This is a genomic window from Streptomyces sp. NPDC007856, assembly GCF_042868225.1.
Taxonomy (GTDB): Bacteria; Actinomycetota; Actinomycetes; order Streptomycetales; family Streptomycetaceae; genus Streptomyces.
The window spans coordinates 224,823-281,253 of sequence record NZ_JBIAEC010000007.1 but is presented as its reverse complement, the minus strand read 5'-3'; the positions used below and the strand labels follow the sequence as shown (position 1 = coordinate 281,253).

The 56,431-nt window shown below is 72.3% G+C and carries 51 protein-coding genes and 1 pseudogene (2 of these 52 only partly in view); 24 read left to right on the top strand and 28 right to left on the bottom strand.

The genetic code is table 11. The annotated features are described in order from the left end of the window. Positions 1-1,745, top strand: the 3' portion of a protein-coding gene (locus ACFYOH_RS19330; protein ID WP_388627003.1) for an ATP-binding protein. 940 nt of this gene lie to the left of the window's left edge; 1,745 of the gene's 2,685 nt are visible here — the last part of the coding sequence; its start codon lies beyond the left edge, outside the window; it ends in the stop codon at positions 1,743-1,745. Between the two features lie 16 nt (positions 1,746-1,761). Here the strand turns inward: ACFYOH_RS19330 and ACFYOH_RS19325 are convergent, their stop codons facing one another. From ACFYOH_RS19325 to ACFYOH_RS19290, 8 genes are all read right to left on the bottom strand, one after another. After that, complete coding sequence (locus tag ACFYOH_RS19325; protein ID WP_388627002.1) at positions 1,762-2,553, bottom strand: SDR family NAD(P)-dependent oxidoreductase; 792 nt, start codon at positions 2,551-2,553, stop codon at positions 1,762-1,764. A gap of 70 nt (positions 2,554-2,623) precedes the next feature. After that, the gene (pcaD, locus tag ACFYOH_RS19320) at positions 2,624-3,754 is read right to left on the bottom strand and encodes a 3-oxoadipate enol-lactonase (protein ID WP_388627000.1); all 1,131 of its coding nucleotides are present in this window, start codon (positions 3,752-3,754) and stop codon (positions 2,624-2,626) included. After that, a complete protein-coding gene (gene pcaB / locus ACFYOH_RS19315) occupies positions 3,751-5,091 on the bottom strand; it encodes a 3-carboxy-cis,cis-muconate cycloisomerase (protein WP_388626999.1) in 1,341 nt (446 codons plus the stop codon). The genes pcaD and pcaB overlap by 4 nt, the downstream gene beginning before the upstream one ends. Further along, complete coding sequence (gene pcaG, locus ACFYOH_RS19310) at positions 5,088-5,690, bottom strand: protocatechuate 3,4-dioxygenase subunit alpha (protein WP_388626998.1); 603 nt, start codon at positions 5,688-5,690, stop codon at positions 5,088-5,090. The genes pcaB and pcaG overlap by 4 nt, the downstream gene beginning before the upstream one ends. 5 nt (positions 5,691-5,695) lie before the next feature. Continuing rightward, on the bottom strand, positions 5,696-6,469 hold the full coding sequence (gene pcaH / locus ACFYOH_RS19305) for a protocatechuate 3,4-dioxygenase subunit beta (protein WP_388626997.1): 774 nt from the start codon (positions 6,467-6,469) through the stop codon (positions 5,696-5,698). Between the two features lie 15 nt (positions 6,470-6,484). After that, positions 6,485-7,696: a thiolase family protein gene (locus ACFYOH_RS19300; protein WP_388626995.1), complete on the bottom strand. Its 1,212-nt coding sequence runs from the start codon at positions 7,694-7,696 to the stop codon at positions 6,485-6,487. After that, a complete protein-coding gene (locus ACFYOH_RS19295) occupies positions 7,693-8,337 on the bottom strand; it encodes a CoA transferase subunit B (protein WP_388626993.1) in 645 nt (214 codons plus the stop codon). The genes ACFYOH_RS19300 and ACFYOH_RS19295 overlap by 4 nt, the downstream gene beginning before the upstream one ends. Beyond that, a complete protein-coding gene (locus ACFYOH_RS19290) occupies positions 8,337-9,092 on the bottom strand; it encodes a CoA transferase subunit A (RefSeq protein WP_388626991.1) in 756 nt (251 codons plus the stop codon). The genes ACFYOH_RS19295 and ACFYOH_RS19290 overlap by 1 nt, the downstream gene beginning before the upstream one ends. A 182-nt stretch (positions 9,093-9,274) precedes the next feature. Between ACFYOH_RS19290 and ACFYOH_RS19285 the strand changes: the two genes are divergently transcribed. Then, complete coding sequence (locus tag ACFYOH_RS19285) at positions 9,275-9,739, top strand: MarR family winged helix-turn-helix transcriptional regulator (protein ID WP_388626990.1); 465 nt, start codon at positions 9,275-9,277, stop codon at positions 9,737-9,739. 39 nt (positions 9,740-9,778) lie between these two features. Here the strand turns inward: ACFYOH_RS19285 and ACFYOH_RS19280 are convergent, their stop codons facing one another. Next, on the bottom strand, positions 9,779-10,765 hold the full coding sequence (locus ACFYOH_RS19280; protein WP_388626988.1) for a DUF3048 domain-containing protein: 987 nt from the start codon (positions 10,763-10,765) through the stop codon (positions 9,779-9,781). A gap of 190 nt (positions 10,766-10,955) precedes the next feature. Here ACFYOH_RS19280 and ACFYOH_RS19275 point away from each other — a divergent pair, with 190 nt between their 5' ends. Continuing rightward, complete coding sequence (locus ACFYOH_RS19275) at positions 10,956-12,146, top strand: zinc-dependent alcohol dehydrogenase (RefSeq protein WP_388626987.1); 1,191 nt, start codon at positions 10,956-10,958, stop codon at positions 12,144-12,146. A gap of 47 nt (positions 12,147-12,193) precedes the next feature. Here the strand turns inward: ACFYOH_RS19275 and ACFYOH_RS19270 are convergent, their stop codons facing one another. Beyond that, the gene (locus ACFYOH_RS19270; protein WP_388626985.1) at positions 12,194-13,270 is read right to left on the bottom strand and encodes an ATP-dependent DNA ligase; all 1,077 of its coding nucleotides are present in this window, start codon (positions 13,268-13,270) and stop codon (positions 12,194-12,196) included. Positions 13,271-13,344: 74 nt separating this feature from the next. On the opposite strand from ACFYOH_RS19270, the gene ligD reads away from it, so the two are divergent. From ligD to ACFYOH_RS19255, 3 genes and pseudogenes are all read left to right on the top strand, one after another. Continuing rightward, a complete protein-coding gene (ligD, locus tag ACFYOH_RS19265) occupies positions 13,345-14,364 on the top strand; it encodes a non-homologous end-joining DNA ligase (RefSeq protein ID WP_388626984.1) in 1,020 nt (339 codons plus the stop codon). Positions 14,365-14,484: 120 nt separating this feature from the next. Further along, positions 14,485-15,423, top strand: a complete 939-nt coding sequence (locus ACFYOH_RS19260; protein WP_388626983.1) for an ornithine cyclodeaminase family protein — start codon at positions 14,485-14,487, stop codon at positions 15,421-15,423. 49 nt (positions 15,424-15,472) lie between these two features. After that, positions 15,473-16,471: pseudogene (locus tag ACFYOH_RS19255) on the top strand (LacI family DNA-binding transcriptional regulator); the annotation flags it as partial. A gap of 445 nt (positions 16,472-16,916) precedes the next feature. Here ACFYOH_RS19255 and ACFYOH_RS19250 read toward each other — a convergent pair. Continuing rightward, the gene (locus tag ACFYOH_RS19250; RefSeq protein WP_388626982.1) at positions 16,917-17,708 is read right to left on the bottom strand and encodes a VOC family protein; all 792 of its coding nucleotides are present in this window, start codon (positions 17,706-17,708) and stop codon (positions 16,917-16,919) included. A gap of 270 nt (positions 17,709-17,978) precedes the next feature. Here ACFYOH_RS19250 and ACFYOH_RS19245 point away from each other — a divergent pair, with 270 nt between their 5' ends. After that, a complete protein-coding gene (locus tag ACFYOH_RS19245) occupies positions 17,979-18,224 on the top strand; it encodes a WhiB family transcriptional regulator (protein ID WP_388626981.1) in 246 nt (81 codons plus the stop codon). A 73-nt stretch (positions 18,225-18,297) separates the two neighbouring features. Here ACFYOH_RS19245 and ACFYOH_RS19240 read toward each other — a convergent pair whose 3' ends face one another. From ACFYOH_RS19240 to ACFYOH_RS19225, 4 genes are all read right to left on the bottom strand, one after another. Continuing rightward, positions 18,298-19,272, bottom strand: a complete 975-nt coding sequence (locus tag ACFYOH_RS19240; protein ID WP_388626980.1) for an acyl-ACP desaturase — start codon at positions 19,270-19,272, stop codon at positions 18,298-18,300. 260 nt (positions 19,273-19,532) lie between these two features. After that, entirely contained in the window at positions 19,533-20,309 is a 777-nt protein-coding gene (gene ddaH / locus ACFYOH_RS19235; RefSeq protein WP_388626979.1) for a dimethylargininase, read from the bottom strand. 131 nt (positions 20,310-20,440) lie between these two features. Further along, positions 20,441-22,066 (bottom strand): ABC-F family ATP-binding cassette domain-containing protein, encoded by a 1,626-nt coding sequence (locus ACFYOH_RS19230; protein ID WP_388626978.1) that lies wholly within the window; start codon positions 22,064-22,066, stop codon positions 20,441-20,443. A gap of 326 nt (positions 22,067-22,392) precedes the next feature. Beyond that, a complete protein-coding gene (locus ACFYOH_RS19225) occupies positions 22,393-22,809 on the bottom strand; it encodes an SsgA family sporulation/cell division regulator (RefSeq protein ID WP_388626977.1) in 417 nt (138 codons plus the stop codon). A 209-nt stretch (positions 22,810-23,018) separates the two neighbouring features. On the opposite strand from ACFYOH_RS19225, the gene ACFYOH_RS19220 reads away from it, so the two are divergent. Together ACFYOH_RS19220 and ACFYOH_RS19215 are read left to right on the top strand one after the other, a co-directional pair. After that, on the top strand, positions 23,019-24,122 hold the full coding sequence (locus tag ACFYOH_RS19220; RefSeq protein ID WP_388626976.1) for a WD40/YVTN/BNR-like repeat-containing protein: 1,104 nt from the start codon (positions 23,019-23,021) through the stop codon (positions 24,120-24,122). 59 nt (positions 24,123-24,181) lie between these two features. After that, positions 24,182-24,520, top strand: coding sequence for a plasmid stabilization protein (locus ACFYOH_RS19215; RefSeq protein WP_388626975.1), 339 nt, complete (start codon positions 24,182-24,184; stop codon positions 24,518-24,520). A 10-nt stretch (positions 24,521-24,530) separates the two neighbouring features. Here the strand turns inward: ACFYOH_RS19215 and ACFYOH_RS19210 are convergent, their stop codons facing one another. Continuing rightward, a complete protein-coding gene (locus ACFYOH_RS19210) occupies positions 24,531-24,827 on the bottom strand; it encodes a YciI family protein (RefSeq protein ID WP_388626974.1) in 297 nt (98 codons plus the stop codon). A gap of 60 nt (positions 24,828-24,887) precedes the next feature. On the opposite strand from ACFYOH_RS19210, the gene ACFYOH_RS19205 reads away from it, so the two are divergent. Beyond that, complete coding sequence (locus ACFYOH_RS19205) at positions 24,888-25,628, top strand: endonuclease V (RefSeq protein ID WP_388626973.1); 741 nt, start codon at positions 24,888-24,890, stop codon at positions 25,626-25,628. Here the strand turns inward: ACFYOH_RS19205 and ACFYOH_RS19200 are convergent. Further along, positions 25,592-25,780, bottom strand: coding sequence for a hypothetical protein (locus ACFYOH_RS19200; RefSeq protein ID WP_388626972.1), 189 nt, complete (start codon positions 25,778-25,780; stop codon positions 25,592-25,594). The two genes, ACFYOH_RS19205 and ACFYOH_RS19200, sit on opposite strands and share 37 nt — an antisense overlap. A gap of 115 nt (positions 25,781-25,895) precedes the next feature. Continuing rightward, a complete protein-coding gene (locus ACFYOH_RS19195; protein ID WP_388626971.1) occupies positions 25,896-27,095 on the bottom strand; it encodes a saccharopine dehydrogenase family protein in 1,200 nt (399 codons plus the stop codon). 351 nt (positions 27,096-27,446) lie between these two features. Here ACFYOH_RS19195 and ACFYOH_RS19190 point away from each other — a divergent pair, with 351 nt between their 5' ends. The 3 genes from ACFYOH_RS19190 to ACFYOH_RS19180 are packed head-to-tail and all read left to right on the top strand — an operon-like array spanning position 27,447 to position 32,074. After that, positions 27,447-28,598: a CaiB/BaiF CoA transferase family protein gene (locus tag ACFYOH_RS19190; protein WP_388626970.1), complete on the top strand. Its 1,152-nt coding sequence runs from the start codon at positions 27,447-27,449 to the stop codon at positions 28,596-28,598. Positions 28,599-28,641: 43 nt separating this feature from the next. Then, positions 28,642-29,856: an acetyl-CoA C-acetyltransferase gene (locus tag ACFYOH_RS19185; protein ID WP_388626968.1), complete on the top strand. Its 1,215-nt coding sequence runs from the start codon at positions 28,642-28,644 to the stop codon at positions 29,854-29,856. Between the two features lie 40 nt (positions 29,857-29,896). Further along, positions 29,897-32,074 (top strand): 3-hydroxyacyl-CoA dehydrogenase NAD-binding domain-containing protein, encoded by a 2,178-nt coding sequence (locus tag ACFYOH_RS19180; RefSeq protein ID WP_388626966.1) that lies wholly within the window; start codon positions 29,897-29,899, stop codon positions 32,072-32,074. A 64-nt stretch (positions 32,075-32,138) separates the two neighbouring features. On the opposite strand, the gene ACFYOH_RS19175 is transcribed toward ACFYOH_RS19180, so the two are convergent. Both ACFYOH_RS19175 and ACFYOH_RS19170 read right to left on the bottom strand, forming a co-directional pair. Continuing rightward, on the bottom strand, positions 32,139-32,411 hold the full coding sequence (locus ACFYOH_RS19175; RefSeq protein ID WP_388626964.1) for a hypothetical protein: 273 nt from the start codon (positions 32,409-32,411) through the stop codon (positions 32,139-32,141). A gap of 31 nt (positions 32,412-32,442) precedes the next feature. Beyond that, complete coding sequence (locus ACFYOH_RS19170) at positions 32,443-33,144, bottom strand: MerR family transcriptional regulator (protein WP_388626963.1); 702 nt, start codon at positions 33,142-33,144, stop codon at positions 32,443-32,445. A gap of 237 nt (positions 33,145-33,381) precedes the next feature. Here ACFYOH_RS19170 and ACFYOH_RS19165 point away from each other — a divergent pair, with 237 nt between their 5' ends. Continuing rightward, entirely contained in the window at positions 33,382-34,866 is a 1,485-nt protein-coding gene (locus tag ACFYOH_RS19165; RefSeq protein ID WP_388626961.1) for an amino acid permease, read from the top strand. Positions 34,867-34,908: 42 nt separating this feature from the next. Next, entirely contained in the window at positions 34,909-35,910 is a 1,002-nt protein-coding gene (locus ACFYOH_RS19160; protein ID WP_388626959.1) for an adenosine kinase, read from the top strand. 12 nt (positions 35,911-35,922) lie between these two features. Here the strand turns inward: ACFYOH_RS19160 and ACFYOH_RS19155 are convergent, their stop codons facing one another. After that, positions 35,923-37,425 (bottom strand): M1 family metallopeptidase, encoded by a 1,503-nt coding sequence (locus tag ACFYOH_RS19155; RefSeq protein ID WP_388626957.1) that lies wholly within the window; start codon positions 37,423-37,425, stop codon positions 35,923-35,925. Between the two features lie 199 nt (positions 37,426-37,624). Between ACFYOH_RS19155 and ACFYOH_RS19150 the strand changes: the two genes are divergently transcribed. After that, positions 37,625-39,610 (top strand): Xaa-Pro dipeptidyl-peptidase, encoded by a 1,986-nt coding sequence (locus ACFYOH_RS19150; protein ID WP_388626955.1) that lies wholly within the window; start codon positions 37,625-37,627, stop codon positions 39,608-39,610. An 85-nt stretch (positions 39,611-39,695) separates the two neighbouring features. Here ACFYOH_RS19150 and ACFYOH_RS19145 read toward each other — a convergent pair whose 3' ends face one another. Then, on the bottom strand, positions 39,696-40,610 hold the full coding sequence (locus tag ACFYOH_RS19145; RefSeq protein WP_388627210.1) for an FAD-dependent oxidoreductase: 915 nt from the start codon (positions 40,608-40,610) through the stop codon (positions 39,696-39,698). A gap of 101 nt (positions 40,611-40,711) precedes the next feature. Here ACFYOH_RS19145 and ACFYOH_RS19140 point away from each other — a divergent pair, with 101 nt between their 5' ends. From ACFYOH_RS19140 to ACFYOH_RS19130, 3 genes are all read left to right on the top strand, one after another. After that, positions 40,712-41,743, top strand: a complete 1,032-nt coding sequence (locus tag ACFYOH_RS19140) for an oxidoreductase (protein WP_388626953.1) — start codon at positions 40,712-40,714, stop codon at positions 41,741-41,743. A 69-nt stretch (positions 41,744-41,812) separates the two neighbouring features. Further along, positions 41,813-43,453 carry an ABC-F family ATP-binding cassette domain-containing protein gene (locus ACFYOH_RS19135; protein WP_388626951.1) on the top strand — a complete coding sequence of 547 codons (1,641 nt, stop codon included), beginning with the start codon at positions 41,813-41,815 and terminating at the stop codon, positions 43,451-43,453. A gap of 59 nt (positions 43,454-43,512) precedes the next feature. Further along, entirely contained in the window at positions 43,513-43,977 is a 465-nt protein-coding gene (locus ACFYOH_RS19130; protein ID WP_388626949.1) for an SRPBCC family protein, read from the top strand. A 150-nt stretch (positions 43,978-44,127) separates the two neighbouring features. Here the strand turns inward: ACFYOH_RS19130 and ACFYOH_RS19125 are convergent, their stop codons facing one another. Together ACFYOH_RS19125 and ACFYOH_RS19120 are read right to left on the bottom strand one after the other, a co-directional pair. After that, on the bottom strand, positions 44,128-46,536 hold the full coding sequence (locus ACFYOH_RS19125) for a Tex family protein (RefSeq protein WP_388626947.1): 2,409 nt from the start codon (positions 46,534-46,536) through the stop codon (positions 44,128-44,130). Between the two features lie 111 nt (positions 46,537-46,647). After that, complete coding sequence (locus ACFYOH_RS19120) at positions 46,648-46,779, bottom strand: LPFR motif small protein (RefSeq protein WP_388626945.1); 132 nt, start codon at positions 46,777-46,779, stop codon at positions 46,648-46,650. 147 nt (positions 46,780-46,926) lie between these two features. On the opposite strand from ACFYOH_RS19120, the gene ACFYOH_RS19115 reads away from it, so the two are divergent. Continuing rightward, positions 46,927-47,910, top strand: a complete 984-nt coding sequence (locus ACFYOH_RS19115; protein WP_388626943.1) for a GlxA family transcriptional regulator — start codon at positions 46,927-46,929, stop codon at positions 47,908-47,910. 202 nt (positions 47,911-48,112) lie between these two features. Next, entirely contained in the window at positions 48,113-48,748 is a 636-nt protein-coding gene (locus ACFYOH_RS19110; protein ID WP_388626942.1) for a DJ-1/PfpI family protein, read from the top strand. On the opposite strand, the gene ACFYOH_RS19105 is transcribed toward ACFYOH_RS19110, so the two are convergent. After that, a complete protein-coding gene (locus tag ACFYOH_RS19105) occupies positions 48,735-49,490 on the bottom strand; it encodes an enoyl-CoA hydratase/isomerase family protein (protein ID WP_388626940.1) in 756 nt (251 codons plus the stop codon). The two genes, ACFYOH_RS19110 and ACFYOH_RS19105, sit on opposite strands and share 14 nt — an antisense overlap. A gap of 130 nt (positions 49,491-49,620) precedes the next feature. Here ACFYOH_RS19105 and ACFYOH_RS19100 point away from each other — a divergent pair, with 130 nt between their 5' ends. Beyond that, positions 49,621-50,190 (top strand): HdeD family acid-resistance protein, encoded by a 570-nt coding sequence (locus ACFYOH_RS19100; RefSeq protein ID WP_388626938.1) that lies wholly within the window; start codon positions 49,621-49,623, stop codon positions 50,188-50,190. Positions 50,191-50,395: 205 nt separating this feature from the next. Then, the gene (locus ACFYOH_RS19095; RefSeq protein WP_388627208.1) at positions 50,396-50,890 is read left to right on the top strand and encodes an ATP-binding protein; all 495 of its coding nucleotides are present in this window, start codon (positions 50,396-50,398) and stop codon (positions 50,888-50,890) included. Between the two features lie 927 nt (positions 50,891-51,817). Here the strand turns inward: ACFYOH_RS19095 and idi are convergent. From idi to galE, 3 genes are all read right to left on the bottom strand, one after another. Continuing rightward, complete coding sequence (gene idi / locus ACFYOH_RS19090; RefSeq protein ID WP_388626937.1) at positions 51,818-52,411, bottom strand: isopentenyl-diphosphate Delta-isomerase; 594 nt, start codon at positions 52,409-52,411, stop codon at positions 51,818-51,820. A gap of 178 nt (positions 52,412-52,589) precedes the next feature. Beyond that, positions 52,590-53,531: a cation diffusion facilitator family transporter gene (locus ACFYOH_RS19085; RefSeq protein ID WP_388626936.1), complete on the bottom strand. Its 942-nt coding sequence runs from the start codon at positions 53,529-53,531 to the stop codon at positions 52,590-52,592. A gap of 135 nt (positions 53,532-53,666) precedes the next feature. After that, the gene (galE, locus tag ACFYOH_RS19080) at positions 53,667-54,671 is read right to left on the bottom strand and encodes a UDP-glucose 4-epimerase GalE (protein ID WP_388626935.1); all 1,005 of its coding nucleotides are present in this window, start codon (positions 54,669-54,671) and stop codon (positions 53,667-53,669) included. Positions 54,672-54,942: 271 nt separating this feature from the next. Here galE and ACFYOH_RS19075 point away from each other — a divergent pair, with 271 nt between their 5' ends. Further along, a protein-coding gene (locus ACFYOH_RS19075) for a DUF5941 domain-containing protein (protein WP_388626933.1) crosses the window boundary here: on the top strand, positions 54,943-56,431 show its 5' portion. 311 nt of this gene lie beyond the right edge of the window; the window shows 1,489 of its 1,800 coding nt (coding positions 1-1,489); it begins with the start codon at positions 54,943-54,945; its stop codon lies off the right edge, out of view.

Sequence of the window (56,431 nt, the reverse complement as noted above, 5' to 3'; positions counted from 1 at the left end):
TCGACATGGTCGCCCGCCTCGCCACCATGGACGAGACCGTCGCCCGGCACTGCGCCCGACTGCTCTGCACCGCCCGCATCCTCACCGAACCCGACCCCATGGCCGGCGCCGAACGCGAGGAGGGCGAGCTGGAGTTCGTCCACCCGCTCATCGCCAGCGCCGTCTACAACTCCATCCCGTCCGGGGTGTGCACCGCCATGCACGGCGTCGCCGCCCAGATCATCACCCAGCTGGGACGCGGCGCCGCCCAGGCCGCCCGGCACCTGCTGAAGGTGCACCCGGACGGCGACGAGGAACTCGTCGAGCAACTGCGCGAGGCCGCCCGCGAACACCTCGCCGTCGGCGCGCCCGACGCGGCCCGCACCTGCCTCGAACGCGCCCTGCGGGAGCCGCCGCTCCCCGAGGTCCACGCCCACGTCCTGTACGAACTGGGTTGCGCCAGCCTGCTCACGGCACCCGCCGTCACCATCGACCACCTCCAGTTCGCCCTCGGCCTGCCCGGCCTCGACGGCGAGCGGCGGGTCGACGCGGTGGTCCGGCTCTCCCAGGCGCTGATCCACAACGACCAGCTGGAGGAGGCCGTCCGCACGGTCGAGGCCGAGGCCGCCCGGCACGAACCCGGCCCCGTGCGGATGCGGCTGCAGGCCGTGCAGTTCATGTGGGAGGGCATCCACGGCGAGACCGTCTCCCCGGCCCGCTCCCGGCGCCTCGCGGAACTCGCGAGCACCTGCACCGGACGCGACAACGCCGAACGCGCCCTGCTCATCCTGCGCGGCTTCGACGCCATGACCCACGGCGAGAGCGCCGACGAGGTGCTCCGACTGTGCGACCGCGCCCTCGTCAACGGCCGCCTCGCCCCCGGCCTCGGCTGGACCGACCCCGAGTGGGGCATCGAGCTGCTGATGATGCTCGGCAGCGCGTACGCCTACTCCGACCGGCTCGACCGCGCCGAGAGCCTCTTCGCCGAGGCCCTGCGCGTCTACACGAGTGCCGGCTGGCGCGGCGGCCATCTCTCCCTCGCCAACGCCTTCCTCGGGCTCGCCTACCGCAGGCAGGGCCGGCTGCGCGATGCCGAGTCCACCCTGCGCGAGGCGCTGGTCCTCGCCGAGCGCGTCGGCCGCCGCCTGCCGCTGTACTGGTCGGCGACCTGCGGACTGGTCGACACCCTGCTCGCCCGCGGCCGCGTCGACGAGGCCTGGTCGATCGCCGAACAGTACGGCTTCGCGCCGCCTTACCCCTCCACGATCGTGCTGCCCGACATCCGCTGCGTGCGCGGCCGGCTGCTGCTGGCCGTCGGCCGTACCGAGGAGGGCGTCCACGAGCTGGAGGCCGCCGAGAAGATCGCCGCCTCGCGCGGCGGCCACAACCCGGTCCTCTCGCCCTGGTCCATCGACCTCGCCAAGGCCCTCGCCGACCGGAACCCGGCACGCGCCGCACAGCTCGCCGCCGACGCCCGCCGGCAGGCCGAACGCTTCGGCACGGACACCGCCATCGGCGAGGCCCTGCGCTGCGCCGCCGCCCTGGAGACCGGCGGGCGCGCGGTCCAGCTCGCCGCCCAGGCCGTCACCTACCTGGAGGCCTCGCCCTGCCAGTACGAACACGCGGCGGCCCGCGTCGAGTACGGCATCGCCGCCCGCTCCGTCGCCGAACTGGGCCGGGGCCTGGACCTCGCCCGGGCCTGCGGTGCCGATGGGCTGGCTGCCCAGGCGAGGGCGGCGCTGGCGTCGGGACAGGGGCTGCGCTAGCGCCCCGCGGCGGACCTCACATCGTGAGCAGCTGCTCCGTGACCGCCGCCAGACGCTTGCGTACCTCCGGGTCGTACGTCTCCTCGTGCGCCCGGGCCCGCCGGGTGCCGTCGAAGTAGCCGCCGCTGCCCAACTCCTCGGTGGCCAGGGCCAGTACACCGGGTGCGCCGTCGGCGACCGAGTGCCACGGGGCGATGGCGCTCTCGCGGACCATCGCCGTGTCCATGAAGGTGGCGGGGTGCAGGACGTTCACCGACACCCCGCTGTCCCCGAGTTCCTCCGCGAGCGTGAAGGTGTGCGCGGCGAGGGCGAACTTGCTGCGGCAGTACGCCGACATCCCGCTGTAGCCGCGGCTGAGTTCCGGGTCGGTGAAATCGAGGGGCTCCTGGCCGGCCGAGCCGACGTTCACGATCCGGGCCGGCGCGTTGTTCCGCAGGACCGGCAGCAGGGACCGGGTGAGGACGACCGGCGCGAGATAGTTCACGGCGAGCCGCAGCTCGTGCCCGTCGGCGCTCAGCTCCCGCCCGGAGCCGGGCGTACCGCCGCCCACCCCCGCGTTGTTGATCAGCACATCGAGGTCGGGATGCGCCTCGGCGACCCGTGCGCCCAGCTCGCGGACCTCGGCGAGGCGGGCCAGGTCGGCGACGAAGCCCTCCGCATCGCCCTCGGTGCGCAGCTCCGCGACCAGCCGCTCGGTGCGGTCCCGGTCCCGGCCGTGGGCGAGGACGACATGGCCGGACCGCACCAGTTCGAAGGCCACGTAGCGGCCGAGTCCGGAGGTGGCGCCGGTGATCAGAATGGTGGACATGCTGCCACCCTAGGCACGGCCGGGCGCCGCGAGGGGGGTGCTGTCGAAGCTACGACCGGCAGGGTCACCCTCAGCCCCCGGTGTCCCCCTCCTCCTCGGCGAGGACCCGCTGGGCGGTCGCGAACGCCGAGTTGGCGGCCGGCACCCCGCAGTAGACGGCGGTCTGCAGCAGCACCGCGCCGATCTCCTGCGGCGTCAGCCCGTTGCGGCGCGCCGCCCGGACGTGCATGGCCAGTTCGTCGTAGTGGCCGTGGGCGACCAGCGCGGTCAGGGTGATCATGCTGCGCTCGCGCCGGGACAGCGTCGGATCGGTCCAGATCTCGCCCCAGGCGTAGCGGGAGATGAAGTCCTGGAACCGGGCGGTGAACGGGGTCTGCCGAGCCTGCGCCCGGTCCACGTGCGCGTCGCCCAGCACTTCGCGGCGCACCACCATCCCGCTCGCCGGGAATCCGTCCAGCTGGGTGCGCAGCGCGGCCAGCACGGCCCGCGGGCACTGCGCCGGGGCCAGATGGGAGGCGCCGGGCAGCTCCACCAGCGTGGACCGGGGCACGGCGTCGGCGATCTCCCGCAGATGCGCGGGCGGCGTCGCGGGATCCTGCTTGCCCGCCACCAGCAGCGTCGGTACGACGATGCCGGCGAGCCGGTCGCGCAGGTCGAACGCGGCCAGCGCGTCGCAGCAGGCGGCGTACCCCTCCGGATCGGCTTCCCGATGGTCCCGCACCAGCCTCGGCACGGTGAACCCGGGCGTGAACCAGCGCGCGTCCGCGCTCTCCACCAGCCACTCCATGCCTTCCCGGCGCACCCGGTCCGCCCGTTCCCGCCAGGGCGCGGCGCCGCCGAAGTGGGCGGAGGAACAGATGACCGCCAGGGAGGTCAGCCGGTCGGGGTGGTGCACGGCCAGGTGGAGGCCGACGGCGCCGCCGAGGGAGACGCCCGCGTAGGCGAACCGGTCGATGCCGAGCGCGTCGGCGAGGGCCAGCACCAGCGCGGCGAGGTCGCCGACGGTCGCGCCCGGCCCGATCAGCTCCGGCGCCGACCCGCCGTGGCCGGGCAGGTCCCAGCGCACCACGCGGTGGGCCGCCGACAGCTCGGGCGCGAGCGCGTCCCACAGGGCGTACGAGGTGCCGAGCGACGGCCCGAGCAGCAGCGGGGGCGCCGAAGCGGGGCCTTCTACGAGGTGGTTGAGGAGTTTCTCGGTCAACGTCGCTCCAGGGCACGGTCGGTGAGAGTTCCGGCGAAGCCGGTGTAGTGGGCCGGGGCGCACAGGTCGTCCAGGTCGATGTCCTTCAACTCCACCTGTTCGGCCAGGAGTTCGCGTAGCGGGCGGTCCTCGGTGTGGGCGCGGCGGGCCAGTTCGGTCAGCAGCTCCTTGGCACGCGCACGACCGAGGACGGGGCTGAGGGCGGCGGACAGCCGTTCGGACACGATCAGGCCCCGGGTGAGGCCGACGTTCCGGCGCATCGCGGCGGGGTGCACGCGCAGGCCCTCGGCCAGCTCGGCCGCGTGGGCGGCCGAGCCGCCCACCAGCCGGAGCAGCTCGCGCAGCGGCTCCCACTCGGCGTGCCAGGCGCCGGCCGGCCGCTCGTCCTCGGCGGCGACGGAGCCGTACAGCGTGGCCGCGAGCTGGGGGGCACGCCGGGCGGCGGCCAGGAGGAGCGTGGCGCGCACCGGGTTCGCCTTGTGCGGCATGGCCGACGAGCCGCCGCCGCTGCCCTCGTTCACCTCACCGATCTCGGTGCGCGACAGCGTCAGCACATCCACGGCGAGCTTGCCCAGCGCCCCCGCCGCGAAGGCCAGGCCCCCCGCCAGGTCCGCGATCGGCGTCCGCAGCGTGTGCCAGGGCAACGCCGGTGCGGCAAGGCCGACTTCGCGGGCGTACGCAGCCGTCAGCGCGGTGGCGTCCTGGGCGCCGTAGGCCCGGAAGGCCGCCAAGGTCCCAGCCGCGCCGCCGAGTTGGGCGGGCAGCGAGTCCCGTACCCGGGTGACGCGGTCGCGCGCGTCCAGGACCAGCGCGCGCCACCCGGCGGCCTTCAGCCCGAACGTGGTCGGTACGGCGTGCTGGGTGAGCGTCCGTCCCGGCATCACCGTCTCCCGGTGCTCGGCGGCGAGTCCGGCCAGCGCCCGTTCGGTACGGCCCAGGTCGGCCAGGGCCAGGCCGAGGGTGCGCACGGCGACCAGCATGGTCGCCGTGTCCAGGATGTCCTGGCTGGTGGCGCCCCGGTGGACGTAGGCGCCGTACTCCTCGCCGACCACCTTGGTCAGGTCGGCGACGAGCGGAATGACCGGGTTGCCCCCGGCCGGGGTCCGCGCGGCGAGGTCGCGGAGGTCGAACCGGTCCAAGGCGGCCGCCTCGGTCACCGCCGTCGCGGCCTCGGCCGGGGCGAGGCCCAGCGCGGCCTGCGCCCGGGTCAGCGCGGCCTCGGCGTCCAGCAGCGCCCGCAGATACGCGTGGTCGCTCGTCTCGGACGCGGCGCCCGACCGGGCCCATTCGGGTGCGAGCAGGCCGGACTCGGAGCACGGAGGGGACGCAGGTGTCACTGGAACTCCAGGAAGACCGTCTCGCCTTCGCCCTGAAGGCGGATGTCGAAACGGTAGGCGCCCGGGCCCTCCTCGGCGGCGATCAGCGTGTCGCGCCGGTCGCCCACCCGGGTGAGCAGCGGGTCGGCGGCCAGCGCGGTCTCGTCGCCCGGCAGGTAGATACGGGTGAACAGGTGGACGAGCAGGCCGCGCGCGAAGACGCAGACGCTGAGGTACGGCGCGTTGCCGCCGCGCGCGCCGGGACGCAGCGTGCGCGCGTACCAGTGGCCGTTCGCGTCGGTCTGGACGCGGCCCCAGCCGGTGAACTCCACGCCGTTGCGGCCGAGGTACCCGCCGGTGGCCGGGTCGCGCCGGATGGAGCCGTCCACCTGCGGCACCGTGCCGTCGGGGCGCGGCCCCCACAGCTCCACGAGCGCGTCCGGCAGCGGCTCGCCGGCGCCGTCCAGGACGTACCCGTGCACGGTGATCGTGTCCGGGTGGCCGAGCGGGGCGATCTCCTCGCCGCCGCGGAAGGGCAGGGCGTAGCCGTAGAAGGGGCCGACCGTGTGGGACGGGGTGGGCAGCACCTGCTCCGGGCTGCTCGTGTCGATCTTCGTCATGGCGGTCAGCGTCCTTCCTCGATCCAGGTGGCGGCCGGGCCGTCCAGCACGATGTCCCAGTGGTAGCCGAGCGAGAACTCCGGCACCGACAGGCCGTGGTCGTAGGTGGCGACCAGCCGCTGCCGGGCCGCGTCGTCCGTCACCGACTGCAGGATCGGGTCGTACGGGAACAGCGGGTCGTTCGGGAAGTACATCTGCGTCACCAGCCGCTGGGTGAACGCCGTGCCGAACACCGAGAAGTGGATGTGGGCCGGGCGCCAGGCGTTCACGTGGTTGCGCCACGGATAGGGGCCGGGCTGGATGGTGGTGAAGTGGTAGCGGCCCTCGGCGTCGGTGAGGGTGCGGCCGAATCCGGTGAAGTTCGGGTCGAGCGGGGCGTCGTGCTGTTCGCGCTGGTGGGCGTAGCGCCCGGCCGAGTTGGCCTGCCAGATCTCGATGAGCTGGCCGCGCACCGGGCGCCCGGCGCGGTCCAGCAGCCGCCCGGAGACGGTGATCCGCTCGCCGATCGGCTCGCCGCGGTGGTGCCGGGTGAGGTCGTTGTCGATCCCGGTGATGTCGCGCTCGCCGAAGGCGGGGGAGCGCAGCTCCATCAGCTCCGGGTCCCGGGCGGTGTCGATGGCGACCAGGGGCTGCTCGGGGTGGCGCAGTACGGAGGAGCGGTAGGGCGCGTAGTCGCGGCGCGGATGGTGCTCGACGGCGGCGCCGTCGGTGACGCGCTTCTCGTACGCGGCGTGCTCGGCGGCGATTTCGAGGTCGATGCCGGCTTGGGTGAGAGTCATGGGACGTCCTAGAGGTCAGCGTTCGAGAACGAGGGCGAGGCCCTGGCCCACGCCGATGCAGAGGGTGGCCACGCCGGTGCCGGAGCCGCGACGGGCGAGCTGGTGGGCGACGGTGCCGGCGAGCCGGGCGCCGGAGGCACCGAGCGGGTGGCCGAGCGCGATGGCGCCGCCCTGGGGGTTGAGGACCGCCGGGTCGAACTCGGGCCATTCGGCGAGGCAGCCGAGGACCTGGGCGGCGAAGGCCTCGTTCAGCTCCAGTACCGACAGATCGTCGAATCCCTTGCCCGCCTTGGCGAGAGCACGGTTGACGGCCTCGACGGGGGCGAGCCCGAAGTAGTGCGGGTCGGTCGCGGACACCCCGGTCGCGGAGATCCGGGCGAGCGGTTCGCGGCCGGTCGCCTTCAGCCCTTCCTCGTCGGTGAGGAGCAGGGCGGCGGCGCCGTCGTTCAGCGGGGAGGCGTTGCCCGCGGTCACGGTGCCGGTGTCCGTCCGGAAGGACGGCTTGAGCTCGGCCATCGCGGTGAGCGAGGCGTCCGGCCGTACGCACTCGTCGGCGGCGAAGGAGACCGGCTCGCCCTTGCGCTGCGGGACGGGGACGGGCGCCAACTCGGCGATGAACAGACCCTGTTCCTGGGCGGCGGCCGCCTTGCGGTGCGAGGCGAGGGCGAACTCGTCCTGCTGCTCGCGGGTGATCTTGTGCTTGTCGGCGATCAGCTCCGCGCTCTCGCCGAGCGGGACGGTCCACTGCGGGTCCATCCTCGGGTTGACCATGCGCCAGCCGAGCGTCGTGGAGTACAGCTCGGCGTGTCCGGCCGGGAAGGCGCGGTCGGACTTGGGCAGCACATACGGGGCGCGGGTCATGGACTCCACGCCGCCCGCGAGGGCGATGTGCGCGTCGCCGACGGCGATGGCCCGGGCCGCCTGGACGACCGCCTCCAGACCGGAGGCGCACAACCGGTTGACGGTCACGCCGGGCACGGAGGCCGGCAGGCCTGCCAGCAGCGCGGCCATACGGGCGACGTTGCGGTTCTCCTCGCCGGCGCCGTTGGCGTTGCCGAAGTAGACGTCCTCGATCCGGGCCGGGTCCAGAGCCGGTGTGCGGGCGAGGAGTGCGCGGATCGCGTGGGCGGCGAGGTCGTCCGGGCGTACGGAGGCCAGGGCGCCGTTGTAGCGGCCGATGGGGGTGCGGACGGCGTCGACGAGGTAGACCGTGCTGACTGCGTTCACTGCAGGTTCTCCGGGATGGTGAGTGCGGCGTCGGTCCGGGCGACGACGTCGTGGGCGGTCACCCCGGGCGCGGTCTCCACCAGGGCGAGACCCCGCTCGGTGACGTCCACCACCGCAAGATCGGTGATGATGCGGTTCACACAGGCCTTGCCGGTGAGCGGTAGCGTGCACTCCTTGAGGATCTTCGGGGAGCCGTCCTTGGCGGTGTGGGTCATCACCACGATCACCCGACGGGCGCCGTGCACCAGGTCCATCGCGCCGCCGATCCCGGTGACCAGCTTGCCCGGCACGGCCCAGTTGGCCAGGTCGCCGCCGGCGGAGACCTGCATCGCGCCCAGTACGGCCACGTCGATGTGCCCGCCGCGGATCATCGCGAAGGACAGCGCCGAGTCGAAGAAGGACGCGCCCGGCAGGACCGTCACGGTCTCCTTGCCCGCGTTGATCAGATCCGGGTCGACCTGGTCCTCGGTCGGGTAGGGGCCCGTGCCCAGGATGCCGTTCTCCGACTCCAGGACGACCTCGACGCCCGGGGGGAGATGGTTCGGGATCAGCGTCGGCAGGCCGATGCCGAGGTTGACGTACTGGCCGTCGCGCAGCTCCCGTGCCGCGCGGGCGGCGATCTCCTCGCGTGTCCAGGCCATCAGCTGCTCACCGTCCGCCGCTCGATCCGCTTGTCCGCCGCCTGCTCCGGGGTCAGGGCCACCACCCGCTGCACGAAGACGCCCGGCAGGTGTACGGCGTCCGGGTCGATCTCGCCGGGCTCGACCAGCTCCTCCACCTCGGCGATCGTGACCTTCCCCGCCATGGCCGCGAGGGGGTTGAAGTTGCGGGAGGACCTGGCGAAGACCAGGTTTCCGTGCCGGTCGCCCTTCGCGGCCCTGACCAGCGCGAAGTCGGTGCGGATGGCGCGCTCCAGGACGTATTCCACGCCGTCGAACTCCCGCACCTCCTTCGGCGGCGAGGCCAGCGCGACGCCGCCGGAGCCGTCGTAGCGCCAGGGCAGCCCGCCCTCGGCGACCTGGGTGCCGACCCCGGCCGGGGTGTAGAAGGCGGGGATGCCGGCGCCGCCCGCGCGCAGCCGCTCGGCCAGCGTGCCCTGCGGGATCAGCTCCAGCTCCAGCTCACCGCCGAGGTACTGCCGGGCGAACTCCTTGTTGCCGCCGATGTACGAGCCGGTCACCCGGCCGATCCGCCCCGCGGCCAGCAGTACCGCGAGTCCGGACTCCATGGCTCCGCAGTTGTTGGAGACGACCGAGAGACCGCCGACCCCGCGCTCGTACAACGCCTGGATCAGCACGTTCGGCACACCGCTCAGCCCGAACCCGCCGACCGCGAGGGACGCGCCGTCCGGCACATCGGCCACCGCCTGACGGGCCGTGGCGACCACCTTGTCCATCCGTGAAGCCTCATCTCTTCGCCATTAATCAGCGCACTGAGTATTTCAGCGAGGTGTCTCACACGCTGCCACCGGGCGACGACATCCGTCAAGATACGGGCTATTCGCAGGCCTCATGGGGGACAGGCTGTCTGATCGGCGGGTATTGTTCAGTGCACCAACGAAATGATCAGGGAGCGCACATGGCCGTGGTGGACCTCACCACCCATCCCGGGCACCTGGCCCGGCGGCTGCAGCAGGCGCACTACCTGCTGTGGAACACGATGGTCTCCGAGGAGATCACCTCGCCGCAGTTCGCGGTCATGAACGCGCTCGTCGCCGAGCCGGGCCTCGACCAGCGGACCGTGGGCGAGCGGGTGGGCCTGGACCGCTCGACCATCGCCGAGGTCATCAGCCGGCTCGGCCGCCGGGAGCTGCTGACCAAGGCGCGCGACCCGGAGGACGGCCGGCGCTTCCTGCTCCGCCTGACCGACGAGGGCCGGCGCGTCCACCGCAAGCTGACCGTACGCACCGCCCGGATGAACCAGGTCTTCCTCGCGCCGCTGTCCGCCGAGGAACAGACCGTGTTCTTCGATCTGATCCGCCGGGTCGCGGACGCGGCGGAGGGCCTGCGCAACCCGGCCGAACCACTGGCCGCGCGGGGCTGACCGGGCCGGTACGGGCGTTGACCGGTCCCGTACGGCAGTTCACGGCGCCGGTGCGAACACCACCCACACCTGGCCTGCGGCGAAGTTCATCCGGCTGCCGTCCGCCGCCGTGAACGTCGTACCGTCCGTCGCGGCCGGCCGTGACCAGGAGGCGTCGAAGGACCGGCCGTCGCGCAGCACCTGGGCCTTCCCCGAGCCGACCGTCACGGTGTACGGCGTGTGATTGCCCAGCACGTCGTGGTAGCGGGAGGTCCGGATCTTCACGTACTGCACGACGACCGTCGCCGGTGCCACCCGTGTGCCGACCGTCGTCACCGTGGGCGTGCCGTCCATCGCCACCAGCCAGCGGTGCCGCTCGGCGGACCAGGTGAAGGTGAAGCGGGCGGCCGGGTAGCGGACGGTGCGCGTGGCCGTCGGGGTGCCGCCGGACGGGGCCGGGCCGTAGCTGAAGCCGGTCGTCAGCGCTGTTTTGCCCGGGGCGGACGGCAGCAGCTTGGCGGGGTGCAGATACAGGTTGTGCGGGGCGGCCTTGGCGGTGCCCCGGTAGTAGGCGGCGGGGGCCTCGTCGGGGGACTCCGGCCGCAGCGGCGCCCGGTCGATCAGCGGGAGCAGCTTGTGCTGGGCGCCGGAGAAGGCGAGCGTCGGCCGGTGGAACTGGCGCAGCAGCTCCAGATCGGACTCGCGGGCGCTGCGCACCGGTCCTACGGTCTGCGGAAGCCTCGTCGCGTACACCGCCATCAGCCGGCTCAGACCGCCCTCCACCTGCTCGGCGTACACCACGTCCGCCGCGTCGAGCCCGGTCTGCGGGCGGCCCGCGGGCACGTTGTCGATCTTCACGGCGAGTGGTGAGCCGGCCGCCGCGACCGACGGCGCCGGAGTCGGCGGCGCCGTGGATGCCGGGGTGTGCCGCTGGGCGCGGCCGTCGTCCCGGCCGTGATGCGTGCAGGCCGTGAGGGAGGCGGTCAGCGAGACCGCCAGTGCCGCCGCCGTCAGCGCCCCGCGTCGCATGCGCGCTCTGTGTCTCATGCCCACCATGGCCACCGCGTTCATGTGTCCGATTGTGTGCTCATCGGGTCATCGCCGGCCATACCCGAACGCTTACGGACGTGCGCGCTTCGTGGGCGGTTCGGGGTCCGGCAGGAGGGGTTCGGTGCTGGTGGGCGCGGGTACCCGTGCGCCACCGCCAAACGCCCACGCGATCGAGGGAGCGGGACCCATGAAGGCAGTCACCTGGCAGGGGCGGCGGGACGTCCGGGTCGAGGACGTGCCCGACCCGCGGATCGAAGAGCCCACCGACGCCGTCATCCGTATCACGTCCACCGGACTGTGCGGCTCGGACCTGCATCTGTACGAGGTGCTCACCCCGTTCATGACCCCGGGCGACATCCTCGGGCACGAACCGATGGGCATCGTCGAGGAGGTCGGCCCCGGAGTGCCGGACCTCAAGGCCGGGGACCGGGTCGTGGTGCCGTTCCAGATCGCCTGCGGCAATTGCTGGATGTGCCTGACCGGGCTGCCGACCCAGTGCGAGACCACCCAGGTCACCGGCGAGGGAATGGGCGCCGCCCTGTTCGGCTACACCCGCCTGTACGGCGCCGTGCCCGGCGCCCAGGCCGAGTATCTGCGCGTCCCACAGGCTCAGTTCGGGCCGATGAAGGTGCCCGAGGGCCCGCCGGACGACCGTTTCGTCTATCTCTCCGACGTCCTGCCGACCGCCTGGCAGGCCGTCGAGTACGCCGCGGTCCCGCCCGGCGGCACCCTCGCCGTCCTCGGCCTCGGGCCCATCGGCGACATGGCCTGCCGGATCGCCAAGGCACGCGGCGCGGAACGGGTGTTCGGCATCGACCTGGTGCCGGAACGGCTCGCGCGCGCCGGCCGGGACGGCGTGGAGACCTACGACCTGCGGGCCTTCGACGACGAGAAGGCGCTGGTCCACGCCATCCGCGACGAGACCGGCGGCAGGGGCCCGGACGCCGTGATCGACGCCGTCGGCACCGAAGCCCACGGCAGCGCCGCCGCCAAGCTCGCCCAGACGGCCACCGGGCTGCTGCCCCGCAAGATCAGCGCTCCCCTCGCGGAACGCTTCAGCATCGACCGGCTCAGCGCCCTGTACATGGCGATCGACCTGGTACGCCGCGGCGGCACCATCTCGCTGAGCGGCGTCTACGGCGGCACCGCCGACCCGATGCCGATGCTCACCCTGTTCGACAAGCAGATCCAGCTGCGCATGGGTCAGGCCAACGTCCGGCGCTGGAGCGACGAGATCATGCCCTATCTCACCGACGAGGACCCGCTCGGCGTCGACGACTTCGCCACCCACCGGCTGCCGCTCGCCGAGGCACCGCAGGCCTACGACATGTTCCAGCACAAGCAGGACGGCGCCATCAAGATCCTCATGCAGCCGTAGGACTCCGGCCCGCCGGCCCTGCCTGGCCTAGGCCCGGTCCGCCCGGCTCAGCTCCGGTCCTTCTCGCCCAGGATCTCCGCGAGGTCGTAGCGCACCGGCTCCTCCAACTGGGCGTAGGTGCAGCTCTCCGGTGTGCGGTCCGGGCGCCAACGGCGGAAGCGGGCGGTGTGCCGGAAGCGCTGCCCGTTCTCCATGTGGTCGTACGCCACCTCGGCGACCCGCTCCGGCCGGAGCGGCACCCAGGACAGGTCCTTCTTTCCGGACCACCGGCTCGGCGCGCCGGGCAGCCGGGCCGTCTCATGGGCGGTTTCCTCCGACCAGGCCGCCCAAGGGTGCCCGGCTACGTCCGCCATGCGCAGCGGCTCCAGCTCCTCGACCAGTTCGGCCCGCTTCTTCATGGCGAAGGCGGCCGACACCCCCACATGCTGGAGCTGCCCCCGATCGTCGTACAGGCCGAGCAGCAGTGAGCCCACCACCGGGCCGCTCTTGTGGAACCGGTACCCGGCCACGACGACATCCGCCGTCCGCTCGTGCTTGACCTTGAACATGACCCGCTCGTCCTGCCGGTAGCGCAGATCGAGCGGTTTGGCGACGACTCCGTCGAGCCCGGCGCCCTCGTAGTGCTCGAACCACTGCTGCGCCACCTCGATGTCGGTCGTCGCGGGCGCCACATGCACCGGCGGTGTCGCGTCGGCGAGCGCCCGTTCCAGCAGGGCCCTGCGGTCGGTCAGCGGGACGTCGAGCAAGGAGTGGTCGTCCAGGGCGAGCAGGTCGAAGGCGACGAAGGACGCCGGGGTCTTCTCCGCCAGCATCCGCACCCGGGAGTCGGCCGGATGGATCCGCTCGGTCAGCGCGTCGAAGTCCAGATGGCCCTCCCGCGCGATCACGATCTCCCCGTCCAGCACGCACCGCTCGGGCACCCGCTCCTTCAGCGCCGCCACCAGCTCGGGAAAATACCTGGTCAACGGCCTACCGGTACGGCTGCCCAGCTCGACCTCGGCCCCGTCCCGGAACACGATCGAACGGAACCCGTCCCACTTCGCCTCGTAGTGCATCCCCGGCGGGATCTTCGCCACCGACTTGGTGAGCATGGGCTTGACGGGCGGCATGACGGGGAGATCCATGGATTCGATTCTGCTCGCATACGCCGCGTGCCGCCCGGTGTGCGAGCCGTGCGGGGTGCGCCTACCGTGGCCGCATGGGTGATGCGGTGGAACTGGAGGTGGACGGCCGGACCGTACGGCTGTCGAGTCCGGGCAAGGTCTTCTTCCCGGAGCGGGGCTTCACCAAGCTGGACCTCGCGCAGTACTACGTCGCAGTGGGCCCCGGCATCCTGCGCGCGCTGCGCAACCGCCCCACCACCCTGGAGCGCTACCCGGACGGCGTGGGCGGCGAGTGGTTCTTCCAAAAGCGGGCCCCCAAGGGCATGCCCGACTGGATCCCGACCGCCCACATCACCTTCCCCAGCGGCCGCAGTGCCGACGAGATGTGCCCCACCGAACAGGCCGCCGTCGTGTGGGCCGCCCAGTACGGCACGCTCACCTTCCACCCCTGGCCGGTGCGGGCCACGGACGTCGACCGCCCGGACGAACTGCGCATCGACCTCGATCCGCAGCCCGGCACCGACTATCACGACGCGGCCCGCGCCGCCCATGAACTGCGCGCCGTCCTCGACGAGTTCGGCGGGCTGCGCGGCTGGCCGAAGACCTCCGGCGGCCGGGGTCTGCACGTCTTCGTCCCGATCGAACCGCGTTGGACCTTCACCCAGGTGCGCCGCGCCGCGATCGCCGTCGGCCGGGAGATGGAACGCCGGATGCCCGACCATGTGACGATCAAGTGGTGGAAGGAGGAACGGGGCCGCCGCATCTTCCTGGACTACAACCAGACGGCTCGCGACCGCACCATCGCCTCCGCCTACTCCGTACGCCCCCGCCCGAACGCCACCGTCTCGGCACCCTTGCGCTGGGAGGAGGTCGGCGTGGCCCACCCCGCCGACTTCGACCTCGCCACCATGCCGGCCCGCTTCGCCGAACTCGGCGACGTGCACGCCGACATGGACGACCACGCCTACTCCCTGGACGCCCTGCTGGAGCTGGCCCGCCGCGAAGAACACGACCACGGCCTGGGCGATCTGCCGTACCCACCGGAGTACCCGAAGATGCCCGGCGAACCCAAACGCGTCCAGCCGAGCCGGGCCCGGCAGGAGCCGATGCCCTGAGAGCAGTGCGCGGACCATATCTTGTCCTCCCCCCATGGTCCACCGTGGCGCCCGTCCGCCACCGATCACAGCATGCACCACGGCACTGACAACGGCCCCGGACCAGGGGATCATGCCGGGATGACCCGTGTCCTGACCCGAAGTGACCTGGAGGCCGTGCTGGAGCCCGCGGCCTGTCTCGCCGCCCTCCGTGACGGCTTCCACACGGCCGGCGCCACCGCCGTACCCGGCCAACGGGTCCGTACCGACCTGCCGTTCCCCGGCACCGCCACCGCGCTCATTCCCGGTCTGCTGCCCGGCGTCGAGGCCTACACCGTGAAGGTCAACGCCAAGTTCCCCGGCGCCCGGCCCGCCCTGCGCGGCGTGATCTGCCTGCACGGCGGCACGGACGGCGAACTGCTCGCCCTGCTGGACTCGGCGACCGTCACGGCCTGGCGGACCGGGCTGGCCGCCGCCCTCGGCACCGCGCTCCTGGCCCCGGCCGGCCACGGCGTGCTCGGCGTGATCGGCGCCGGTGCGCAGGCCGAATTGACGCTGCGCGGGCTGGCGATCGAGCGCCCGCCCGGCCGGCTCGTCGTGCACGACACCGACTCCGGCCGGGCCGCCGCCTTCGCCGCCCGGCACGGCGGACGGGTGCTGGACTCGGCTGGCGCGGTGGCCGGGGCCGCGGACACAGTCCTGCTCGCGACCTGGTCCCGGGCCCCGCTGCTCACCCTCGCGGACACCCGTGCCGGACAGCACTTCACGAGCCTCGGCACCGACGAGCCCGGCAAGCGGGAACTCGCCCCGGACCTGCTGGACGCCGCGCTCCTCGTCGTGGACGACATCGAACTCGCCGTGCGCATGGGCGCGCTGGCCGCGCCCGGGCTCGCCCGGTCCACCGCCGACGCCACCCTCACCGACGTCCTGAGCGGGGCGCACCCCGGCCGCACCGCGGCCCGGCAGCGCACGGTGTACGCCCCTGTCGGGCTGCCCTGGCAGGACCTCGCTCTCGCCTGGCTCGCCTGGCGGGAGGCGGAACGCCGAGGTGTGGGCGCGACGATCGACCTGCTGAAGTGAGCCGCGGCGCGGTTATCCTGACCGGCAACCGCCGATGAGGAGTCCCGAAGTGGCCGAGGCAGCGTCGCGTCCCACGCTGGAGGCCGTGGCCGCGCGCGCCGGCGTGTCCCGGGCCACCGTCTCGCGGGTGGTCAACGGCGGCGACGGGGTGCGCGAACCCTTGGCCGAGCGCGTCCGGCAGGCCGTGGCAGAGCTGGGTTACGTCCCCAACCAGGCGGCGCGCAGCCTCGTCACCAAGCGGCACGACGCCGTCGCGGTCGTCATCGCCGAGCCCGAGACCCGGGTCTTCGCCGATCCCTTCTTCGCCCTGCAGCTGCGCGGCATCAGCAAGGAACTGACCGCACACGACAACCAGTTGGTACTGCTGCTCACCGAGGGCCGCGACGATCACACGCGCGTGGCCCGGTATCTCTCCGGGGGCCATGTCGACGGCGCGCTGGTCTTCTCACTGCATCTCGACGACCCGTTGCCCGGCCTCATCCACGACGCCGGCGTACCCACCGTGTTCGGCGGACGGCCCGGCTGGGGCGAGGAGGACCGCGCGGCCGGCCCCACTCGCTCCACGGTGCAGGACCCGGGCGTGGTGTACGTCGACTGCGACAACCGGGGCGGGGCGCGCGCGGCCGTACGGCATCTGGTGGATCTCGGCCGCAGACGCATCGCGCATCTCACCGGTGTCCTGGACCAGACGTCGGCGGTGGACCGGCTCGACGGTTACCGGGACGTCATGGCCGAGGTGCCGGGCGGCGACGATCCCCGGCTGGTGGTGGAGAGCGACTTCACCCCGGCCGGCGGCGAACGCGCCATGCGCGAACTCCTCGACCGCTGCCCGGACGTGGACGCCGTGTTCGCCGCCAACGACCTGACCGCGCTGGGCGCCCTGCGCGTGCTGCGCGCGAGCGGCCGGCGGGTGCCGGAGGACGTGGCTGTGATCGGCTTCGACGACATGCTGCCCGTCGCCGAGGAGGCCCACCCGCCACTGACGACGGTCCGTCAGGACATCGAGGGAATGGGCCGCCTGATGGCCCGCCTCCTGCTGCGCGGTCTGTCGGACGGCCGCGACCGGTCAGACCGTCGTGATGGGTCGGACGGCCGCGACTGGTCGGACGGCCGTGATGGGGCGGACGGCCGCGATGGGGCGGACGGCCGCGACCGGATGGATGCCTGCGACCGGACGGACCGCCGTGATGGGGCGGACGGCCGCGACCGGATGGATGCCTGCGACCGGACGGACCGCCGTGATGGGACGGCAGCCCGCGACCGGACGGAAACCCGCGACCGCACGCATGCCCGTGGCCGGACAGACGCCCGTGGCCGGACCGACGGCCGCGGCCGGGCCGACGGCCGCGACCGGGCCGGAACCACGGCGGGTGACGGCGCGCCCGTCGGTGGCGTGATCCTCCCGACCACGCTGATACGACGGGCGTCCGCCTAGCCACGGCGCGAGGACCTGTCGCCGTGTGTGCGGCTCCGGTCCGGCCGGCCGACCGGATTCAGCCCTGCGGCGCCTGGCTCTTGATCACCGCGAAGCGGGCGCCGTACGGGTCGGCGAACTTGGCCATGCGGCCGACGCCTTCCAGGGTCGTCGCGGGCATGCGCACCTTTCCGCCGAGCCGCTGGACCTTGTCCACGACCGCGTCGGTGTCCTCGACCTCGAAGTACGGCAGCCAGTACGGGCTGCCCTGGGCCTCGGACGGGTCGTCGGCCAGGGGCACGACCCCGCCGAACATCGCGTCCTCGCCGCCGTCGGCCGGATTGACGCACGTGTACGTCCCGCCGGGGAACGGCACGGCGGAGGTTTCGTGGCCCAGCACCTGGTGGTAGAAGGCGGCGGCCGCCGCGATGTCCGGGGTGTACAGCTCGACCCAGCACAGGGAGCCCGGCTCGCTCGCCACGTCCACGCCCTTGGTCCGGCCCGGCTGCCAGATCCCGAAGGGCACACCCGCCTGGTCGGCGAGAACCGCCATGTGTCCCTCGCCCATGACGTCCATCGGCTGGAACAGCACGCTGCCGTGCGCCTGTTCGGCGGCCTTGGCGGTGGCCTGTGCGTCGGCGCTCTGGAAGTACACCGTCCAGGCCGGCGGGCCCTGCTCGGGGCCGGATTGCATGCCGCCCGTGACGGTCCTGCCGCCCAGCTGGAAGAAGCCGTAGCCTCCTGCCTCCGGCCCCGCCGACTGGAACTGCCAGCCGAAGAGACCGCCGTAGAAGGCGACGGCGCCGTCGATGTCGGGGGTGCCGATGTCGATCCAGTTCGGAGCGCCGTCGACGAAACGGGTGGTGAGCATCTTCGCCCTCCTCGAAAGGGGTCCCGTCCTCTGCACTGCCGAGTCTGGCACCCCCCACTGACAATCGCTGCCGGAGCGCCGCGACGCGCCGGAGGGATCCGCCTTCGTCCTGGGCGCCCGGGTGCGTTCATCGGGTTTTCGCCGCGCCCCGCGCGCCGCCGTGCGCCCGTGCGGTCCCGGGGAGCATCATCGGGGACGGCCGGAGGCCCTGCCGTCGGCGTTGACCCGGCGTTGATCGAATGTTTTTCGCCGCGCGGCACGATCCTGGGCATGCACTTCGACACGATCACCCCGGCCGACGACGCCTGGCAGGCGCAGGCCCTGTGCGCGCAGACCGGGCCGGACTTCTTCTTCCCCGAGCCGGGCAGCTCGGTGCGCGAGGCGAAGCGCATCTGCGCCATGTGCGAGCTGCGTCCGGCCTGCCTGGACTATGCGCTGGCCAACGACGAGCGCTTCGGCGTCTGGGGCGGTCTGTCCGAGAAGGAGCGCCTCGCCCTGCGCCGCACGTCCCACTGACGTCTTCCGCCGACGCCCGCCTGCCCCCGTCCTCCCGAAAGGGCCGGCCGCGAGCGTCCGGCGCCCGCGTGCGTCAGGCTCCCGCCCGGGCCGCCATCCGGGCCTTGCGGGCGGCCAGCTTCTCGTCGAACTTGGCGGCCTCCTCGTCCATGCCGCCCATGAACAGGCCGAGTTCCTCCTGCGCCTGGCGTCCCTCGGGGCCGAGGCCGTCGATCTCCATGACCTTCAGGAAGCGCAGTACGGGCTGCAGCACGTCGTCGTGGTGGATGCGCAGGTTGTACACCTCGCCGATGGCCATCTGCGCGGCGGCCCGCTCGAAGCCGGGGATGCCGTGACCGGGCATGCGGAAGTTGACCACGACGTCACGGACGGCCTGCATGGTCAGATCGGGGGCCAGTTCGAAAGCGGCCTTCAGCAGGTTGCGGTAGAAGACCATGTGCAGGTTCTCGTCGGTCGCGATGCGGGCCAGCATGCGGTCGCAGACCGGGTCGCCGGACTGGTGGCCGGTGTTGCGGTGCGAGATCCGCGTGGCCAGCTCCTGGAAGGCGACGTAGGCGATCGAGTGCAGCATCGAGTGCCGGTTGTCGGACTCGAAACCCTCGCTCATGTGCGCCATGCGGAACTGCTCCAGCTTGTCGGGGTCCACCGCGCGCGAGGCGAGCAGATAGTCGCGCATGACGATGCCGTGCCGGCCCTCCTCGGCCGTCCAGCGGTGCACCCAGGTGCCCCAGGCGCCGTCGCGGCCGAAGAGCGTGGCGATCTCGTGGTGGTAACTCGGCAGGTTGTCCTCGGTGAGAAGGTTGACCACGAGGGCGGTACGGCCGATCTCGGTCACCTTGGACTGGCCCTTGTCCCAGGCCTCCCCGTCCTCGAACAGGCCGGGGAAGTTGCGGCCGTCGCTCCAGGGCACGTACTCGTGCGGCATCCAGTCCTTGGCGATCTTCAGATGCCGGTTCAGCTCCTTCTCGACCACTTCCTCCAGCGCGAACAGCAGCCGGGCGTCGGTCCATGCGGACGGGCTGCCGAGGTGAGGGGAGGTGATCGTCACGGTAACTCCAGGGGGACGCCGAACGGAGGGGGAGAGAAAGGGGCGGTCCGGCGAGCGGTGCCGGAAACCTACGAGATCGTAGGCTACGAATCCGTAGGTTACGAAGCCGTAGGTTAAGGCTGTCGTAAAGATCGCTGATCAGTACGGCCGGATGGGTCCTCCCGCCGTGTTGCCGCGCGCGTTCGCCGGCCGCTTCCGGACGTGCCGACGGCCTCCGGACCATACGGATCCCGAGGCGGTCGCAGGGACGGGACCGTTCGTCAGGCGTACAGCTCCCGCAGTCGCACTGAGAGGCACGTCACACAACCCTCCAGCTTCTCGAACTCGCTGATGTCCACCGTGACCACCTCGTGGCCGAGATCGGTCAGCAGTTCCGCGGTCTTCGGCGCGCTCGCCGCCATCAGCAGCTTGTGCCCGCCGAGCAGCACCACGTGCGAGCCGGACTCCTCCGGCACCGACAGGAACCCGGGGAACAGCGACGGCCGGTCGACCTTCGGTATGTGCCCGATCACCGTGCCGTCGGGCAGCGCGGTCACCGCGGACTTCAGGTGCAGCACCTTGCTCACGGGAACGGCCACCACGCGCGCGCCCAGCGGTTCGAAGGCGGCCCGCACCTGTTGCACACCGGCCGCGTTGGTGCGCCCGCCGCGGCCCACGTACACCGTGTCCCCGACCTTCAGGACGTCACCGCCGTCCAGCGTGCCCGGGTCCCAGATCCAGTTGACCGAGCAGCCGAGGCGGGCCACCGCCTCCTCCACGCCGACGGTCTCAAGGCGCCGGGACTCCGCGCCGGACCGGGTGATCAACGCCACGTTCTTGTACATGACGACGGTGTCCTCGACGAACACCGAGTCCGGGCAGTCGTCCTCCGGGTCGACCTCGATCGTCTCCCAGTCGTGCGTGCGCAGGGCCTCGACATAGGCCTCCCACTGCTCGACGGCGAGCCCGACATCGACCTTCTCCCGCTCGATGTGCGTCACCAGGCCTTCGGCGAGACGGGGGCTTGGGCGGCGGACGAGGGCCTTCTTGCTGGGCACGAGGGGCCTTTCGAATCGATGGTGCGGTTTTCCGGTGCCGGTGAGACGGCACCGGTCCGCCATCATGCAATCCGCCCCGGCCACGACAAAACCCCCGGTGTCAGGCTGTGGCCCTCCTGAGACGTCAGGTCCTACGCCGAGGCCTCGATGTCGTCCGGCGAGATCTCCTTCAGCACCCCCTCCTCCATCAGCAGCCAGCGGGTGATGCCGATCGACTCCAGGAACGGCAGGTCGTGACTGGCCACGAGCAGCGCGCCCTCGTACGACTCCAGGGCCGAGGTCAGCTGCCGCACGCTCGCCATGTCGAGATTGTTGGTCGGCTCGTCGAGCAGCAGCAACTGGGGTGCCGGCTCGGCGAGCATCAACGCGGCCAGGGCCGCACGGAACCGCTCGCCGCCCGACAGCGTGGCCGCCTGCTGGTCGGCCCGCGCGCCCCTGAACAGGAAGCGGGCCAGCCGCGCCCGGATCCGGTTGTTGGTGGCGTCCGGCGCGAACCGGGCCACGTTCTCGGCGACCGTCAGCGCGTCGTCCAGCACGTCCAGCCGCTGGGGCAGGAAACGCAGCGGGACATGCACCCGCGCCTCGCCGGCCACCGGCGCCAGCTCTCCGGCGACGGTCCGCAGCAGCGTCGTCTTGCCGGCGCCGTTGCGGCCGACCAGCGCGACGCGCTGCGGGCCGCGCAGATCGAGGATGCCCTCCACGCGCGCGTGGTAGGCCATTTCCAGCTTCTCCAGGGTGAGCACCTGCCGGCCGGGCGGTACGGCCGTGTACGGCAGCTCGACGCGGATCTCGTCGTCGTCCCGTACCGCCTCCACCGCCTCGTCCAGGCGCTCCCGGGCCTCGGCGAGCCGCTCCTCGTGCATGATGCGGTGCTTGCCCGCCGACTCCTGGGCAGCGCGTTTGCGGGCACCCATGACGATCTTCGGTTCGCGCTTGGAGTCCCACATCTTCTGCCCGTACCGGTTGCGCCGGGCCAGCTTGACCTGGGCGTCGGACAGTTCGCGCCGCTGCCTGCGCACATCGGCCTCGGCGACGCGCACCATCCGCTCGGCCGCCTCCTGCTCGACGGCCACAGCCTCCTCGTACGCCGAGAAGTTGCCGCCGAACCAGGTGACCTCGCCGGAGCGCAGTTCCGCGATCCGGTCGACCAGGTCGAGCAGTTCCCGGTCGTGGCTGACCACGACCAGGATGCCCGGCCACGCGGAGACGGCCTGGTACAGCCGTCGGCGCGCATACAGGTCCAGGTTGTTGGTGGGCTCGTCCAGCAGCAGCACGTCCGGGCGGCGCAGCAGCAGTGCGGCCAGCCGCAGCAGCACCGACTCGCCGCCGGAGACCTCGCCGACCGTGCGGTCCAGGCCGATATGGCCGAGACCGAGCTCGCCGAGCGTGACCAGGGCGCGCTCCTCGACGTCCCAGTCGTCGCCGAGCGTCTCGAAGTGCTCCTCGGCGGCGTCGCCCGCCTCGATGGCGTGCAGCGCGGCCCGCCGTTCGGCGATGCCGAGGACCCGGTCGACGCGGAGCGCGGTGTCCAGGGTGACGTTCTGCGGGAGGTAGCCGACCTCGCCGGAGACCTTGACGATGCCGTCGGCCGGGGTGAGTTCGCCGGCCAGCAGCTTCAACAGGGTTGACTTCCCCGATCCGTTGATGCCGACGAGGCCGGTCCGGCCGGGCCCGAAGGCGATGTCGAGGCCGTCGAAGACGGCGGTGCCGTCGGCCCAGGTGAAGGAGAGGGACGTACAGGTGAGGGAGGATGACATGAGGGCCTCGCGAGGGGTTTCGTGCGGTCGGATGGACGCATGTCGAGACACCGCGAGGCGGGAACCGAAAGGTCGTGGGGCACGAAGAGGCCACGAAAAGAGGGCCTGTGCCCGAGGACGGCTCGGACGCCGAGGTCGTACGCCGCGCACACACCTCAACCGGTGCGACGCGATGCCTCAGGACCTCAGACGAGCAACGTCCTTCTCCAATCGACGGCAACAGGACCGGTGTAAACCGTAGGAGGGGGCCTGGAGGCTGTCAACGCAATTAACTGCCCGGCGAGCCGCTCGTGCTACCCAACGCCGGGGGCACGCGCGTGGAGCGCTCAGCAGGCGTCCCGCATCAGTTCGGCCAGGTCGTGGTCCAGGTTGAGCTGGAGGTGTTCGAGGCCGACGGGGACGAGCTCGTTGGTGGCCTCCAGGAAGCGCCGGATCTCACCCGAGCGCACGTGCACGATCGCGGTGCCCTCGGGAGCGTGGAACTCCAGCACGGTGCGGTCGTAGCCGTACGGCCGCACCCGGACGTCCCCGTGGCCCTCGGGCTGCTGCAGCCCGGTCGTGAGCAGGTCACGGGAGAAGGTCCAGCACACCTCGACCCCTTCGAGGGTGGCCGGGGCCGGGAAGGCCATGACGACGGCGAACGGATCGCGTCGGTCGTAGCGCAGCGTGGCGGGAATGCTCGGCATGCGCGGTGCTGCGGCGACGAGACGGGCCTCTACGGGCTGCTCGATGACGGTGGACAACGCCTGGCTCCCTCGTGACGGCTGGACTACGCCCGGGTGTGCGACACCCGGCATCGGAAGAGACGACGGATCCGGCCGATCCGTGCACAGGAATCACGAGTGACCTCGGTCACCGCGTTCATGCACGGCGCGGGCGTCTCGTCTCCGCTTGCGGTGGAGGGCAGTTGGCCTCTGGACGGGGCCCGGACGGTGGGCTAGCTTCGCCCGCCATGAGGCGCTTGGGGAGCACGCGACGCAGAGGACGCAGGAGCAGGCTGGTGGCGGCGGGGGTGGCGTGCGGGGCGGCGCTGGCCGCGCTGACCGTGCCCGCCGCCGAGGCAGGACCCCTCGGGCAGGGGAGCCCGCACTGGGCGCCGAAGGACCCGGGCACCCCGCAGGTCCGCTTCCGGGGCCTCGCGGCCGTCGACCGGCACACCGCCTGGCTGGCCGGTACCGGCGGCACGGTGCTGCGCACCACCGACGGCGGAGCGAGCTGGCGGAACGTCTCTCCGCCGGGCGCGGCCGATCTGCAGTTCCGGGACGTCGAGGCGTTCGACGCGCGGCGCGCCGTGGTGCTGGCCATCGGCGAGGGCGAGGCCTCCCGCGTGTACCGCACCGACGACGGCGGGGCGACCTGGACGGAGTCCTTCCGCAACAGCGACCCGAAGGCGTTCTACGACTGCCTGGCGTTCTTCGACCGCCGGCACGGCCTCGCGATGAGCGACCCCGTGGACGGCAGGTTCCGCATCCTGTCCACGAGCGACGGCGGCCGCTCCTGGCGGATGCTGCCCTCGACGGGCATGCCGCCCGCCCTGGACGGTGAGGCGGGCTTCGCCGCGAGCGGCCAGTGCCTGGTCACCTCAGGCCCGAAGGACGTCTGGCTGGCCACCGGCGGCGGCGCCCACGCGCGCGTGCTGCACTCCGCCGACCGCGGACTGACCTGGACGGCCGCCGACACGCCGGTCCCGGCCGGCGACCCCGCCAAGGGCGTCTTCGCGCTCGCCTTCCGCGACCGCGACCACGGTCTCGCCGTCGGCGGTGACTACCGCCCCGACCAGGCCTCGCCGCAGGCCGCCGCGGTCACCGACGACGGCGGGCGCACCTGGACCCCGGCCGCCACGCCCCCGCCCGCCTACCGTTCCGGGGCCGCCTGGCTGCCGCACAGCCGCACCGCCGCGCTCGCCGTCGGCCCCACTGGCACCGACCTCACCACCGACGCCGGCCGCACCTGGCGCACGATCGACACCGGCTCGTACGACACCCTGGACTGCACGCCCGACCTCAGCTGCTGGGCGGCCGGTGAGCAGGGCAGGGTCGCGCGGCTGGAACGCTGAGGGGAGCGGCCGGAACCGGGTACTCGGGTAGCACGGGAACCGAGACGAAGGGAGCCATCATGCCCGCCGGTTCCAGCTCCAGGCGCGAGCGTCAGTACGAGCACATCAAGAAGAGCGCGCAGGACCGGGGCGAGAGCACCAAGCGCGCCAAGGAGATCGCCTCGCGGACGGTCAACAAGGAACGCGCCCGCTCCGGCGAGTCCAAGACCGCGAGCCGCAGCTCGACGCAGGACATGTCGTCCAGCAGGCGTGGCGGCCAGCGGTCGGGCAACCGGGTCGGCTCGCAGGGCCCGACTCGCGACCAGCTGTACAACGAGGCCAAGCAGCGCGGCATCGAAGGCCGTTCGAACATGAACAAGGACCAGCTGCAGCGCGCGCTGAACGCCAAGAAGGGATGAGCAGCGGCAGTCAGTCCGGCGTCTGCCGGTGGCGGGCCAGCTCCGGAGCCGTCTTCGTGGCGACGAACTCGATGATGCGATACGTGCACACGCCGCCGGCGGCGAACGGGTCGCCCGCCACGATCTCCTCGATCCGGGCGCGGTCCTCGGCGACGGCGAGGATCACCCCGCCGTCCCGGGGGTTCTGGCGCCCGGAGGCCAGGAAGAAGCCCTTGTCGTACTGCTCCTCGAGCCACGCCACGTGGTCCGGCAGCAGTGCGTCGACGGCGTCGAGAGGTGCGGTGTAGGTCAGCTCCAGCACGAACATGATCGCGAGCGTACCCCCTGGCTCCGACAACCGGCCGCGGACCGTACAGTTCAGGTCACTATGACGACCGTTGGCGTACCCGCGGGCTGGCCCGCGACCGAGGAAGAGGCCCGCGCGGTGCAGGACGAGCTGCGTGGGCGCGTGGTGCTCGACGAGCGCGGTCCCGAGCCGGGCACGGGCCGGCTGACCGGGGTCGACGTCGCCTACGAGGACGAACTCGACCTCGTCGCCGCGGCGGCCGTCGTGCTGGACGCCGCCACCCTGGACGTGGTGGCCGAGGCGACGGCCGTCGGCCGCGTCTCCTTCCCGTATGTGCCGGGTCTTCTCGCCTTCCGCGAGATCCCGACCGTCCGGGCCGTCCTGGACCGGCTGCCGTGCCCGCCCGGCCTGGTCGTGTGCGACGGCTACGGCCTGGCCCATCCGCGCCGCTTCGGCCTCGCGAGCCACCTCGGCGTGCTCACCGGCCTGCCGGTCATCGGCGTCGCCAAGAACCCGTTCACCTTCACCTACGACGACCCGGGGCAGGCGCGCGGCGCCTCCGCTCCGCTGCTCGCGGGGGACGAGGAGGTCGGGCGCGCCCTGCGCACCCGGGACGGCGTCAAACCGGTCTTCGTCTCCGTCGGCCACCGGGTGAGCCTGGACAACGCCGTGGCCCACACGCTGGCCCTGACCCCGCGCTACCGGCTGCCGGAGACCACGCGCCGGGCCGACGCCCTGTGCCGCCGCGCGCTGCGGGAGGCGGCGCAGGGCGCCGGAGGCGGCGCTCAGGAGGCGACGACGCGCCAGGCGCCGACCTCCTGATACGCCGAGTCGTGGACGGCCGAGCCGTCTCCCGGTTCGAGGGCGTAATGGTGGAGGTTCCCGCCCCAGTAGCGCAGGATGCGCCCCAGCTCACCGGCGCGGTCCTGCGCCGACGCAGCCTCGTCCACGGTCACTTCGAGCACGAACTTCATGCCTCTGACGCCTCCTTCGGCTCCGCGTCCCGGGCCTCCATCGTTTCATCGAAGACCTCTGTGAGACTTTCGCGGCGGTGGCCGCAGGCGGCCGGGGGTGTCTGCGGCGAAAGTCTCAAACGGCGGAGGAGGCGCCCGGGCCCGTGGCCGCGACCCGGAAGGTGATCCCCGCGGCGCGCAGCCGCTCGGTCAGGGCGTCACCCATCGCCTGCGCCGTGGTGACCTGCCCGGCCGTCGCCGGGAGGTTGTCGAAGGCCAGGCTGAGGGCCGCTTCGGCGAACATCTTCGCCGTCTCGTCGTAGCCGGGGTCGCCGCCCGAGACCTCCGTGAACACGCGCCGCCCGCCGCCCTCGCCGACGAAGCGCACCGCGAACCGGCTCCGCGCCCGCTTCTCCGCGCTCGGCCCGTCTCCCGGCTGCAGCCGGCCCGACAGCCAGCGCCGCGCGGGCGGCAGTTGGGCGGCCGCCAGGACCGCGCCGACGGCGGCGACCCCGCCGAGGGCGACCGGCAGGTGCCGTACCGCCGCGTAGTGCCTATAGCGGAAGTCGGGGCCGTACCGGTCGAGCGCCTTCGCCGAGCGGCGCACGATCTGGGGGTCGACGGTCGGCAGCGGCAGTGCCCACGCGCCGACCTCCTTGGCGAACCGCGGCGCGCCCGTCGGCGCCGCGACCCGGCGGCCCATCAGCCGCGGCTCGTGCCGGCCCCGTTCCCGCGCCGCGGCCAGCAGCTGCCGGCCACGGGCGAACTGGTTCAGCGCCGAGGCCAGGGTGCCGCCGGAGAAGGCAGCGTCGGCGGTCACGTATCCGTCCACGGTCAGCGGCACACCCTCCGGCAGCTGCCGGACCGTGAAGTACACGCCGAGGTCGTGGGGTACGGAGTCGAAGCCGCACGCGTGCACCAGGCGCGCGCCCGTCTCCCGCGCGCGTGTGTCGTGCCGGACGTACATCAGGTCCACGAACTCCGGCTCGCCCGTCAGGTCCAGATAGTCGGTCCCGGTGTCCGCGCAGGCGGCAACCAGCTCCTCGCCGTAGAGCACGTACGGCCCGACGGTCGTGGCGACCACGCGCGCGTGCTCGGCGAGGGCGCGCAGGGTCGCCGGTTCGGTCACATCCGCCCGCAGGACACCGACGTCCGCCCCGCCGGGCAGGCGCTCACGCAGCCGCCGCAGCTTGCGTTCGTCGCGGCCGGCCACCGCCCAGCGCAGGCCCTCGGGCGCGTGCGCGGCGAGATACTCCGCCGTGAGGGAGCCGACGAAGCCGGTGGCTCCGAAGAGCACGAGGTCGTAGGGACGATCCGTCCTGTTCAGCCTGCTCATGACACCCCTTGGTCCCGCAGCTCGCGCCGCTGTCGGTGGCCGAGGCTAGCGTGAGGAGTGCGAGTGTCGACGACCAGCCCGGAGGCAGCGGTGGCCACAGCCAGGAATGCCCTGACGAAGCGGGAGAAAGTGCGCGGGTTCCTCGCTGTGGACGACGGCGGTCACCCACAGAGCCCCACCGTCGGGCTCCGGCGCGAGGCCGTCGGCGCAGCCGCCTCTCACCCTCCCGGGTGATCCGCGTGGAGGCGGGCACTTGACTAAGCGCTTGCTCGTTGGGTCTTGTGTCCGGTGGAACGCGTTCCTAGCATCACCGGTGTTACATCAGTTGTGTCACACACGCTTGGGGGCTGCATGACGACGGCAGGGACGCCGGGCGGCGGGCCGCTCTCCGGCGTGCGCGTGGTCGAGCTGGCCGGCATCGGGCCGGGCCCGTTCGCCGCCATGCTCCTCGCGGACCTCGGCGCGGACGTGGTTCGGGTGGACCGGCCGGGCGGTCCCGGCCTCGGCATCGATCCCGGGTACGACGTCACCAACCGCAACAAGCGCTCGGTCGTGGTCGACCTGAAGGCCCCGGACGGCCCCGGGCGCGTCCTGGACCTCGCCGAGCGGGCCGACATCTTCATCGAGGGCTACCGCCCCGGCGTCGCCGAGCGCCTCGGCGTCGGCCCCGGGGAGTGCCACGCCCGCAACCCCCGCCTGGTCTACGGCCGCATGACCGGCTGGGGGCAGGACGGCCCGCTCGCCGACCGCGCGGGCCACGACGTGGCCTACATCGCGCTGACCGGCACCCTCGGCATGACCGGCCGCCCGGACGAGCCCCCGGTCTTTCCGGCCAACCTGCTCGGCGACTACGCGGGCGGCTCCCTCTACCTGGTCGTCGGCGTCCTCGCCGCCCTGCACCACGCGCGCGTGACCGGCACCGGACAGGTCGTCGACGCCGCCATCGTGGACGGCGCGGCCCACCTCTCCGCGATGATCCACGGCATGCTCGCGGCCGGCGGCTGGCAGGACCGGCGCGCCGCCAACCTCCTCGACGGCGGCTGCCCCTACTACGGCACCTACGAGACCGCCGACGGCAAGTACATGGCGGTCGGCGCCCTGGAGGGGCAGTTCTACGCGGAGTTCCTGCGGCTGCTCGGCCTGGACGACCTGGCACCGGCCCACAAGGACTGGAGCCGCTGGGACGAGCTGCGCGAGCGCGTCGCCGCCCGCTTCAAGTCCCGCACCCGGGACGAGTGGACGGCGCTCTTCGAGGGAACGGACGCCTGTGTGGCGCCCGTGCTGTCCCTGCGCGAGGCCCCGCACCACCCGCACCTGGCCGCCCGCGGCACCTTCACCGACCACGCCGGCATCACCCAGCCGGCCCCCGCCCCCCGCTTCTCCGCGACCCCCACGTCCGTCCGCACAGGCCCCGCCCTGCCGGGCGCCGACACGGAGGCGGTGGCGCGGGACTGGGGGATACCCGCACCCGTGAACGACGACCCGGTCACCGACGCCGACTGACCCGGCCCAGCCCGCTCCGCCCACCCTCCCGAAAGGCACACCAGTGAGCACCGAAGCGTACGTGTACGACGCGATCCGCACCCCGCGCGGCCGCGGCAAGGCGAACGGCGCCCTGCACGGCACGAAGCCCATCGACCTGGTCGTCGGCCTCATCCACGAGATCCGCGACCGCTTCCCCGGCCTCGACCCGGCCGCAGTCGACGACATCGTGCTCGGTGTCGTCGGACCGGTCGGCGACCAGGGCTCCGACATCGCCCGGATCGCCGCGATCGCCGCCGGACTGCCCGACACGGTCGCCGGCGTCCAGGAGAACCGCTTCTGTGCCTCCGGCCTGGAGGCCGTCAACCTGGCCGCCGCCAAGGTGCGTTCCGGTTGGGAGGACCTGGTCCTCGCGGGCGGCGTGGAGTCGATGTCCCGGGTGCCGATGGCCTCCGACGGCGGCGCCTGGTTCAACGACCCGATGACCAACCTCGCCGTCAACTTCGTGCCGCAGGGCATCGGCGCCGACCTGATCGCCACCATCGAGGGCTTCTCCCGCCGGGACGTCGACGAGTACGCGGCCCTGTCCCAGGAGCGCGCCGCCACGGCCTGGAAGGAGGGCCGCTTCGACCGCTCGGTCGTCCCCGTCAAGGACCGCAGCGGCCTGGTCGTCCTCGACCACGACGAGCATCTGCGCCCCGGCACCACCGCCGACTCGCTCGCGAAGCTCAAGCCGTCCTTCGCGGACATCGGCGAACTCGGCGGCTTCGACGCCGTCGCGCTGCAGAAGTACCACTGGGTGGAGAAGATCGACCACGTCCACCACGCGGGCAACTCCTCCGGCATCGTGGACGGCGCCTCGCTCGTCGCGATCGGCTCCAAGGAGGTCGGCGAGCGCTACGGTCTCACCCCGCGCGCGCGGATCATCTCCGCCGCCGTCTCCGGCTCCGAGCCGACCATCATGCTCACCGGGCCCGCCCCCGCCACCCGCAAGGCCCTCGCCAAGGCCGGGCTCACCATCGACGACATCGACCTGGTCGAGATCAACGAGGCGTTCGCCGCGGTGGTCCTGCGCTTCGTCAAGGACATGGGTCTGTCGCTGGACAAGGTCAACGTCAACGGCGGCGCCATCGCCCTCGGCCACCCGCTCGGCGCGACCGGCGCGATGATCCTCGGCTCGCTCATCGACGAGCTGGAGCGCCAGGACAAGCGCCACGGCCTCGCCACCCTGTGCGTCGGCGGCGGCATGGGCATCGCCACCATCGTCGAGCGCATCTGAACTCCCCGCGGATCACCAGACTTCAACGGAGACGACTGTCATGACCGAGAGCACCACCATCCGCTGGGAGCAGGACGACACCGGTGTCGTCACCCTCGTCCTGGACGACCCCAACCAGTCCGCGAACACCATGAACCAGGCGTTCCGCGCCTCCATCACGGCGATCGCCGCGCGCGCCGAGGCCGAGAAGGACTCCATCCGCGGCATCATCTACACCTCCGCCAAGAAGACCTTCTTCGCCGGCGGCGACCTCAAGGACATGATCAAGGCCGGTCCCGAGGACGCCCAGCAGGTCTTCGACACCGCCACCGAGATCAAGAACGCGCTGCGCCGCATCGAGACCCTCGGCAAGCCGGTCGTCGCCGCCATCAACGGCGCGGCCCTCGGCGGCGGCTACGAGATCGCGCTCGCCTCCCACCACCGCATCGCCCTGGACGCCCCCGGCTCCAAGATCGGCCTGCCCGAGGTCACGCTCGGCCTGCTGCCGGCGGGCGGCGGCGTCACCCGCACCGTGCGCCTGATGGGCATCACGGACGCGCTGCTGAAGGTGCTGCTCCAGGGCACCCAGTACAACCCCCGCCGCGCCCTGGACAACGGCCTGGTCCACGAGGTGGCCGAGACTCCCGAGGAGATGCTCGCCAAGGCCCGCGCCTTCATCGACGCCCACCCCGAGTCGCACCAGCCCTGGGACGTCCCCGGCTACAGGATCCCGGGCGGCACCCCAGCGAACCCGAAGTTCGCCGCCAACCTGCCCGCGTTCCCGGCCAGTCTGCGCAAGCAGACGAACGGCGCCCCCTACCCGGCCCCGCGCAACATCATGGCCGCGGCCGTCGAGGGCTCCCAGGTCGACTTCGAGACCGCGATCACCATCGAGACCCGCTACTTCACCGAGCTGGTGACCGGGCAGACCGCCAAGAACATGATCCAGGCGTTCTTCTTCGACCTCCAGGCCGTCAACTCCGGCGCCAACCGGCCGAAGGGCATCGAGCCCGGCAAGGTGCGCAAGGTCGCCGTCCTCGGCGCCGGCATGATGGGCGCCGGCATCGCCTACTCCTGCGCCCGCGCCGGCATCGACGTCGTCCTGAAGGACGTCTCCCTGGAGGCGGCGACCAAGGGCAAGGGCTACTCCGAGAAGCTGTGCGCCAAGGCCGTCGCCAAGGGCCGTACCAGCCAGGAGAAGGCCGACGCGCTGCTGGCCCGGATCACGCCCACCGCCGAGGTGGCCGATCTCGCGGGCTGCGACGCGGTGATCGAGGCCGTCTTCGAGGACACCGCGCTCAAGCACAAGGTGTTCCAGGAGATCGAGTCCGTCGTCGCGCCCGACGCGCTGCTGTGCTCCAACACCTCCACCCTGCCCATCACCACCCTCGCCGAGGGCGTGGAGCGCCAGGCCGACTTCATCGGGCTGCACTTCTTCTCGCCCGTCGACAAGATGCCGCTGGTGGAGATCATCAAGGGTGAGCGCACCGGTGACGAGGCCCTGGCCCGCGCCTTCGACCTGGTCCGGCAGATCAACAAGACGCCGATCGTCGTCAACGACTCGCGCGGCTTCTTCACCTCCCGAGTGATCGGCCACTTCATCAACGAGGGCGTCGCCATGGTCGGCGAGGGCATCGAGCCCGCCTCCGTGGAGCAGGCCGCCGCCCAGGCCGGCTACCCGGCCAAGGTCCTCTCCCTGATGGACGAGCTGACCCTCACCCTCCCGCGCAAGATCCGGGGCGAGACGAAGCGGGCCGTGGAGGAGGCGGGCGGCACCTGGACCGCGCACCCGGCCGAAGCCGTCATCGACCGCATGGTCGACGAGTTCGGCCGCCCCGGCCGCAGCGGTGGCGCCGGGTTCTACGACTACACCGAGGACGGCAAGCGAGCCGGACTCTGGCCGGGCCTGCGCGAGCACTTCACCCGGCCCGGGTACGAGATCCCGTTCCGGGACATGCAGGAGAGGATGCTCTTCTCCGAGGCGCTCGACACCGTACGCCTCTTGGAGGAGGGCGTCCTGACCTCGGTCGCCGACGCCAACATCGGCTCGATCCTCGGCATCGGCTTCCCCGGCTGGACCGGCGGCGTCCTGCAGTACATCAACGGCTACGAAGGCGGCCTGCCCGGCTTCGTGGCCCGCGCGCGGGAACTCGCCGAGACCTACGGCGAGCGCTTCACCCCGCCCGCGCTGCTCGTCGAGAAGGCGGAGCGCGGGGAGCCCTTCACCGACGGCCACTGACCCGGTCCCGACAAGGCGGCACCCTCCCCTTCGACCGAAGGTGCCGCCTTGGCGGTTTCGCCTGTCAGCCGTCCTGCTTGGGACCGAGATAGATGCCGCCGCCGGCGTCGACGGTGATGCCACGCGGACCGACCTCGTTGGCCAGGCCGTCATCGCCTGCCCCGCCGAGACCGCCCGCTTCTACCCCTGGCCCGGCCTGGTCTACCTCCCCGTCCGCGACGCCCCGCCCTTCCGCTGGGCCCTCGCCTGGCGCACCGGTGACGACGACCTCCTGCTCCGCGCCCTCGCCGACTCCGCCACCGCGACCGGGGGCCCGGCATCGGCCGACCGGACCCACAGTTCCTGCCGCACCCCGCAACCGGTGCCGCTCAGTCGAGCCACTCCCGCAGTTCCTGGTTCAAGGAGCGCTGGAACGTGGTCAGCAGGGCCTGCACCACCAGCGGGTGCATGTGGGCGGACAGGGAGCGCACTTCCTTGGTGTCCCGCTCCGTCACCGCGCCTCGCAGCAGTTGTGACAACGCGTGAGCGGCCGCGCGGGAGTGCTCGATGAGCACCTTGCGCGCCGCGAGGATCACCTCCTGCGACAGCGGTACGTCGAGCAGCTGCACCCCGAGCCGGAGCAACCCGGAGTCGACCCGGAAGGTGTCGCCCTCCGCGCCCTCCGCTGCCATGACGACGTTCATCGCCGCCAGCCGCTCCACGTCCTCGGCGGCGAGCGGCCGGCCGGCCCGCCGCTCCAGCTCCTCCCGCGACACCGTGTCGACCGCGTCCGGCGCCCAGGACGCGACCACGGCACGGTGGATGGCGAGGTCCTGCGGGGAGAGGTCGGCGGGCAGCTGCCCGAGGTACCGCTCGATCGCCGACAGGGTCATCCCCTGCTGCTGCAACTCCTCGATCAGGGCCAGCCGCGCCAGATGGTCGGGCCCGTAGTGCCCCACCCGGCGGGGCCCGATCATCGGGGGCGGCAGCAGACCCTTGCTGCCGTAGAACCGCACGGTGCGCACGGTGACGCCCGCCCGGGCGGCCAGCTCGTCGATGGTGAGGGGCGTGCCGTCGGCATGAGTCGTCATGTGCAGCAGTATCGCTGTCTCACCAATGGTGTGAAACCCGAGGTGAACGACATGTGGACCCTGCGTTGATCGTGTGAGAAGTAACGCTGTGTGACATGGGCCACCGCGTAGAGGTGATTCTTTCTGGGAAGCTGCTGGCTTGGTCTGTGCCGCGACTCGACACCGGGGTGGTGTGGACCAAGCCCTGCACGTCCCCCGGGCCCACGAGGCCTGGGCGCACCAGGAAGTGAACCACCCGTGAGCAAGGACGCCGTGGAATCGGCACAGGCCCCCGCCCGCATCAAGGCGGCTCAGGCGGACCGGACGCCCGCGGACGCGGGCGACGCCGGTTACAGCAAGGACCTCAAGGCCCGCCACGTCAACATGATCGCTATCGGTGGCGCCATCGGCACAGGACTCCTCCTGGGCGCCGGCGGCCGCCTGCACAACGCGGGACCGGCACTCGCCCTGGCCTACCTGGTCTGCGGCGTCTTCGCCTTCTTCGTGGTCCGGGCCCTCGGCGAACTGGTCCTGTACCGCCCGTCCTCCGGGTCCTTCGTGTCCTACGCGCGTGAGTTCCTCGGCGAGAAGGGCGCCTATGTCGCCGGCTGGATGTACTTCCTGAACTGGTCGACCACCGGCATCGCCGACATCACCGCGATCGCGCTCTACACGCACTACTGGAGCATGTTCACCAGCATTCCCCAGTGGGTGCTTGCCCTGATCGCCCTCGCGGTGGTCCTGGCCGTGAACCTGATCTCGGTGAAGATCTTCGGCGAGATGGAGTTCTGGTTCGCGATCATCAAGGTCGCGACCATCGTCGGCTTCATGCTGATCAGCATTTTCCTGCTCGCCACCCAGCACAAGGTCGGCGGCCACACCCCCGGCCTGAGCGTCATCACCGACCATGGCGGGCTCTTCCCGCACGGCGCGATGCCGGTCGTCCTGGTCATGCAGGGCGTGATCTTCGCCTACGCCGCGCTGGAGCTGGTCGGTGTCGCCGCCGGCGAGACCGCCGAGCCGGAGAAGGTCGTCCCGCGCGCGGTGAACTCGATCATGTGGCGTGTGGGCCTGTTCTACGTCGGCTCGGTCGTGCTGCTCGCCCTGCTGCTGCCCGGCTCGGTGTACTCCGCCGACGAGAGCCCGTTCGTCACGGTCCTGTCGAAGATCGGCGTCCCTGCGGCCGGTGACGTGATGAACCTGGTCGTCCTGACCGCGGCCATGTCCTCGCTGAACTCCGGTCTGTACTCCACCGGCCGCATCCTGCGCTCCATGGCCATGGCGGGCTCCGCGCCGAAGTTCACCGCCCGCATGAACCGCAGCCAGGTCCCCTACGGCGGCATCCTGCTGACCTGCGCGGTCTGTGTGCTCGGCGTCGGCCTGAACTACCTGATGCCCAGCCAGGCCTTCGAGATCGTGCTGAACGTCGCCTCCCTCGGCATCATCAGCACCTGGGTGATCATCATGCTCTGCCACATGATCTTCGTCCGCCGGGCCCGCGCGGGCCTCGCGACCCGGCCGCACTTCCAGCTGAAGTTCAGCCCGGTCACCGAGATCGCCACGATCGCGTTCCTGCTGATCTGCCTCGGCATGATGTGGAACGATCCCGAGGTCGGCCGGAAGACCATCCTGCTGATTCCGGTCATCGCCGTCATGCTGGTCGCCGGCTGGTTCGGCGTGCGCCGCCGGGTCTCGAAGAACACCGACCAGGAGCTCACGGAGCTGTCGCGCTCCACGGATTAGCAGCTCGGCGCCACTGTCAGTGGCATCGCCTAAGGTGGCGTCATGTCGGAGATCATGCATGTCCGGGGTGACGCCACCGTGGCGTCGGTCAAGGGTGCCAAGGCGATCGGGGAACCGCGCGACCAGCCGAGCTCGCGCACCCCTGCGACGGACGTCCTGGTGCTGGGCGGAGCCGGCGTCGACACGATCATCCACGTCCCCGAACTGCCCCTCCCGTACGCCGACAGCTACATGATCGACTCCGGGATCCGCACCCGCGCCGGACAGACCGGCGACTTCGTCGCCCTGGGCCTTGCCGCACTCGGCCTGCGCACCCACCACCTCGACCTGCTCGGCGCCGACCCCGAGGGCGACCTCGTGCGTGCCCTGCACCGCGAGCACGGCATCGGACTGACCACGCTCCCGCAGCCCGCCGGCACCAAACGGGCGGTCAACCTCGTCGGCCCGGACGGCCGCCGCCTGTCCCTGTACGACACCAGCCGGGCCCGCCCCGGCGACCGCTTCCCGCCGGAGCTGCTGCGCATGCTGGCCGGAGCGAGCCGGCATGTGCACGTGACCATCACCCAGCCCTGCGCCGAGACCCTGCCCGTGCTGACCGCGACCGGCGTACCCCTGTCCACGGATCTGCACGACTGGGACGGGGAGAACCCGTACCACGAGCCCTTCGCGTACGCGGCGGACATCGTCTTCCTGTCGGCCGCCGCCCTGACCGACCCCGAGCGCACCATGCGGCGCATCACCGAGCGGGGGCGTGCCGAGGTGGTCGTCGTCACCGCCGGAGCCGAGGGCGCGTATCTGCTGGCCGACGGCGAGCTGACCCGCGTGCCCGCGGCATTGCCGCCCGCGCCGGTGGTGGACTCCAACGGCGCGGGCGACGCCTTCGCCGCCGCCTTCCTCTACGGCCGCCTCGCCGGCGAACCGCCCGAGACCTGCGCCCGCTACGGCGCGGTGGCGGGCGCCTACGCCTGCACCGTCCCGGCCTCCCGAGCGGAGTCGATAGACCGGGACGAACTGCTCGAACGGGCGGCGGAGCCGAGACCCTGACCGGTCCCCGGGTCAGTGTCCGTGCGCGGCGTGGATGTCGTTCGTCGCCTCGATCTTCTGCCACGACTTCGGCCGGGCCACCGCCGTGTCCGCCTGCACCAGGGACGCGGCGCGTGCGGCGGGCGCGGCCGGCTTCGACGGCTGGAACAGCCAGGTGTCGAACAGTGCCGCGAGGGGCTTGCCAGACACCTGCTCGGCGTACTTCTGGAAGTCGGCCACCGAGGCGTTGCCGTACGCGTGCTCCTGCGGCCAGCCCTTCAGGATGCGGAAGAACGCGTCGTCGCCGATCTCGTTGCGCAGTGTCTGGATCGCGAGCGCTCCGCGGTCGTAGACGGCGATGTCGAACTGGTGGTCCGGGCCCGGGTCACCCGGCTTGACCGTCCAGAACGCGTCGTCGGCCGGATGGGAGGCGTACACGTAGTCGGCGAGCTCCTGCGTGGTCCCCTCGCCCTCGTGCTCCGACCACAGCCACTGCGCGTACCGGGCGAAGCCCTCGTTGATCCAGATGTCCTTCCAGCCCTTCAGCGACACGTCGTCGCCGTACCACTGGTGGGCCAGCTCGTGCACCACCACCGAGGTGTTGGAGCCGTTCGCGAACTGCTTCGGGCTGTAGTAGACGCGGGTCTGGGTCTCCAGCGCGTACCCGGTGGTGGTGTTGGGCACGTACCCGCCCGCCGAGCTGAACGGATACGGCCCGAAGTAGCCGCTGAGCCAGTCGACGATCTCCCCGGTGCGCTCCACGCTCGACCGGGCGGCCCCGTCGTTGTCGCCGAGGTCCTTGCTGTAGGCGTTGACGACCGGCACCCCGCCGGCGGAGGTGCTGGTCGTGATGTCGAACTTCCCTATGGCGAGGGTGGCCAGATAGGTCGCCTGCGGCTTGTTCTGCCGCCAGTTGTAGCGGGTCCAGCCCAGCTTCGAACCGGTCGACTGCAGCGTGCCGTTGGAGATGGCCTGGGTGCCGTCCGGCACGGCCACCGACACGTCGTAGGTGGCCTTGTCACTCGGGTGGTCGTTGCTCGGGAACCACCACCAGGCCGCCTCGGGCTCGTCGGCCGCGACCGCGCCGTCGGGTGTGCGGTGCCAGGTGTTGAAGCCATAGGCGCTCTTCGTCGACGGCACCCCGCTGTAGCGGACCACCACCGTGATCGGCGTGCCCTTGGCCAGCGGCGTCCCCGGCGTGATCACCAGCTCGTGCTGCCCGGAGGTGGTGAACGCGGCCTTGGCGCCGTTGACCCGCACCTCGCTCACGTCCAGCAGGAAGTCCAGGTCGAAGCTGGACAGGTCCTGGGTGGTCCGCGCCAGGATCGTCGCCGTGCCCTGCAACGCGTCCGTCTTCGGCTGGTACTGCAGCCTCAGGTCGTAGTGCGAGACGTCGTAGCCGCCGTTGCCGTAGTCGGGGTAGTAGGGGTCGCCGATGCCCGGCGCGCCGGGGGAGAAGCTCGCGGCCGATGCCGGGATCGCCAGCAGGAGGGAGGCCGCCGCGAGTGCGCCCGGCGCGATGATTGTGCGGTGCACGTCAGCTCCAAGTCGTCGGGACTTCACGTCCGTTCGGAAGGTCCTTCGGGGACAGCTGCCCGGAGCCTATTCAGTCCCTGTGGCCCCTGACCTGTCCATGGCCCCCGCTGTCACACGATCGCCATTCGGCCGTCGCGTACCCGCACAGTGCCGTAAAGTCCCCTTCTGTAGCGGGAGTTCACCGGAGTACCGTCCGCGCATGCCGATACGCACCCTCATCCGCACGCGCTTCACGATCTGGAGAGCGCTCGCGACCGCGGTCGCCGCCATCCTGACGGCCGCCTTCCTCACCCCGTCCGCCGCACAGGCCGCCACCGGCGCGAGCCGGGCCCCGCGCGAGAGCCGGCCCGTCTACTCCTACGCCCACGCCGTCCGCGAGTCCGTATGGGTGGACACGGGGCTCGACGAAGACGGCGACGGCAGGACCGACCGGGTCGCCGCCGACATCGTCCGGCCAGCCGAACCCGCCCGCCAGGGCCGCAAGGTGCCCGTCATCATGGACGCCAGCCCCTACTACTCCTGCTGCGGACGCGGCAACGAGAGCCAGGTCAAGACGTACGACGCACAGGGCCACGTGGTCCAGATGCCGCTCTTCTACGACAACTACTTCGTTCCCCGCGGCTACGCCTTCGTCGGCGTCGACCTCGCCGGCACCAACCGCTCCGACGGCTGCGTCGACGTCGGCGGCCGCTCCGACATCCAGTCCGCGAAGGCCGTCGTCGACTGGCTGAACGGCCGCGCCAAGGCATACACGAGCCGGACCGGGACGAAGACCGTCACAGCCACCTGGACCAACGGCCGGACCGGCATGATCGGCAAGAGCTGGGACGGGACGATCGCCAACGGCGTCGCCGCCACCGGCGTCAAGGGGCTGAAAACCATCGTCCCGATCAGCGCCATCTCCTCCTGGTACGACTACTACTTCGCGCAGGGCGCCCCGCTGTACGACGGCGGCCCCGACCAACTGGCCGGTTACGTCGAGAGCGACACGGCGCACGCCCACTGCGCCGCCGTACAGAAGGAACTCGCCGACGGCAGCCCGCGCAGCGGCGACTGGACGTCGCTGTGGACCGAGCGGGACTACGTCAAGGACGCGGCCAAGGTGCGTGCCAGCGTGTTCCTGGTGCACGGCATGCAGGACCTCAACGTCCGCACCAAGCACTTCGGCCAGTGGTGGGACGCGCTGGCGAAGCACGGTGTGCACCGCAAGATCTGGCTGTCCCAGACCGGCCATGTCGACCCTTTCGACTACCGGCGCGGCGCCTGGGTCGACACCCTGCACCGCTGGTTCGACCACGAACTCCTCGGCTACGACAACGGCATCGACCGCGAGCCGATGGCCGATCTCGAACGCCACCCCGACCAGTGGGTCACCTCCCGCGTCTGGCCCCCGCAGACCACCCGCACCACCGTTCTCCACCCGGCTCCCGGCACCCAGGCGGGCGTCGGCACGCTCGGCCTGCACCCGGCCACCGGCACCGAGACCTTCACCGACGACCCGAAGCTGAGCGAGACCGACTGGGCGGCCCACCTGACCACGCCCACCCCGGAGAAGACCGGCTTCCTCACCGCGCCGTTCACCCGCGACCTGCGCCTGTCCGGTTCGACCACGGTGACGGTGACCGCGACACCTTCGACCACCTCGGCCCACCTGTCGGCCGTCCTGGTCGATCTCGGTCCGGACACCATCCGCGACTACGCGGACGCCGCGGAAGGCATCACCACGCTCAGCAACCGCACCTGCTGGGGCGAGAGCACGACCGGGGACAGCGCCTGCTTCAAGGAGACGGCGGCCAAGACGGCCAAGGTCGACTACACGGTGTTCAGCCGCGGCTGGGCCGACCTCGGCCACTACGCCTCGCTCGGCAAGGGCGTCCCGCTCACCCCGGGCAGGGCTTACACGATGACTCTTCGTCTCGCGGCCACCGACCACGTCGTTCCCGAGGGGCACCGGCTGGCCCTGATCATCGCGGGCACGGACAAGGACCTCATCGACCCGCCGTCCACCAAGCCGGCCCTCACGGTGTCCCTGTCGGGTACGACGGCTGCGCTCCCGCTGGTCGGCGGGGCGCCGGCGTTCGCCCGGGCCACCAGCGGTACGCCGGCCATGGCCCCTGCCCCGGCACGGCTGACCGGCGTCCGAGCACCGCACGCCGCGCAGCACGTTCCGGCGAACTTGACCTGAGCCGCAGCGCCATCGGCTGCCAGGCACCGGCACCCCGCAGGCGCGGGCAAGCACCCGCCGGCCCGACCGCCGCGCGGGTGCCCCGTCAGGCGGCCGGGAACGCCAGCCCGGCCGCCTCCCGCGCACACCCCCACGCCACCGTGATCCCGGCGCCGCCGTGCCCGTAGTTGTGCACCAGCAGGCGTCCGTCGGGCAGCGGCTGCCGTTCCAGTCGTACCGCGTCCCGGGCCGGCCGCAGCCCCACCCGGTGGTCCAGTACGCGCGCCTGCGCGATCTCCGGGCGGACCGCCGCGCACCGGGCCACGATCGCCGCGGCGGTGGCCGGGTCCGGGGCGAGGGACCAGTCGTCCTCCTCCGCCGTACCGCCGAGCAGCAGCCCGCCCGGCTGCGGGATGACGTACGTGGACGCGGCGGAGGAGTGGTCGACGGAGGTGAACCAGGTCGTGATCCCCGGGTTCTCCACGACCGCCAACTGCCCGCGCACCGGACGCACCGCGGGATCCGGCACCAGCGAACGCGCGCCCATACCCGTGCAGTTGACCACGACCCGCGCGGGCACCGCGGCGAGGTCGGTCACCTCGCGCGCCTCGACCACGCCTCCGGCCTTCGCCAGCCGCTCCCGCAGCCATGCCAGATGCACCGGCATGTCGATCACCGGCAGCCGCGCCGCGAGACCGTCGGCCACCGCCCGCAGTCCCGGCACCCGGCCCGCCCAGGCGCCCAGTTCGTCCAGCCGGATCCCCCGGTGTACGCCGTCGACCAGGCGTACGCCTGTTTCGTCCCGCCGGTCCGCCAGCTCCTCGTACACGGCGAGGGACGCGAGCGCCCACGCGCCGACCAGAGGCTCGGGTTCGATGCGGTACGGCCACCACAGGCCGCCGGCGACCGCCGAGGTCGTACGCTCGGCGGGCTCCCGCGCCCACACCCGTACCCGGCGCCCGGACTCCGCCAGGACCACGGCCGTCGTCAGCCCGGCGATCCCGCTCCCGACCACGATCACTTCGTCACTCGGCTCGCTGTTCACGCCAGGACGATAGGCCCTGTCCGGAAGACCCTGTCATGCTGCGCTCACATCCGTGCCGGTGTGGGGATACTCACAGCATGTCTGCCGCATACGCGACCTTCGGCCTGGCACCGGCGATCCGCGCCGGCGGTGTGCTCGCCGACGGCGGCTACCAGGTCCACCGCGACTTCGTGGACTTCGTCGTGGACGGCCGCCCGCTGCTGTTCCGGCTGTCCGACCTCGACGCGGTCTCCCCGCTCGCCTCGGACATACCGCCCGCCATCTTCACCGAGCAGGTGCGCGCCCTGCTCCTGGAGGCCGAACCGCCGCTCCCGGACGGCCGGTTCGTCATCTACGGCTGCCCCGACTGCGCGGATCTGGCCTGCGGGGCGGTCACCGCCGTCATCGAGCGCGACGGCGAGGACTACGTCTGGCGGGACTTCGCCTGGCAGACGAACGAGCACGCCGACCTGGAGCTGAACGGCTACCACGGCATAGGGCCGTTCCGCTTCCGGGGCGCCGAGTACCGCGCCGCACTCGGCGAGCTGATGGCGGGCTCCTGCGCGCCCCGTCGACGGGTGCTGCTGATCGGCGCCCGGGTCGCGGTCCTGGCCAAGCTGGCCGCCGCGCTGCGCCGCATCGGAATCGGCGCCGACATCACCCAGGACGCCCGGGCCGTCCCCGCCGAGGAACTGCGCGGTTACGGCGCGGTCGCCTTCGGCCGTGCGGTCGGGAAGGCCGACCGGGCCGCCGTACTGGAGGCCTTCGAGCGCGCCGGGATCGACATCGCCCGCGTGGACGGCCTGGCCCCGATCGTGCCGCTGCTGGTCGCCCAGATCGAGCACGCCCTCGACCGCAGCCCGCTCCCGCAGCGCCGGCTCGTGGGGCTGGCCGCCGCGGACGGCGCCGCGGACGTCGAGGTGACCTCGGCCTGTCGTGTACGGATCACCGCCTACCGCCTCGACCGGCTCTACCGCACCCACACCCGCGAGGTGTTCGACGGCGTCCTGGAGCCCGGCCGGCACCGCGTCGCGCTGGACCCGAAGGCGGTCAAGGGGGAGGCGTACGTCGTCGCCCGCACGACGGGAGGCGTGCTCACGGCACCGGTCGGCGGAGGGGCGCGGGGCTGAGGGGCAGGCGGGCCCACCGGGAAACAGGGCTGAGGTGTGGGTGTCCGGCCCATTAGGATCGGCGTCCTGATGACTGCCACCCTCGTCGCCAAGAACCTCGCCGCCGGGCACGGTGACCGTTCCCTCTTCTCCGGGCTGGACCTCGTCGTCGCGCCCGGCGACGTGATCGGTCTCGTCGGTGCCAACGGCGCGGGCAAGTCCACCCTGCTGAAGCTGCTCGCCGGACTCACCCCGCCCGAACAGGGTGAGCTGCGGCTGTCCCCGCCGACCGCGACCGTCGGTCATCTGCCGCAGGAGCCGGAGCGCAGGCCGGGCGAGACCGTCCGGGAGTTCCTCGCCCGTCGTACGGGAGTCGCCGAGGCCCAGCGCGTCATGGACGAGGCCACTCAGGCGCTCGTGGACGGGTCACCCGGTGCCGACGACGCCTACGCGGCCGCGCTGGAGCGCTGGCTCGGCCTCGGCGGCGCCGACCTGGAGGAGCGCGCGGAGGAAGTCGCCGACTCGCTCGGTCTCGCCGTCGACCTGGACCAGCCGATGACCGCACTGTCCGGCGGCCAGGCGGCCCGCGCCGGGCTCGCCTCGCTCCTGCTGTCCCGCTACGACGTCTTCCTCCTGGACGAGCCCACCAACGACCTCGACCTCGACGGCCTGGAGCGCCTGGAGCGCTTCGTCACCGGCCTGCGCGCCGGCACGGTCGTCGTCAGCCACGACCGCGAGTTCCTCACCCGCACGGTCACCAAGGTTCTCGAACTCGACCTGGCCCAGCAGCAGATCAACCTCTACGGCGGCGGCTACGCGGCCTATCTGGAGGAGCGCGAGGTCGCCCGCCGGCACGCGCGCGAGGACTACGAGGAGTACGCCGACAAGAGGGCCGCCCTCCAGGACCGTGCGCAGATGCAGCGGGCCTGGATGGACAAGGGCGTGAAGAACGCCCGGCGCAAGGCCGGCAACGACAACGACAAGATCGGCCGCAAGTTCCGCAGCGAGGCGAGCGAGAAGCAGGCGGCCAAGGCGCGGCAGACCCAGCGGATGATCGAGCGCCTGGACGCGGTCGAGGAGCCGCGCAAGGAGTGGGAACTGCGCATGGAGATCGCGTCCGCCCCGCGCTCCGGAGCGGTCGTGGCGACCCTGCGGGACGCCGAGGTCCGGCGCGGCGACTTCACCTTCGGGCCGGTGTCCCTGCAGATCGACTGGGCGGACCGGGTCGCGGTCACCGGGGCCAACGGTGCCGGCAAGTCCACCCTGCTCGGCGCGCTGCTCGGCCGTGTCCCGCTCGACTCCGGGCATGCGGCGCTCGGCTCGGGCGTCCTGGTGGGCGAGGTCGACCAGGCCCGCAAGCTCTTCCACGGCACCGAGACCCTGCTGGACGCCTTCTGCGCGGCCGTCCCCGACACCGAGCCGGTGGAGGTCCGCACCCTGCTCGCCAAGTTCGGCCTGAAGTCCGACCATGTGCTGCGCCCGGCCGGGACCCTCTCGCCGGGCGAGCGTACCCGCGCCGCCCTGGCGTTGCTCCAGGGCCGGGGAGTGAACCTCCTCGTCCTGGACGAGCCCACGAACCATCTCGACCTGCCCGCCATCGAACAGCTGGAGTCCGCCCTCGACGCCTACGACGGCACTCTGCTCCTGGTCACCCACGACCGGCGCATGCTGGACGCGGTCCGGGTGACCCGGCGGCTGGAGGTGGCGGACGGGAAGGTCACGGAGCGCTAGCGCCCCGCGCCCCGGGTGGGCGGCCAGAGGGCGCAGACCTGCAGGAAGGCAGGCCGGGCATGACGATCGACGAGACGGCGGAGCGGGTCATCGGGCTGCCGCCCGAGCGGGTGGCGGCGTACGCCATGGACTGGCGCCACGACCCGGAGTGGACCCAGGGCATCCGTACGGCGGAACTGACCGGACAGGCGCCCACGGGCGGCTTCGGCGTCGGCGCCGAGGTCACCCGCACCGCCCACTTCCTCGGCAGGCGTATCGACTACGTCCTGCGCGTCGCCGCGTACGACCCGCCACGGCTGCTCGACATGGTGTCCGTGGCGGGGCCCATGCCGATGCACGTCACCTACTCCTTCGACGCGCACCCGCAGGGCACCCTGGCCCGCATCCGGGTCCGGGGCGACGCCGGCCCCCTCTACCGGCTCGCCGCCCCCGTCATGGCCAGAAAGGTCCGCTCGTCCATCGGCAAGGACCTGCGGGACCTGGAGCGCCTCCTGACCGGCCGGCCGGGAGACGCCCCCGCCTGACGTCGCCCGGCGAGGGCGCGTGCGGGACGCCCTGGACGAAGGCACCCTCCGTGAGGAGGGTGCCCTTTCAGCCGGCCGTGACGGATGCGCGGGTGGGAAGACCTGTCCCCGGGGCGGAGCCTGCGGGGATGCGGCCCAAGCCCCGCAGGGTCACCGCTTCTTCGGGTCGAGCAGGCCCGCGCGGCGCAGTGCGTCGGCCATGGCGCTGTTCGCGGGCGGCGGGGCCTGGCGGCCGCCCCGGTCGCCACCCCGGTCGCCGCCACGAGCCTCGCGCCGGCCCTGGCCGCCGCCCTGCCGCTGCTGGGGCGGCCGGGCGCCGCCCCCGCGCTGCTGCCGGGCGCCGCCCTGTCCCTGCGGCGCGGCCTCGTCGTCCAGGCGCAGGGTCAGCGCGATCCGCTTGCGCGGGATGTCCACGTCGAGGACCTTCACCTTGACGATGTCACCCGGCTTGGCGACATCGCGCGGGTCCTTGACGAACGTCTTGGACATCGCCGAGACATGCACCAGGCCGTCCTGGTGGACGCCGACGTCCACGAACGCGCCGAACGCGGCCACGTTCGTCACCACGCCCTCCAGGATCATCCCGGCGGACAGGTCGGAGATCTTCTCCACGCCCTCCTTGAAAGTGGCCGTCTTGAACGCGGGACGCGGGTCGCGGCCCGGCTTCTCCAGCTCCTTCAGGATGTCCGTCACGGTCGGCAGACCGAACGTGTCGTCCACGAAGTCGGCGGGCCTCAGCGAGCGCAGCACACCGGTGTTGCCGATCAGGGAGGCGACCTCCTGGCCGGTGGTCTTCACCATGCGGCGGACCACCGGGTAGGCCTCGGGGTGCACGCTGGAGGCGTCCAGCGGGTCGTCGCCGCCCCGGATGCGCAGGAAGCCCGCGCACTGCTCGTACGCCTTCGGGCCGAGCCGCGCCACCTTCTTCAGCTCGGACCGGGACTTGAACGGGCCATTGGCGTCCCGGTGCGCCACGATGTTCTCGGCGAGACCGGAGGAGATGCCCGACACCCGCGACAGGAGCGGCACGGACGCGGTGTTGACGTCCACACCGACGCCGTTCACACAGTCCTCCACGACCGCGTCCAGCGAGCGGGACAGCTTCACCTCGGACAGGTCGTGCTGGTACTGGCCGACGCCGATCGACTTCGGGTCGATCTTCACCAGCTCGGCCAGCGGGTCCTGCAGCCGACGGGCGATGGAGACCGCGCCGCGCAGCGACACGTCCATGTCCGGCAGCTCCTGCGAGGCGTACTGCGAGGCCGAGTACACCGACGCGCCCGCCTCGGACACCATCACCTTGGTGAGCTTCAACTCCGGGTGCCTGGAGATCAGTTCGGCGGCGAGCTTGTCGGTCTCGCGGGAGGCCGTGCCGTTGCCGATCGCGACCAGCTCGACCGCGTGCTCCTCGGCGAGCCTCGCGAGCTTGGCGATCGCCTCGTCCCACTTGTTGGCCGGGACGTGCGGATAGATCACGTCCGTGGCGACGACCTTGCCGGTCGCGTCGACCACGGCGACCTTCACGCCCGTACGGAAACCGGGGTCCAGGCCCAGCGTCGAGCGGGTGCCGGCCGGGGCGGCCAGCAGCAGGTCGCGCAGGTTCGCCGCGAAGACGTTCACCGCCTCGTCCTCGGCGGCCGTCCGCAGCCGCAGCCGCAGATCGATGCCGAGGTGGACCAGGATGCGGGTGCGCCAGGCCCAGCGGACGGTGTCCGTCAGCCACTTGTCGGCGGGGCGGCCCCGGTCGGCGATCCCGAACCGGTTCGCGACGATGCCCTCGTACGACGACGGAACCGATGGGGACTCGGCCGGCTCCTCCGGCTCCAGGACGAGGTCCAGGACCTCCTCCTTCTCGCCGCGCAGCATCGCCAGGATCCGGTGCGAGGGCAGCTCGGTGAACGGCTCGGCGAAGTCGAAGTAGTCGGCGAACTTCGCGCCCGCCTCCTCCTTGCCCTCGCGCACCTTCGCGGCCAGCCGCCCGCGCACCCACATGCGCTCGCGCAGCTCGCCGATCAGGTCGGCGTCCTCCGAGAACCGCTCGGTGAGGATCGCCCGCGCGCCCTCCAGCGCGGCCTGCGGGTCGGCGACGCCCTTGTCGGCGTCCACGAACGCGGCGGCGGCCGCGAGCGGCTCCACCGTCGGGTCACCCAGCAGGCCCTCCGCCAGCGGCTCCAGGCCCGCCTCGCGCGCGATCTGCGCCTTGGTGCGGCGCTTGGGCTTGTACGGGAGGTAGATGTCCTCCAGCCGCGCCTTGGTCTCGGCGCCGCGGATGCGGGACTCCAGCTCCTCGGTCAGCTTGCCCTGCTCGCGCACCGACTCCAGGATCGCCGTACGCCGCTCCTCCAGCTCCCGCAGATACCGCAGCCGCTCCTCGATCGTGCGCAGCTGCGCATCGTCGAGCATCTCGGTCGCTTCCTTGCGGTAGCGGGCGATGAAGGGCACCGTCGAACCGCCGTCGAGCAGTTCCACCGCGGCCTTCACCTGCCGCTCCCGTACGCCGAGTTCCTCGGCGATCCTGCCTTCGATGGATCCTGCTCCGATGGATCCCGGTGTCGTCACGATCCCGTACCGCCTTCTCGACTGAGGTTGCGCGGCAATTGTGGCAGGTGACACCGACAACCGGGGATCAGGGCGGCACCTCGGCGGGCCGCCGGGCCGGCGGGCCGTATTTCAGGCCCGGCTCCCGCGCGCGGTGGACGAGGCCCCGCCGAACAGTCGGGCGAGCGCCCGGAACGGCAGCGTGACCACCGTGGCGACGGTCCCGCCGATCTGGCGCAGTACGTCTGCGAGGGCACTGAACACGCAAGTCCTCCGTTCTCACCGGATCGGGTGTTCGTCACCGGGTACCTCGGACGCCGCCCGCCCATGCCGCGGACGGCGCCGGGCATGGCAGAAAACGTGGGAAACACGTCATTGCTGCCACACTCCCGCAGGCGAAGAATCGAGGGCATGACGCAGCCAATCGAGGAAACGGCCCACCGGCGGACCCTCCTCTTCGTCGTCTTCGACGGCTTCCAGAGCCTCGACGTCACCGGGCCGCTCGAGGTGTTCGCGGGCGCCGAGAGGCACACGCCGGGCACCTACCGGGTCCGTACGGCCTCGCTGGACGGCGGCCCGGTGCGCACCTCCAGCGGCCTGACCCTCGTACCGGACGAGGCACTCACCGCCGCCGCCGACCCGCACACCCTGCTGGTGCCCGGCGGCGAGGGCACGCGCCACCCCGACCCCCGGGTGATCGACTGGCTGCGTGCCCGCGGACCGCGCGTCCCGCGCCTGGTCTCGGTGTGCACAGGCGCCATCCTGGTCGCCGCCGCCGGACTCCTCGACGGCCGCCGGGCGACGACCCACTGGGCCTACTGCGACAAGCTCGCCCGCGACCACCCGGCGGTCGCCGTGGATCCGGAGCCGATCTACGTCCGGGACGGGCACGTCGCCACCTCGGCCGGGGTGACCTCCGGCATCGACCTGGCCCTCGCCCTGGTCGAGGAGGACCTGGACCGGGACGTCGCGCTCGCCGTCGCCCGGCACCTGGTGGTGTTCCTGCGCCGGCCCGGAAACCAGGCGCAGTTCAGTGCCCAGCTCGCCGCGCAGACCGCGCAGCGCGCACCGCTGCGGGAGGTCCAGCGCTGGATCGCCGAGCATCCGGGCGGCGACCTGACGATCGACGCGCTAGCCGCCCGCGCCCGCCTTTCACCTCGCCACTTCGCCCGCGCCTTCCGCGAGGAGACCGGTATGACCCCGGGCCGCTACGTCGACCGCGTCCGCCTGGAACACGCCCGCCGCCTGCTGGAGGACACCCCCGACAACATCGAGGAGGTCGCCCGCGCCAGCGGTTACGGCACCCCCGAGGCCATGCGCCGCGCCTTCGTCAAGGCCCTCGCCACACCCCCGGCCGAATACCGCCGCCGCTTCCGCCCGGCCGTGGCCAGCTGAGCCCGGCCACCGGCACCGGCGTTCTGCGCCCGGTGACGGCCCACTGGACCGGCCATCGCCGACGGACGCCCGCATCGGCCCTGGCCCGTCGAGGCCCCCCATCGCCCCTGATACTCCGCCGCGCCCGCGCAACGGCTTCAGCACGGACGTTCGCGGCCGCTCAGCCCACCTGGGCCCCATCGACCCCACGAAGGGACACGCCATGCAGATCGCCATCGTCGTCTATGACCGGTTCACCGCCCTCGACGCCGTCGGCCCCTACGAGATCCTCTCCCGCCTCCCCGGTGCCGAGACCGTGTTCGTCGCCGAGCGCACCGGTCCCGTCCGCACCGACACCCGTGCGCTCGGGGTCGTCGCCGACCGGTCGCTGGCCGAGGTCCCGCGGCCGGACCTGGTGATCGTCCCGGGCGGCCCGGGGCAGAGCGACCTCATGGAGCACCGTCCGCTGCTGGACTGGCTGCGCGACGTCGACGCGGCCAGCACCTGGACCACCTCGGTGTGCACGGGCTCGCTGCTGCTGGCCGCCGCGGGCCTGCTGGACGGCCGGCGCGCGACCTCGCACTGGCTGGCGCTCGACCAGCTGAAGCGGTTCGGTGCCGAGCCGGCCGAGGAGCGGGTCGTGACGGACGGAAAGTACGTCACCGCGGCCGGTGTCTCCGCCGGCATCGACATGGCCCTCACCCTGGCCGGCCGCATCGCCGGCGACGAACACGCCCAGGCTCTCCAGCTCGCCACGGAGTACGACCCGCGGCCGCCCTACGCCGCCGGCTCCCCGGACAAGGCCCCCGCCCATCTCGTCGAGCGGTTGCGGGCGCGGAGCCGTTTCATCCTGACGTAGACACGCTCCATGTGAACCGCGGCTGCCGGCGCTCCAGGAACGCGGCGACCCCTTCCGCGGTGTCGGGGTTGCCGCGCGCCGTCCGCGCCCAGTGGGCGTCCCGGTCGGTACGGCCGCCCGCGAACTCCTTCGCGGCGGCCTGGGTCAGCTGCGAGCGGGAGACCAGGATCCGGGCCAACTCCGCGACCCGCTTGTCCAGTTCGCCCTCCGGCAGCACCTCGTCCACGAGCCCGGTGCCGAGCGCCCGCCCGGCGTCGATCAACTCGGCCGTGAACAACAGGTACTTGGCGGTGGCCGGGCCCACCAGCGACACCAGGCGGCGGGTCGAGGGGGCCGGATAGACGATGCCGAGCCGCGCCGGAGTCACTCCGAACAGCGCGCCCTCCTCCGCCAGCCGTAGATCGCAGGCCGCGGCGAGCTGTGCCCCGCCGCCCACGCAGTGCCCGCGCACGGCGGCCAGGGTCGGCTTGGGGAACGCGGCGAGCGCCTCCTCGGCGGCCACGGCGAGTCGCTGTGCCTCCTCGGGGGAGCCCTGGAGCGTGCTGATGTCGGCGCCCGCGCAGAAGGTTCCGCCCTCACCGGTGAGCACCAGCGCCCGTACGCCCGGGTCCCGCGCCAGCTCGTCCAGCAGCGGCGGGAGGGCCCGCCACATCGCGGCGGTCATGGCGTTGCGCTTGGCCGGGTTGCCGATGACGACGGTGGCGACAGCGCCTTCGGTGCGGTGCGACAGCTGGGGCTCCATGCGCGGATCGTATCGGGGGGTTCGATGGGCACGGACAGCGCGGGTTTGGCAGGTGCGGTGCGTTACGAAACCTGCTCAATGGGGACAAAGAGGGAGGAAGTGGTAAGCGGCGTGGACCGAGGAGGCGGCGATGGCCAGGGCCGGCACACGCGGAGACAGCGCGACGAAACTCCACCGCGGCTTCAGCCTGCTCACCGCGCTCGGTGTGCTCCTCGTGCTCGCCGGGATCGTCGGACTCGTCTACGCCGGGGTCGCCACGCTCACCTCGATGCTGTTGTTCGGCTGGCTGCTGCTGATCGGCGGGATCGTCGGTCTGGTGCACGCGATCCAGGCCCGTGGCACCAGCTTCTTCTGGCTCGGTGTCATCGTCGCCGCCCTGAACATCGCGGCCGGTGTCGTCGTCATCCGTCTGCCGCACGCCGCGGCGGCCGCGCTCACCATGTTCGCCGCGCTGCTGTTCCTCTCCGCGGGCCTCTTCCGGCTGGTCGGCGGCCTGGTCGTGCGCGGACCGCAGCTGGGCTGGACACTGCTGCTCGGCGCCTTCGACCTGCTGCTGGGGATCCTGGTCCTCGCCTCCTGGCCGAGCAGCAGCCAGTACGTCATCGGCGCCTTCCTCTCGCTCGCCCTGCTCTTCGACGGCCTCGCCCTCGTGGCCACCGGTTACGGCGGGCGGCGTGTCGTCGGGCTCGTCTCCGAGTAGGGGCAGTCCCAAACCCGTACGACCCGACTAGTTCGCGAACCGGCGTCCGGGCGACAGGAACAGTCCCACACGTGACCGTGTCATACGCACTCGGTCAGAAACCGTTCGATACCCGCTGACTTGTGTTCAGTCCTAGGGGCCTGAGCGGATCGTTACCAACACTCGACGTGTGGTGACAATCGAGCGCGAGGGTGGCGACCGGACGATGGACAACCACGGGCGCGGGGACGGCCCGCGCCCAGCGGGGGGCGCCGAGCGGCTGCCCGATCCACTGCCGTACGAAGGCGTCTGGCGGTTCACTGCCGCCGCGGTGGACGCCTCGGTCCCGCAGGCCCGGCATGCCGTACGGGACCTGCTGCTGCGCCAGGGCGTGCCGGTCTCCGACGAGCTGGTGTACGGCCTGCTGCTGATCGTCTCGGAGCTGGTCACCAACGCGGTCCGGCACGCGGCGCTGCTGTCGCCGATGCTGGCCGTGGAGGTTGCCGTCGGAGCCGAGTGGGTGCGGGTGTCCGTGGAGGACAACCATCCCTACCGTCCGACCGCCCTGGAGGCCGACCACGGCCAGACCGGTGGCCGGGGCCTGCTGCTGGTCCGCGAGGTGGCGCGGGAGGCGGGCGGGACGGTCGACGTGGAGCACACCGCGAGCGGCGGCAAGGTCATCTGGGCCGCCCTACCCCTCAAGCCCGCCACGCTGCCGTAACCCGGCTTCACCCCGCGACTGCCACCCGCAGACGACGAGGTCGCCGTGCCCCCGGGCCGGCGTGGGCGTCGAACCACAGGCCGACGGACCGCCGTGGCCCGAGGCCGGCGAGGGTGTTGACCCGCGGCCGGTGAGACTGCGTGGTCCCACAGGACTGCGGTAGCGCTGCAGGCCGGCGAGACCGCAGGCTGGTGCGCGCGACGACCTCGCAGGCGGCGAGAGCACCGTGGTCCCGAGGCCGCCAAGGGTGCTCGACCGCAGGCCGGCGAGGCTGCGTGGCCCCGCAAGCCGGTGTGCGTGGGGACCCGCAGGCCGGCGAAGCTGCCGAGCCCCCGAGGTGGGCGAGGCTGCCGAGCCGCAGGTCGGTGAGCGTGCGTGGCTCCGAGGCCGGTGAGGCTGTGTGGCTTCGCCGGTCGGCGGGGCTGTCGTGGCGCTACAGGCCGGTGAGGCCGTGAGACCGCAGGTCGGTGTGTGTCGACGTCGCGGGCAGCGGGGCTGCGTGGCTCCGAGGCCGGTGAGGCTGTGTGGCTTCGCCGGTCGGCGGGGCTGTCGTGGCGCTGCAGGCCGGTGAGGCCGTTGAGACCGCAGGTCGGTGTGTGTCGACGTCGCGGGCAGCGGGGCTGCGTGGCTCCGAGGCCGGTGAGGCTGTGTGGCTTCGCCGGTCGGCGGGGCTGTCGTGGCGCTGCAGGCCGGTGAGGCCGTTGAGACCGCAGGTCGGTGTGCGTGACGTCGCGGGCAGCGGGGCTGCGTGGCCCCGAGGCCCGCGAGGCTGTCGTGCCCCCGAGGCCGGCGGGCTACTGAGTCGCAGGCCGGTGAGGCTGCGTGGCTGGCGGGTCGGCGGAGCTGCCGTGGTCCCGGGGCGGCGCGGGTGGTGCATCGCAGGCCCGCCGGCGCTGTCGTCGTGCCGCAGGCGTTGTCGTGGGTGGGTCACCAGCCCGCGGACGGGCCCGTCAGCTCTCTGATCGCCGCGCGAGCCGCGTCCAGGACCGTCATGAACCAGGCCGAGAAGGGATCGCGGGCGTGGCGCTCGGCCAGCTCGGCCGCCGTCACGAAGACGGTCTGGGCGACCTCCTCGGCGTCCGGTGCGAGCGGTGCCTGCACCAGGCCGACGAACAGGTGGTTGTACTCCTGCTCGACCAGGCCCGAGGCGGGGTCGGGGTGGTTGTAGCGGACCGTGCCCGCCTCCGCCAGCAGCGAGGGCGACACGCCGAGCTCCTCGTACGTGCGCCGGGCCGCCGCGGCGAACGGTGCCTCGCCCGGGTACGGATGGCCGCAGCAGGTGTTGGACCACACACCGGGGGAGTGGTACTTGCCGAGCGCCCGCTGCTGGAGCAGCAGCCGGCCCTGTTCGTCGAAGAGGAACACCGAGAACGCGCGGTGCAGCTGTCCCGGCGGCTGGTGCGCGGCGAGCTTCTCCGCCGTGCCGATCGTCACACCCTTCTCGTCGACCAGTTCCAGCAAAATCGCCTCTGCGGTGCCATTCGACGCGCTGTGCGTCGCGCTGGCAGGTGTGATCGGCATACCCATCCTTCGCCTCGGTCTTCGCACCCCAAGTCTGCCGTACGAATCCGGCACTCCCGGCACTTCCCGGCACGTCGGCGCGCGGCGCGGCACCGGAAGGCGGACCCGGTAGATCATCGTGCCCGGTCCGGAGATCACGGAACCGTCCGGGACGGGTCCAGACCGCCCGTGCGTCCCGTCAGTGGCACAGCCGTGCCTCGTGCTCGGCGTGCCCGCTCGGCTCCAGCTGGAAGGTGCAGTGCGCCACGTCGAAGTGGTCGCCGAGGCAGCCCTGCAGCTCGTGCAGCAGCTTCTCGTGGCCGACGGCGCTCAGCACTTCCGAGCTGACCACCACATGCGCCGACAGCACCGGCATCCCGGAGGTGATCGTCCATGCGTGCAGGTCGTGTACGTCCTCCACGCCGTCCAGCGCCAGGATGTGCGCCCGCACCTCGGCCATGTCGACGTTCTTCGGTGCCGCCTCCAGCAGCACGTCCAACGTCTCGCGCAGCAGCTTCAGCGTCCTGGGCACGATCATCACGCCGATGACCAGCGAGGCGACCGGGTCGGCGCCCTGCCACCCGGTGGTCAGGATCACCGCCGCCGACACCAGCACCGCGAACGAGCCCAACGCGTCCGCGGCGACCTCGAGAAAGGCGCCGCGCACGTTCAGGCTCTCCTTCTGCCCGCGCATCAGCAGGGTCAGCGAGACCGAGTTCGCCAGCAGGCCGATCAGACCGAACACGATCATCAGGCCGCCACGGGTCTCCGCGGGCGTCACGAACCGCTGGATCGCCTCGTACAGGACGTATCCGCCGACCCCGAGCAGCAGCACGCAGTTGGCCAGGGCGGCGAGGATCTCGGCGCGGGCGTAGCCGAAGGTGCGGTTGGTGCTCGGCGGGCGGTTGGCGAAGTGGATCGCGAGCAGGGCCATGCCGAGACCCACCGCGTCGGTCGCCATGTGCGCCGCGTCCGCGATCAGCGCGAGCGAGTCCGCGACCAGACCGCCGACGATCTCCACCACCATGATCGTGAGCGTGATGCCCAGCGCGATCCGCAGCCGGCCCCGGTACGCGGCCGCGGCCGTCGCCGTGGGCGGCGCATGGTTGTGCGCGTGCCCGTGGTCGTGCCCTGCCCCCATGACATCCGCCCTTCCGTATCCGTCCGGCTCGGCCCAGTGAACTACGGGTGGGGGGTATGGGGCAACGCGGCACTGAACACCGTTGTCATGTGCCCTGACCTGCGGAAACGTTCCGCAGGTCAGAACGGGTGCGGCTCAGCCCCGGCGCACCCTCGGTGCATCCCCGGCTCGGCCGCCGTGATGCAGCCGCCAGCCCTGCCACGCCGAGGCGACCATCTCCTGGACCCCGCGCCGGGCCCGCCAGCCAAGCTGCTCGGTGGCCCGCTCGGCCGACGCGACCGCGCGCGGCGCGTCCCCCGGCCTGCGCGCCTCCACCACCGGCTCCCGGCGGTCCCCGGAGACCTCCCCGATGACCGTGATCAGCTCGCGCACCGAGACTCCCTCGCCCCGCCCGATGTTGAGCGTCAGATCACCGGACAGGCCCCCGTCGGCGAGCCGGCGCGCCGCGGCGAGGTGGGCCTCGGCGAGATCGGACACGTGGATGTAGTCCCGGACGCAGGTGCCGTCCGGCGTCGGGTAGTCGGCACCGAAGATCCGCGGGGCCTCGTCGCGGGTGAGCCGGTCGAAGACCATCGGCACGATGTTGAACACGCCGGTGTCCGCGAGCTCCGGCGCCGCCGCGCCCGCCACGTTGAAATAGCGCAGGCACACCGTGGAGATTCCGTGCGCCTTTCCGGCCGCCCGCACCAGCCACTCACCGGCCAGCTTGGTCTCGCCGTAGGGGTTCACCGGCGCACACGGGGTGTCCTCGGTGATCAGGTCCACGTCCGGGTTGCCGTACACCGCCGCCGACGAGGAGAACACCAGGCGGTCGATCCCCGCCCCGGCGACCGCGTCCAGCAGCGTGGCCAGACCGCCGACGTTCTCCCGGTAGTACCGGATGGGCTGCGCCACCGACTCGGCGACCTGCTTGCGCGCCGCGAGGTGGACGACGCCCGTGACGTCGTACTCGGCGAAGACCCGCTGCAGCCGGGCCCCGTCCAGCGTCGAGCCCTCGACCAGCGGGACGTCCGCGGGCAGCCGGGCGGGCACCGCCGCCGACAGATCGTCCAGGGCCACGACGCTCTCCCCGGCGCCGGCCATGGCCCGGGCCACATGCGCCCCGATGTATCCGGCTCCGCCGGTGATCAGCCACGTCATGGTCGTTCACCCTATGCCGAGGTGCCGACGCGCCGGGTGTCCCGGATGCCCGGGTCTGTGCCCATGGGTTTGTGGGGCGGGCCCCGGATCCCCGATGATGATCGCGGCAAAGGCCGGGGCAGGCCCCGTGGGCCGGGCCGTGAACGGCCGGTGAACAGGGGCTCCCGCCCATCGGATAGCCTCTGCCGACATGCCGCCCGGGTGCCGCTGACAGGGCGCCCCACCACGCAAGAGACCGGCGTTCGCGCCGGCACCCAGGGAGTGAGTTCGGTTGTCGACCGCCATCGTCACGGGTCAGCCGGTCCCGGGATCGTCCCTCGAGAACGATCTGCGGTCGCTCGGCTTCGACGTCCGGGTGGCAGCGGACGCCGCCGAGGCGGAGACCCTGCTCGCCGCGGCGCCCGCCGGCGACCGCGTGGCCCTGGTCGACGCCCGCTTCGTCGGTCACCGGCACACCCTGCGCCTCGGCCTGACCGACCCGCGCTTCGCGCTCTCCGCCATCCCCGGCGCCGTCACCGCCCAGCCGGCCGCCCGGCAGGAGCTGACCCGGGCCGTGGCCCGCGAGACCTCCGTCGGCGGAGGCACCGCGCTCGCCGTGGACCACCTCACCGACCGCGTCGTCACCGCCCTCGACGCCGACGGCTGCGAGGTGCACCGGCCGGAGCTCGGCAGCCTGGTCGCCGCCGTCCCCGCCGATCCGCAGGCCCGCAACGAGGCACGGCAGGCCGTAGCCGCCGTCGACGACGAGGCCGTACGCCTGAAGTCGGCGGTGAAGTCCCGAGACGGCTTCTTCACCACCTTCTTCATCAGCCCTTACTCGCGCTACATCGCCCGCTGGTGCGCCCGCCACGGTCTGACCCCGAACCAGGTCACCACCGCCTCGCTGCTCACCGCGCTCATCGCGGCGGGCTGCGCGGCCACGGGCACGCGCGTCGGCTTCATAGCGGCCGGCGTACTGCTGATCGCCTCCTTCGTGCTGGACTGCACCGACGGCCAGCTCGCCCGCTACGCCCTGAAGTACTCCACGCTCGGCGCCTGGCTCGACGCCACCTTCGACCGGGCCAAGGAGTACGCCTACTACGCCGGCCTCGCGCTGGGGGCGGCCCGGGGCGGCGACGACGTGTGGGCCCTCGCCCTCGGCGCGATGGTCCTGCAGACCTGCCGGCACGTGGTCGACTTCTCCTTCAACGAGGCCAACCACGACGCCGCCGCCAACACCAGCCCCACGGCCGCGCTCTCCGACAAGCTCGACAGCGTCGGCTGGACGGTGTGGATGCGGCGGATGATAGTGCTGCCGATCGGCGAGCGCTGGGCGATGATCGCGGTCCTCACCGCGGCCACCACCCCGCGGATCACCTTCTACGCGCTGCTCGTCGGCTGCGCCGTCGCCGCGACCTACACCACGGCAGGGCGCTTGCTGCGCTCCCTGACCCGCAAGGCCCGGCGCACCGACCGGGCCGCCCGGGCGCTGGCGGACCTCGCCGACTCCGGACCGCTGGCGGACGCCCTCGGGCGGGTCGCACCGCGGGGCCTGCCCGGTCTCGCCGTGCCCGCCGCGGCGTTGCTGGGCGGTGCCGCGGTGGTCGTCTGCTCCGCCCTCTCCGGGTACGGCTCGGTGCTGCCGGTGATCGGCGCCCTCGCCTACGTCCTCACCTCGGCCCTCGCCGTGGCCCGCCCCCTCAAGGGCGCCCTCGACTGGCTGGTCCCGCCCTTCTTCCGGGCCGCCGAGTACGGCACCGTGCTCGCCCTCGCCGGTAAAG

Coding starts and splice junctions, on each gene's coding strand:
- ACFYOH_RS19325 (WP_388627002.1), bottom strand. CDS start 2,553: ATGTCCACCATTCTGATCACCGGCGCCACCTCCGGACTCGGCCGCTAC.
- pcaG (WP_388626998.1), bottom strand. CDS start 5,690: ATGACGAAGATCGACACGAGCAGCCCGGAGCAGGTGCTGCCCACCCCG.
- pcaH (WP_388626997.1), bottom strand. CDS start 6,469: ATGACTCTCACCCAAGCCGGCATCGACCTCGAAATCGCCGCCGAGCAC.
- ACFYOH_RS19295 (WP_388626993.1), bottom strand. CDS start 8,337: ATGGCCTGGACACGCGAGGAGATCGCCGCCCGCGCGGCACGGGAGCTG.
- ACFYOH_RS19290 (WP_388626991.1), bottom strand. CDS start 9,092: ATGGACAAGGTGGTCGCCACGGCCCGTCAGGCGGTGGCCGATGTGCCG.
- ACFYOH_RS19285 (WP_388626990.1), top strand. CDS start 9,275: ATGGCCGTGGTGGACCTCACCACCCATCCCGGGCACCTGGCCCGGCGG.
- ACFYOH_RS19280 (WP_388626988.1), bottom strand. CDS start 10,765: ATGAGACACAGAGCGCGCATGCGACGCGGGGCGCTGACGGCGGCGGCA.
- ACFYOH_RS19275 (WP_388626987.1), top strand. CDS start 10,956: ATGAAGGCAGTCACCTGGCAGGGGCGGCGGGACGTCCGGGTCGAGGAC.
- ACFYOH_RS19270 (WP_388626985.1), bottom strand. CDS start 13,270: ATGGATCTCCCCGTCATGCCGCCCGTCAAGCCCATGCTCACCAAGTCG.
- ligD (WP_388626984.1), top strand. CDS start 13,345: ATGGGTGATGCGGTGGAACTGGAGGTGGACGGCCGGACCGTACGGCTG.
- ACFYOH_RS19260 (WP_388626983.1), top strand. CDS start 14,485: ATGACCCGTGTCCTGACCCGAAGTGACCTGGAGGCCGTGCTGGAGCCC.
- ACFYOH_RS19250 (WP_388626982.1), bottom strand. CDS start 17,708: ATGCTCACCACCCGTTTCGTCGACGGCGCTCCGAACTGGATCGACATC.
- ACFYOH_RS19245 (WP_388626981.1), top strand. CDS start 17,979: ATGCACTTCGACACGATCACCCCGGCCGACGACGCCTGGCAGGCGCAG.
- ACFYOH_RS19230 (WP_388626978.1), bottom strand. CDS start 22,066: ATGTCATCCTCCCTCACCTGTACGTCCCTCTCCTTCACCTGGGCCGAC.
- ACFYOH_RS19220 (WP_388626976.1), top strand. CDS start 23,019: ATGAGGCGCTTGGGGAGCACGCGACGCAGAGGACGCAGGAGCAGGCTG.
- ACFYOH_RS19215 (WP_388626975.1), top strand. CDS start 24,182: ATGCCCGCCGGTTCCAGCTCCAGGCGCGAGCGTCAGTACGAGCACATC.
- ACFYOH_RS19210 (WP_388626974.1), bottom strand. CDS start 24,827: ATGTTCGTGCTGGAGCTGACCTACACCGCACCTCTCGACGCCGTCGAC.
- ACFYOH_RS19205 (WP_388626973.1), top strand. CDS start 24,888: ATGACGACCGTTGGCGTACCCGCGGGCTGGCCCGCGACCGAGGAAGAG.
- ACFYOH_RS19200 (WP_388626972.1), bottom strand. CDS start 25,780: ATGAAGTTCGTGCTCGAAGTGACCGTGGACGAGGCTGCGTCGGCGCAG.
- ACFYOH_RS19195 (WP_388626971.1), bottom strand. CDS start 27,095: ATGAGCAGGCTGAACAGGACGGATCGTCCCTACGACCTCGTGCTCTTC.
- ACFYOH_RS19190 (WP_388626970.1), top strand. CDS start 27,447: ATGACGACGGCAGGGACGCCGGGCGGCGGGCCGCTCTCCGGCGTGCGC.
- ACFYOH_RS19180 (WP_388626966.1), top strand. CDS start 29,897: ATGACCGAGAGCACCACCATCCGCTGGGAGCAGGACGACACCGGTGTC.
- ACFYOH_RS19170 (WP_388626963.1), bottom strand. CDS start 33,144: ATGACGACTCATGCCGACGGCACGCCCCTCACCATCGACGAGCTGGCC.
- ACFYOH_RS19160 (WP_388626959.1), top strand. CDS start 34,909: ATGTCGGAGATCATGCATGTCCGGGGTGACGCCACCGTGGCGTCGGTC.
- ACFYOH_RS19150 (WP_388626955.1), top strand. CDS start 37,625: ATGCCGATACGCACCCTCATCCGCACGCGCTTCACGATCTGGAGAGCG.
- ACFYOH_RS19140 (WP_388626953.1), top strand. CDS start 40,712: ATGTCTGCCGCATACGCGACCTTCGGCCTGGCACCGGCGATCCGCGCC.
- ACFYOH_RS19135 (WP_388626951.1), top strand. CDS start 41,813: ATGACTGCCACCCTCGTCGCCAAGAACCTCGCCGCCGGGCACGGTGAC.
- ACFYOH_RS19130 (WP_388626949.1), top strand. CDS start 43,513: ATGACGATCGACGAGACGGCGGAGCGGGTCATCGGGCTGCCGCCCGAG.
- ACFYOH_RS19115 (WP_388626943.1), top strand. CDS start 46,927: ATGACGCAGCCAATCGAGGAAACGGCCCACCGGCGGACCCTCCTCTTC.
- ACFYOH_RS19110 (WP_388626942.1), top strand. CDS start 48,113: ATGCAGATCGCCATCGTCGTCTATGACCGGTTCACCGCCCTCGACGCC.
- ACFYOH_RS19105 (WP_388626940.1), bottom strand. CDS start 49,490: ATGGAGCCCCAGCTGTCGCACCGCACCGAAGGCGCTGTCGCCACCGTC.
- ACFYOH_RS19100 (WP_388626938.1), top strand. CDS start 49,621: ATGGCCAGGGCCGGCACACGCGGAGACAGCGCGACGAAACTCCACCGC.
- ACFYOH_RS19095 (WP_388627208.1), top strand. CDS start 50,396: ATGGACAACCACGGGCGCGGGGACGGCCCGCGCCCAGCGGGGGGCGCC.
- idi (WP_388626937.1), bottom strand. CDS start 52,411: ATGCCGATCACACCTGCCAGCGCGACGCACAGCGCGTCGAATGGCACC.
- ACFYOH_RS19085 (WP_388626936.1), bottom strand. CDS start 53,531: ATGGGGGCAGGGCACGACCACGGGCACGCGCACAACCATGCGCCGCCC.
- galE (WP_388626935.1), bottom strand. CDS start 54,671: ATGACGTGGCTGATCACCGGCGGAGCCGGATACATCGGGGCGCATGTG.